This is a genomic window from Streptomyces sp. NPDC096046, assembly GCF_040303285.1.
GTDB lineage: Bacteria > Actinomycetota > Actinomycetes > Streptomycetales > Streptomycetaceae > Streptomyces.
Map to the genome: position 1 here is coordinate 1 of NZ_JBEOSZ010000016.1, position 57671 is coordinate 57671.

Annotated in this window: 38 protein-coding genes and 8 pseudogenes (1 of these 46 running past the window's edge); 13 read left to right on the forward strand and 33 right to left on the reverse strand. The window is 70.6% G+C overall.

The features are described 5' to 3' along the window. A pseudogene (locus tag ABTX62_RS16290) lies at positions 1-84 on the forward strand (IS5/IS1182 family transposase); the annotation flags it as partial. Between the two features lie 10 nt (positions 85-94). On the opposite strand, the pseudogene ABTX62_RS16295 reads toward ABTX62_RS16290, so the two are convergent. The 3 genes and pseudogenes from ABTX62_RS16295 to ABTX62_RS16305 form a co-directional block, all read right to left on the reverse strand. After that, a pseudogene (locus ABTX62_RS16295) lies at positions 95-705 on the reverse strand (transposase). Further along, positions 702-1115 (reverse strand): transposase, encoded by a 414-nt coding sequence (locus ABTX62_RS16300; RefSeq protein WP_352116874.1) that lies wholly within the window; start codon positions 1113-1115, stop codon positions 702-704. Before ABTX62_RS16300 ends, ABTX62_RS16295 begins: the two are co-directional and overlap by 4 nt. Before the next feature lie 199 nt (positions 1116-1314). Continuing rightward, a complete protein-coding gene (locus ABTX62_RS16305) occupies positions 1315-1902 on the reverse strand; it encodes a peptidase inhibitor family I36 protein (protein WP_352116781.1) in 588 nt (195 codons plus the stop codon). A gap of 433 nt (positions 1903-2335) precedes the next feature. Here ABTX62_RS16305 and ABTX62_RS16310 point away from each other — a divergent pair, with 433 nt between their 5' ends. Continuing rightward, positions 2336-5980, forward strand: a complete 3645-nt coding sequence (locus tag ABTX62_RS16310; RefSeq protein ID WP_352116782.1) for an nSTAND1 domain-containing NTPase — start codon at positions 2336-2338, stop codon at positions 5978-5980. Between the two features lie 332 nt (positions 5981-6312). Continuing rightward, on the forward strand, positions 6313-7146 hold the full coding sequence (locus ABTX62_RS16315) for an IS630 family transposase (RefSeq protein WP_502997966.1): 834 nt from the start codon (positions 6313-6315) through the stop codon (positions 7144-7146). On the opposite strand, the pseudogene ABTX62_RS16320 reads toward ABTX62_RS16315, so the two are convergent. Continuing rightward, positions 7080-7322 (reverse strand): annotated as a pseudogene (locus tag ABTX62_RS16320) (hypothetical protein); the annotation flags it as partial. The gene ABTX62_RS16315 and the pseudogene ABTX62_RS16320 overlap by 67 nt on opposite strands. A gap of 114 nt (positions 7323-7436) precedes the next feature. Here ABTX62_RS16320 and ABTX62_RS16325 point away from each other — a divergent pair. After that, positions 7437-8282 (forward strand): annotated as a pseudogene (locus ABTX62_RS16325) (phosphatase PAP2 family protein); the annotation flags it as partial. A gap of 355 nt (positions 8283-8637) precedes the next feature. Here the strand turns inward: ABTX62_RS16325 and ABTX62_RS16330 are convergent. Then, positions 8638-9495 (reverse strand): class I SAM-dependent DNA methyltransferase, encoded by an 858-nt coding sequence (locus tag ABTX62_RS16330; protein WP_352116785.1) that lies wholly within the window; start codon positions 9493-9495, stop codon positions 8638-8640. 429 nt (positions 9496-9924) lie between these two features. Here ABTX62_RS16330 and ABTX62_RS16335 point away from each other — a divergent pair, with 429 nt between their 5' ends. Together ABTX62_RS16335 and ABTX62_RS16340 are read left to right on the forward strand one after the other, a co-directional pair. Further along, the gene (locus ABTX62_RS16335) at positions 9925-10194 is read left to right on the forward strand and encodes a DDE-type integrase/transposase/recombinase (RefSeq protein ID WP_352116786.1); all 270 of its coding nucleotides are present in this window, start codon (positions 9925-9927) and stop codon (positions 10192-10194) included. A gap of 61 nt (positions 10195-10255) precedes the next feature. After that, the gene (locus ABTX62_RS16340; protein ID WP_352116787.1) at positions 10256-10468 is read left to right on the forward strand and encodes an integrase core domain-containing protein; all 213 of its coding nucleotides are present in this window, start codon (positions 10256-10258) and stop codon (positions 10466-10468) included. A gap of 440 nt (positions 10469-10908) precedes the next feature. On the opposite strand, the gene ABTX62_RS16345 is transcribed toward ABTX62_RS16340, so the two are convergent. Then, the gene (locus ABTX62_RS16345; RefSeq protein ID WP_352116788.1) at positions 10909-11619 is read right to left on the reverse strand and encodes an HAD family hydrolase; all 711 of its coding nucleotides are present in this window, start codon (positions 11617-11619) and stop codon (positions 10909-10911) included. 394 nt (positions 11620-12013) lie between these two features. On the opposite strand from ABTX62_RS16345, the gene ABTX62_RS16350 reads away from it, so the two are divergent. Next, positions 12014-12601, forward strand: a complete 588-nt coding sequence (locus ABTX62_RS16350; RefSeq protein ID WP_352116789.1) for a ScbR family autoregulator-binding transcription factor — start codon at positions 12014-12016, stop codon at positions 12599-12601. Between the two features lie 785 nt (positions 12602-13386). Here the strand turns inward: ABTX62_RS16350 and ABTX62_RS16355 are convergent. From ABTX62_RS16355 to ABTX62_RS16380, 5 genes and pseudogenes are all read right to left on the reverse strand, one after another. Beyond that, positions 13387-13728: pseudogene (locus ABTX62_RS16355) on the reverse strand (transposase); the annotation flags it as partial. Positions 13729-13945: 217 nt separating this feature from the next. Continuing rightward, positions 13946-14656: a GntR family transcriptional regulator gene (locus ABTX62_RS16360; RefSeq protein WP_352116790.1), complete on the reverse strand. Its 711-nt coding sequence runs from the start codon at positions 14654-14656 to the stop codon at positions 13946-13948. Positions 14657-14769: 113 nt separating this feature from the next. Further along, positions 14770-14913 (reverse strand): hypothetical protein, encoded by a 144-nt coding sequence (locus ABTX62_RS16365; RefSeq protein ID WP_352116791.1) that lies wholly within the window; start codon positions 14911-14913, stop codon positions 14770-14772. Positions 14914-15057: 144 nt separating this feature from the next. Then, positions 15058-15342, reverse strand: a complete 285-nt coding sequence (locus ABTX62_RS37915; RefSeq protein ID WP_502997962.1) for a proline racemase family protein — start codon at positions 15340-15342, stop codon at positions 15058-15060. 554 nt (positions 15343-15896) lie between these two features. Next, positions 15897-18248 (reverse strand): collagenase, encoded by a 2352-nt coding sequence (locus ABTX62_RS16380; RefSeq protein WP_352116792.1) that lies wholly within the window; start codon positions 18246-18248, stop codon positions 15897-15899. A 383-nt stretch (positions 18249-18631) separates the two neighbouring features. Between ABTX62_RS16380 and ABTX62_RS16385 the strand changes: the two are divergent. Together ABTX62_RS16385 and ABTX62_RS16390 are read left to right on the forward strand one after the other, a co-directional pair. Beyond that, positions 18632-18850, forward strand: a pseudogene (locus ABTX62_RS16385) (M24 family metallopeptidase); the annotation flags it as partial. 274 nt (positions 18851-19124) lie between these two features. Continuing rightward, positions 19125-19444: pseudogene (locus tag ABTX62_RS16390) on the forward strand (DUF6191 domain-containing protein). 170 nt (positions 19445-19614) lie between these two features. On the opposite strand, the gene ABTX62_RS16395 reads toward ABTX62_RS16390, so the two are convergent. The 9 genes from ABTX62_RS16395 to ABTX62_RS16435 form a co-directional block, all read right to left on the reverse strand. Beyond that, positions 19615-20103, reverse strand: coding sequence for a GNAT family N-acetyltransferase (locus ABTX62_RS16395; protein ID WP_352116793.1), 489 nt, complete (start codon positions 20101-20103; stop codon positions 19615-19617). A gap of 500 nt (positions 20104-20603) precedes the next feature. Continuing rightward, positions 20604-21509 carry a universal stress protein gene (locus tag ABTX62_RS16400; protein ID WP_352116794.1) on the reverse strand — a complete coding sequence of 302 codons (906 nt, stop codon included), beginning with the start codon at positions 21507-21509 and terminating at the stop codon, positions 20604-20606. Between the two features lie 257 nt (positions 21510-21766). Continuing rightward, positions 21767-24475 (reverse strand): cation-translocating P-type ATPase, encoded by a 2709-nt coding sequence (locus ABTX62_RS16405; protein ID WP_352116795.1) that lies wholly within the window; start codon positions 24473-24475, stop codon positions 21767-21769. A gap of 2 nt (positions 24476-24477) precedes the next feature. Continuing rightward, on the reverse strand, positions 24478-25347 hold the full coding sequence (locus ABTX62_RS16410; RefSeq protein ID WP_352116796.1) for a universal stress protein: 870 nt from the start codon (positions 25345-25347) through the stop codon (positions 24478-24480). Positions 25348-25798: 451 nt separating this feature from the next. Beyond that, complete coding sequence (locus ABTX62_RS16415) at positions 25799-26686, reverse strand: universal stress protein (RefSeq protein WP_352116797.1); 888 nt, start codon at positions 26684-26686, stop codon at positions 25799-25801. A gap of 78 nt (positions 26687-26764) precedes the next feature. Continuing rightward, entirely contained in the window at positions 26765-29461 is a 2697-nt protein-coding gene (locus ABTX62_RS16420; RefSeq protein ID WP_352116798.1) for a bifunctional acetate--CoA ligase family protein/GNAT family N-acetyltransferase, read from the reverse strand. Between the two features lie 147 nt (positions 29462-29608). After that, the gene (locus ABTX62_RS16425; protein ID WP_352116799.1) at positions 29609-30469 is read right to left on the reverse strand and encodes a universal stress protein; all 861 of its coding nucleotides are present in this window, start codon (positions 30467-30469) and stop codon (positions 29609-29611) included. 2 nt (positions 30470-30471) lie between these two features. Next, the gene (gene adhP / locus ABTX62_RS16430; RefSeq protein ID WP_352116800.1) at positions 30472-31497 is read right to left on the reverse strand and encodes an alcohol dehydrogenase AdhP; all 1026 of its coding nucleotides are present in this window, start codon (positions 31495-31497) and stop codon (positions 30472-30474) included. Between the two features lie 39 nt (positions 31498-31536). Beyond that, positions 31537-32481, reverse strand: a complete 945-nt coding sequence (locus ABTX62_RS16435; protein WP_352116801.1) for a universal stress protein — start codon at positions 32479-32481, stop codon at positions 31537-31539. Between the two features lie 230 nt (positions 32482-32711). Here ABTX62_RS16435 and ABTX62_RS16440 point away from each other — a divergent pair. Then, positions 32712-33041: pseudogene (locus tag ABTX62_RS16440) on the forward strand (PEP/pyruvate-binding domain-containing protein); the annotation flags it as partial. A gap of 53 nt (positions 33042-33094) precedes the next feature. Here ABTX62_RS16440 and ABTX62_RS16445 read toward each other — a convergent pair. Further along, positions 33095-35479, reverse strand: a complete 2385-nt coding sequence (locus ABTX62_RS16445) for a phosphoketolase family protein (protein WP_352116802.1) — start codon at positions 35477-35479, stop codon at positions 33095-33097. Positions 35480-36302: 823 nt separating this feature from the next. Here ABTX62_RS16445 and ABTX62_RS16450 point away from each other — a divergent pair. Continuing rightward, positions 36303-37685, forward strand: coding sequence for an L-serine ammonia-lyase (locus ABTX62_RS16450; RefSeq protein ID WP_352116803.1), 1383 nt, complete (start codon positions 36303-36305; stop codon positions 37683-37685). A gap of 193 nt (positions 37686-37878) precedes the next feature. On the opposite strand, the gene ABTX62_RS16455 is transcribed toward ABTX62_RS16450, so the two are convergent. Both ABTX62_RS16455 and ABTX62_RS16460 read right to left on the reverse strand, forming a co-directional pair. Then, positions 37879-40173: an FdhF/YdeP family oxidoreductase gene (locus ABTX62_RS16455; RefSeq protein ID WP_352116804.1), complete on the reverse strand. Its 2295-nt coding sequence runs from the start codon at positions 40171-40173 to the stop codon at positions 37879-37881. After that, positions 40170-41318 carry an aromatic ring-hydroxylating oxygenase subunit alpha gene (locus ABTX62_RS16460; protein ID WP_352116805.1) on the reverse strand — a complete coding sequence of 383 codons (1149 nt, stop codon included), beginning with the start codon at positions 41316-41318 and terminating at the stop codon, positions 40170-40172. The genes ABTX62_RS16455 and ABTX62_RS16460 overlap by 4 nt, the downstream gene beginning before the upstream one ends. A 191-nt stretch (positions 41319-41509) precedes the next feature. Here ABTX62_RS16460 and purU point away from each other — a divergent pair, with 191 nt between their 5' ends. Beyond that, positions 41510-42382: a formyltetrahydrofolate deformylase gene (purU, locus tag ABTX62_RS16465; protein ID WP_352116806.1), complete on the forward strand. Its 873-nt coding sequence runs from the start codon at positions 41510-41512 to the stop codon at positions 42380-42382. Between the two features lie 56 nt (positions 42383-42438). Beyond that, positions 42439-43230 carry an IclR family transcriptional regulator gene (locus tag ABTX62_RS16470; RefSeq protein WP_352116807.1) on the forward strand — a complete coding sequence of 264 codons (792 nt, stop codon included), beginning with the start codon at positions 42439-42441 and terminating at the stop codon, positions 43228-43230. Positions 43231-43336: 106 nt separating this feature from the next. On the opposite strand, the gene ABTX62_RS16475 is transcribed toward ABTX62_RS16470, so the two are convergent. The 10 genes from ABTX62_RS16475 to ABTX62_RS16520 all read right to left on the reverse strand — a co-directional run. Continuing rightward, on the reverse strand, positions 43337-43942 hold the full coding sequence (locus ABTX62_RS16475) for a sarcosine oxidase subunit gamma (protein ID WP_352116808.1): 606 nt from the start codon (positions 43940-43942) through the stop codon (positions 43337-43339). Further along, positions 43935-47267, reverse strand: coding sequence for a sarcosine oxidase subunit alpha family protein (locus ABTX62_RS16480; protein ID WP_352116809.1), 3333 nt, complete (start codon positions 47265-47267; stop codon positions 43935-43937). Before ABTX62_RS16480 ends, ABTX62_RS16475 begins: the two co-directional genes overlap by 8 nt. A 20-nt stretch (positions 47268-47287) precedes the next feature. Further along, positions 47288-48520 carry a sarcosine oxidase subunit beta family protein gene (locus ABTX62_RS16485; RefSeq protein ID WP_283972929.1) on the reverse strand — a complete coding sequence of 411 codons (1233 nt, stop codon included), beginning with the start codon at positions 48518-48520 and terminating at the stop codon, positions 47288-47290. After that, on the reverse strand, positions 48517-49800 hold the full coding sequence (glyA, locus tag ABTX62_RS16490; protein ID WP_352116810.1) for a serine hydroxymethyltransferase: 1284 nt from the start codon (positions 49798-49800) through the stop codon (positions 48517-48519). Before glyA ends, ABTX62_RS16485 begins: the two co-directional genes overlap by 4 nt. After that, the gene (locus ABTX62_RS16495; protein WP_352116811.1) at positions 49797-50657 is read right to left on the reverse strand and encodes a bifunctional methylenetetrahydrofolate dehydrogenase/methenyltetrahydrofolate cyclohydrolase; all 861 of its coding nucleotides are present in this window, start codon (positions 50655-50657) and stop codon (positions 49797-49799) included. The genes glyA and ABTX62_RS16495 overlap by 4 nt, the downstream gene beginning before the upstream one ends. Before the next feature lie 116 nt (positions 50658-50773). Beyond that, complete coding sequence (locus ABTX62_RS16500; protein WP_352116812.1) at positions 50774-53212, reverse strand: GcvT family protein; 2439 nt, start codon at positions 53210-53212, stop codon at positions 50774-50776. Positions 53213-53439: 227 nt separating this feature from the next. Continuing rightward, positions 53440-54411, reverse strand: coding sequence for an ABC transporter substrate-binding protein (locus ABTX62_RS16505; protein ID WP_352116813.1), 972 nt, complete (start codon positions 54409-54411; stop codon positions 53440-53442). Positions 54412-54424: 13 nt separating this feature from the next. Beyond that, entirely contained in the window at positions 54425-56425 is a 2001-nt protein-coding gene (locus ABTX62_RS16510; RefSeq protein WP_352116814.1) for an ABC transporter permease, read from the reverse strand. Continuing rightward, on the reverse strand, positions 56425-57513 hold the full coding sequence (locus ABTX62_RS16515) for a quaternary amine ABC transporter ATP-binding protein (protein ID WP_352116815.1): 1089 nt from the start codon (positions 57511-57513) through the stop codon (positions 56425-56427). Before ABTX62_RS16515 ends, ABTX62_RS16510 begins: the two co-directional genes overlap by 1 nt. A gap of 20 nt (positions 57514-57533) precedes the next feature. Continuing rightward, a protein-coding gene (locus tag ABTX62_RS16520) for an aldehyde dehydrogenase family protein (protein ID WP_352116816.1) crosses the window boundary here: on the reverse strand, positions 57534-57671 show its 3' portion. Its footprint extends 1332 nt past the window's final position; the window shows 138 of its 1470 coding nt (coding positions 1333-1470); its start codon lies beyond the right edge, outside the window — the gene reads right to left on this strand; it ends in the stop codon at positions 57534-57536.

Sequence of the window (57671 nt, forward strand, 5' to 3'; positions counted from 1 at the left end):
CAGATCTTCCGCAGATCCCGCATCAGCCCGAACCGCATGACCGTCATCGCCAAAGCCGTCCTCACCCTGGAGAGGCAACGCTGAAAACGCTCACTCAACCGTAGGGCCGCAGCCTGCCAAACTCCGCAACTCCGCTCAGTGTCGGCGTACACGTGAACGTGCATAGCCGCGTACGGATGAACGTGCAGGGTTCTTGATGTGTTGAGGAACGATGCTCGGCACTCTGCTGCCTGTTGTTGAGGTTGCAGAGAGGGGTGGGCTGTCCTGAAGCTTCCCCTTGATGTTGGACACCTGGAGACTGGGACGTGAGGTTCCAGAGGAAGTAGTCGCGGGCCAGACGGCGTGAGTGCATCAGCCAAGCGAACGTCCGCTCCACCAGCCACCGTTTCGGCAGCACCACGAAGCCCGCGGCCCGGTCGCTGCGTCTGACGACCTGCAGGGTGAGGGCGAACAGGTCGCGGGCGATGTCGACCAGCCGGCCGGTGTAGCCGCCGTCCGCCCAGACCAGGGTGATCCGCCAGTGCCGTTCCCGTAGCCGGGCCAGGAGGATCTTCACCGCGTCCCGGTCGGTGACCGAGGCGGCGGTGACCATCACCGTCAGCAGGAGTCCGAGGCGTCGACGACGATGTGCCTCTTGCGGCCGTTGATCTTCTTCCCGCCGTCGAAGCCCCGGCTTGCCGCCGACACCGACGCGGCCCCCTTCACCGACTGCGCGTCGATGACACCGGCGCTCGGCTCCGTGTCCCGGCCGGCCGCCTGGCGGACCCGGTCGCGCAGCCGGTCGTGGAACTCGGCGAGCAGACCGGTGTCACGCCAGCGGCGGAAGAACGCGTAGACGCGGTCCCAGGCGGGGAAGTCCGCAGGCTCGCCCGCCAGGCGATCCCGCCCGCGACGAGGTAGCGCACCGCGTCGAGCATCTCCCGGTGGCAGAACCCCTCCGGCCGCCCGCCGCGGCCCGCCAGCCAGGGCGGGACCGGCATCGTATCCCGGACCACACCCCACTCGGCGTCCGACATGTCCGAGGGGTAACCCGGCCGCCTGTACGGACGATCCGCGGCGTTCCCGAACCGGTGAGCGAGACAGTCACACTCCAGAGGCGCCGAGTTGGACTCCATCGGCACCGGCACGGAGAACTGCAGCACCAGGGGCCTCCTGTTGCTCTATATGGATTCGACACCCACGAGCTGTGCAGGAGACCCCCTCCCATGCGCGGCCGACCCGAAGATCACCCGACCGAGCCGACCCCCTCGAACTCACGCCCACCACGAGCGATACAGCGACGGCTACTCAGATGATTGGGCTACCGGCAAGGGCTCAGCAGACGTCGACTATGTCGATCATGTTGTCCCAGGGGGTGTTCGCGAGGCTGTCCTCCGTGTGGTACGCCGTGCTGCCGAACTTGTAAACCTTACGGCCCTCCCAGTTGTAGAACCGAGCCACCGTGCCGGTGGTCTGATTGTTCTTGTACGAGGTGAGGGTGTCGTTGTTGAAGGCGTAGTCGTTCAGGTCGATGTCTTCGCACCTGGTAAACGACGCCTTGTTGCCGGTCCAGTTGGCACCAGTCCACAGGCACAGATACTTGTAGGAGCAGCTGGTGTCGGCCGCCGCGCCGGGCACGGCCATCGTGATGATCGCGCTGCCGTCCTTCGCCCGGATCTCGTTGTACCTCACCTGTTCCGCCGGAACCTTGATGTCCGCCAATTGGGCGTCCACCCGGTCCTGCAGCTGGGCCGCCTGGCGGGCCGAAAGGCCCACCGCTTTCGCCTCCGCCGCGTACTTCGACTCGGCCGACTGCGTGGCCCGGTCTGGAGCGGCCGCAGCGGCGCTGCCGGCTCCGAGTGTCAGCGCCATGCCACACAGCAGGGCTGAGGCGCGCTTCGTGATCTGGGATCGGACATTCATGGGGTTTCCTCCGTCGGTGGGTTTCGCTTCATGAGCAGCTTTGGGCGCCATCAGACAGCCTCCGGCGACTGATGCGGTCGGCCCTGACTCCCCTTGGGCTGAACGGCGGGACAGCAGGATTCGCAAGGCCGCGTGGGGCGCGGCCAAGTGCAGTGCGGTCAGGGGCGGATGGGTTGTTCCGCTGCGGAACCGGAGGCATACCCGCCTTCACAGCAGCAGCCCCGTTGGTTGATCAGACGGCGAACAAGACGTCTGCCCCTTATGGCGGCACCCCTCGGTACCGCTCACACACCGATTCCAGCGGCTGGCTGATTGATTGGCAGGGCTGTTCCGGCGGCCAATCAATGGCCGGGTGTGACGTTTCGGGTCGGGTTGAGGGGTGCATAGGTGAGGCGTCTGGTCCGGTGTGGGATGGCTGGCGAGGGGGACGGGTATGGCGGGGCGTCGTGAGGTGCCGGTGGATCCGGGGGCGGGTCCGGTGCAGCGGTTCGCGTTCGAGTTGCGCAAGCTGCGGACGGAGGCGGGCGGGATGACGTACCGGGCGATGGCCGAGCGGGCCGGCTACTCGGGCACGACCCTGTCGCAGGCGGCGGCGGGCGAGCGGCTGCCCACGCTGGCGGTGACCTTGGCCTACGTGGCGGCGTGCGGGGGCAATGCGGGCGAGTGGGAAGCCCGGTGGAAGCAGATCGTGGACGACGCCGCCGCGGTCGGCGCGGAGGAGGTGGGCGGTGAGGGGGCGGATGCGCCCTATCGAGGGCTCGCCCGGTTCGAGCCGGGCGACAGCGGACTTTTCTTCGGCCGGGACCGGCTCACTACCGACCTGCTAGATCTGCTGCGGCGCCGGCGGTTCGCCGCGGTTTTCGGTCCGTCCGGCAGCGGCAAGTCCTCCCTGCTGCGCGCGGGCCTGATCCCCACCCTCCAGCACTCCCAGGAACCCGGCTTGCGGCCGGCCGTGATCCAGATCCTGACGCCCGGCGACCACCCCGCACGCGCCCACGCCCCTCTCCTCGACGCGAGCAGACCCGGCGACGGCGGCACGGATACGTTCGTGATCGTCGACCAGTTCGAGGAGGTCTACACCCTCTGCCACGACATCGCGGAACGTACCCGCTTCATCGACCTTCTGCTTGCCGCCCGGCAGCCGACAAGCCGGTTACGGGTGTTGATCGCGGTCCGTGCCGACTTCTACGGCCGCTGCGCCGAACACCACGGTCTGGCCGACGCACTGCGCGATGCCAATTTGCTGGTCAGTCCGATGAGCCCGGCCGAGCTGCGCGAGGCCATCGTGAAGCCGGCCACGGCCACCGGACTGACTGTGGAACGCGCGCTGACCGCCCGCGTCATCCGGGACGTCGCCGATGAGTCCGGCGGCCTGCCCCTGATGTCGCACGCGCTGCTGGAGACCTGGCGAAGACGCAGAGGAAGAGTACTCACTGAAGCCGCGTACGACGCCGTCGGCGGGGTGAGCGGTGCCATCGCCCGAACCGCAGAGCGCCTCTACACTCGACTTTCTCCCGAACAGGCCGCTGTCGCCCGCGATCTGCTGCTGCGTCTCATCACCCCCGGTGAAGGAGCCCAGGACACCCGTCGCCCCGCTCTCCGCACCGAACTGGCCGCAAGCACCGGTGGGGATGCTGCCCTGGTTCTGGAACGACTGGCCCGCGCCCGCCTGGTCACCCTCGATGACGACACCGTTGACCTCGCCCACGAAGCCCTGATCACTGCATGGCCGCGACTGCGTATGTGGATCGAGACCGACCGCGAACTACTGCGCGCACACCGGCGTCTGACCAATACGGCCGGGGAGTGGGCGGAGCACGGCAGGGACGACGGGGTGCTCTACCGCGGAGTACGGCTGGCCGAGTGGGACGACCGGGACACCGGCCGGCTCAATGATCTCGAACACGAGTTCCTGGCGGCGAGCCGCGACCGCGCACAGGCCGAGCGGGCGGCGGTGAGGCGCCGTGTGCGGCTGACCGTGAGTGGGCTCACGGCGGCGGTGGTCGCACTGACCGTCCTCGCGGGCGTCGCGTTTGTACAGGCCCGGCGGGCGGAGGCCGGGCAGGCGCTCGCGTTCTCCCGGCAACTCGTCGCGAGCGCGCGTGGCCAGGCGCAGCTCGACCCCGAGCTGGGCCTGTTGCTGGCTACCAGTGCCTACCGGACCAGTGCCACCGACGAGACCGAGGCGGCACTGCGCCAAGCCGTCTTCGAGTCACGGGTGAGGGCCGTGCTCGCCAGCCACGACGGGCAGGTCCTCGGGGTCTCGTTCAGTCCGGACGGCCGGTACCTCGCCACCAGCGGCGGCGACGGCGCGATACGGGTGTGGCGGTACGGCACGACGCTGCGAGACCCAGTGGTGCTGCGCGGCCGTGACGGCGAGGTGTGGACGCCGGTGTTCAGCCCGGACGGCACCCGGATCACGGCAGCCGGCGAGGACGGCACAGTCTCGGTATGGAAGTGGGCAAGCGGCGCCGAGCCGGTGATCCTGCGAGGGCACACGGCACAGGTGTGGAGCGCCACGTTCAGCCCGGACGGCCGCAAAGTCGCCAGCGCCGGTGACGATGGCACCGTACGGATCTGGAACGCCACGGGGAGAGGCGAACCGGTCGTGCTGCGCGGCCACGACGGGCGGGCACTCGGCGTCTCGTTCAGCCCCGACGGACGCCGCCTCGCCAGCAGCGGCGGCGACGGAACGGTACGCGTCTGGGACGTCGGGAGTCGGCGGACGACCGTGGTGCTGCGCGGGCACGGCAATTCCGTGGAGGCGGTCGCCTTCAGCCCCGACGGACAGCGCATAGCCACCGCGAGCACCGACGGGACCGCGCGCCTGTGGGACCCCGACGCCCCCGCCGAGTCGGTCGTGCTCGGCAGCCACGACGGCACGGCAGAGGGCATCGGCTTCAGCCGGGACGGCGCCCGGGTCGCCAGCACGGGCAACGACGGCACCGTGCGGATCTGGAACGTGCATCACCGCGCCGCACCGCTGATCCTGCGCGGGCATCGCGGCACCGTGACCGCGGTCGCGTTCGCCGCCGACGGACGGCGCCTGGTGAGCGCCAGCGAGGACGGCACCGTCCGGATCTGGGAGGCGGCCCCAACGGGCAGCGACAGCGTCCTGACCGGTCACGACGGGCCGGTGTGGGCGACGGTGCCCAGCCGGGACGGCCGTCGGCTGGCCAGCGCCGGCGCTGACGGGACCGTGCGCGTCTGGCGGACCGGGAGCACCGCCCCGCCGACCGTGCTGCGCGGGCACGACGGCGAGGTCCTCGGGGTGGCATTCAGCCCGGATGGCCGCCAGGTGGCCGGAACCGGCGACGACGGGACCACACGGATCTGGCCGGTGGACAACGCGACGAAACCCGTCGTACTGCGCGGCCACGACGGGCCGGTGTGGACCGCGGAGTTCAGCCCCGACGGACGCCGGCTGGTCACCGGCGGCAGCGACGGCACCGTCCGGATCTGGCGCACCACTCCGGGCGCGGAACCCTTGGTGGTCGACACCGGCCAGGACAAAGTGCGGTACGTCGCCTACAGCCCCGACGGGCGACGCGTGGCCGCGGCCGGTCTGGACGGCACCATCCACGTCCTGGACCCCGCCACCGGCAAGGATCTGAAGGTCCTCCGTGGTCACAAAGGCCTGGTATGGACGGTGGCGTTCAGCCCCGACGGACGGCACCTCGTCAGCGGCGGCAACGACGGATCGGCCAGGCTGTGGGATCTCACCAAGCCCGGCAGACCGCGGGTACTGAACGGACATCAGGGAGTGGTGTGGAGTGTGTCGTTCGGTCCCGACGGCCGTCGGGTGGTGACCAGCGGCAACGACGCGACCACCCGGATCTGGAGCACCACCGACAACAGCCCGCCCGTGGTCCTGCACGGATTCGGCGCCTCTGTGGAGAACACGAACGTCCTGCCCGGCAATCGGTTCGTCAGCTCGCACGACGACGGCACCGTACGCGTCTGGACATGCCTGCCCTGCGAACCGATTGACGAGGTCCTGCGGCGTTCCCGGGACGGCATCACCCGTGGACTGACCCAGGAGGAACGGGCCGGTTACCTCAACGAGTCAGCCGGATGAGTCGGCTCTGGCGGGCCGTGGCCGACGGCGAGTGAGCCGTGCACCTCGGACTCCTCGCCCGTTGCCAGCCCCTCGACGGCGGTCACGGCGTTCCTGTGGTCCGGCCCGCCGCGAATACGAGAACCCGGTCAACACGCTCGCGCCGATCGGACATGATCGTTCTCGGCGCCAATGGCTGTTCCGCAGTCCCGAGGCCGGAGGGGGCATGAGGGAGAAGCCGGTCCGAGGGAGCGCGGGCGTACAGCAAAGAGGCCGGCTCCCCGCTCTGCGGGTACCGGCCCGCGGTGGACATCTGGTGGGCGAAGTGGCTGGCCGGTGGGCGTGAGGCGCTGATGGCCCAGCCGCGCGGGCGTGGGGTCGGCGAGCATCAGGTCCTCGACGTAGTGGAGCAGCAGGCGGTCCGGCAGGCTGTACTGGATCACCGTCCCTGTGACCTGGGGCTGGCCGGGCAGCTGTGGACGCGTGCCGGTGTGGGCGATCTGATCGCGAAGCCGTACCGGGTGCGGCTGACCGAGCAGGGGGTGGGCAAGTACCTGCGCCGGTGGGGCATGTCCTTCCAGCGCCCGGACAAGCGGGCCGTCGGGCGGAACCCGGAAGCGGTCCGCGTCTGGCGGGAGGAGACCTGGCCGGCGATCCACGCGCAGGCGAAGGCCGAGGGCGCCGAGGTTCTCTTCGCCGACCAGGTCGGTATCCGTTCCGACCAGGTCACCGGCCGGACCTGGGGCGCCAAGGGATGCACCCCGGTCGTGTGCCGCACGGGCAACCGGTTCTCGGTGAACGCGATGTCCGCGATCAGCACGAAGGGCCGGATGCACTTCATGGTGTTCACCGAGACCTTCGACGCCGACGTCATGTGCCGCTTCCTGGACCGGCTCGCGGACCACTTCGACCGCAAGGTGCACCTCGTCGTGGACGGCCACTGCGCGCACCGCTCCCGCAAGGTCCGCGCCTGGCTCGCCGATCGCCCCGACCGGATCGAGCTGCATTTCCTGCCGTCGTACTCGCCGGAGCTGAACCCCGACGAACTGGTCAACGCCGACCTCAAACGGAGCCTGCCGATGCACAGCCGGGCCCACGACCGGGCCCAACTCGCCACCGAGCGGCGGCGCAGCGCACTCGCGTACCGCTGCCCGAACTTGGTGCACCAGCGGCGCACCGTCTCGTAGGAGACGACGATCCCGCGCTCGACCATGAGCTCCTCGACCTCGCGGAAGCTGAGCGGGAAGCGGTAGTGCAGCCACACACAGTGGGAGATGACCTCGACCGGATTCCGGTGCCCCTTGTACGACAGCGACGCGCTCCCACGAACGACCCTTCCCAGGCTGGTCAACCAGAAGATCATCCCGCCGGTCAGCCAACGTGACAGTGCCCGATGAAGGCCGGACCGCGCCCGCTTCCACCCAAGTGAACCAGCACGCACAGATAGCAAGCCCTTACGAACTGTAACTTCGTTGGTGTGGGTACCGAACGACCGCTCACCCGCCTGGACCGGCTGTTCGCCAGGCTGGACCGCGAGCCAGAGCGGCCGGCGCACATCGATGTGCCGACAGTGAGCCCGCACCACATCGTGCTGCTCGCCGCCATCATGCTCTTCTACCTGGCGATTGTCTGGGCTGTGCTGACCACGTCCTGGCTGGTGAAACTGGACTGGCAACTGATGTTCTTCCGCCCGTACCAGCAGTGGCCGCGGATGCACGCCTTCGCCGACCACTTCGTGGTGCTCGGCCAGCGCGGCCCCACCGCGGTGCTGGTCGCTGCGTGGCTGGGCTGGCGTTCGTGGCGACAGCGCACCCTCCGCCCGCTGCTGGCGCTCGCTGTCTCGCTTCTGCTGCTGAACATCACAGTCGGCTCCGCCAAGATCGGCATGGGTCGTCTCGGTCCGCACTACGCGACCGTCATCGGCTCGAACGAGATGGGCCTGGGCGGCGACATTTTCCCCAGCGGCCATACAGCCAACGCCGTGGTGACCTGGGGCATCCTGGCCTACCTGGCTTCCACTGCGACAGCGCGGCGCTGGCTGTCCGCAGTCTCGGCCGGCATGGCACTGAGTGTCGGCCTGACCACCGTCTACCTCGGTACGCACTGGCTCAGCGACGTCCTGCTCGGCTGGGCGGCGGGGCTTTTGATCCTGCTGGCGTTGCCGTGGTTCGAGCCGCTGATCGAACGCGCCGATGTGTGGAGCCTCGGTCGGCGCGACCAGCTGCGAGCGCGGTCGCGTGCCTGGGAAGGCCACGGCGCGCCCGCCCCCGCCACGGCAGGATCGCCTGTAGTCCTGGGACATCTCCCAGCCGCGGAAGAGGCGTTTGGGCGCACTCCATGATGCCGCCGGCGGCCCACGCGCCTCTTGTGCCGGCCCCGGTGTGTGCTCGCGTTCTGGTCGCAACGCGCGTCGGTCACCGCGGTCGGCAGCCTGCGTGGCGCGCCGGTGTGGTGGCCCGCTCCGGGCCAGGCCGCTGACCGGTGCGCCACGCAGCAACGGGACGGTGTGCAGCACTCCCCTCGGTCACAGTGCGGAAGGCGCTCCTCCTGGTCAGCGAGCCGGGCCATCGCCATCAGCAGGCGTGCCGTATCGGTCCATGCGGCATCTTGTCACTGCGGCGACGCAAGCTTCCCTGACCGACGGATTTCTCGCCGTAGCGGTCTGACCCGCGACGGCATCACGCCGGCCGGGTGCGTGCCGGCGGCTGGTGCTGGGGCAGTCCGTCGTGGTGGCCGGGGCCCGGCAGCGGGGAGCGGCTCACCCGGATCTTCGACTGGCCGTGGGGCCGCTGTTCCCAGTCCTCCATGAAACACGCGTACAGGCCGTGCTTACGGGCCAGGTCCAGGAGGGTCTCGGCGCGGTAGTAGAAGTCCTCCCGCAGCACGTGGTGTTCAGCACCTTCGGTGCGGTCGAAGGTGAAGTCGAAGAACCCCTTCTCGGTCAGGACGCGGCCGACGTTGGCCAGGCACTCCTCGATCATGTCCAGCGGTGAGTGGGAGAACACGCTGTGCGCGTGCACGACGTCGAAACGGTCACCGGGGAGGAAGTCCAGCGTGAGGTCGCCGGTGATGGTCAGGTGCGGCAGCTTGCCCTGGAGCCCCCGCTCGACGAGCGTCTTCTTGGCTGCGATCAGGATGTCCGGCGAGATGTCGATGCCGTAGTAGTTCCCCGGTTCGAGGTAATCGATGAAGCGCCAGCCGCCGCGCAGGTTGCCGCACCCGATGTCGAGCATCCGCTTGCCGGGGGTCAGCCCGTGCTCGATCAGGTAGTCGAACTGCATCTGCCCCAGGACCAGCCAGCGCTCGCGGGTCTGGCTCCCGACCGCTGCCTCCGGGTTGCGGCGGGTGTCGCAGGCCATCACCGCACGGTAGTAGCCGACGTGGTCGGGATGCTTCCAGCGCAACCAGACATCCCGCGCAGCACGGTGCAGATACGGGACGACGCGACCGGGGTGGGCGAGAGCGTAGCCAACCTTGTGCGTGAGAGCGGAGCGGTTGCTGCGTAGCTTCTCCGGCGACTTCGCGTCCTGGGGCATGGCGGTGACCTCCGTACGGGAGGCGCCCCGTCGCGGGGAGCGGCCTCCTAAGACGAAAAAACATGAGGGCGACAGGCCAAGCATTACCAGCACACCGGTCCGTCCCCTGGGCCGACGCGACACGCGCAGCATGCGCGCCACAGCCGCCACGGGGCCGCGGCAATCTTCCAGCCCGCTTGCTGCTTGCGGATTGCCACACACCTGAGCACTGCCGGCCGAACGTCGCGAGCCCACCCTCGAACAAGATCTCCCCAGCGCACTCCCCTTGACCGCATTTGACGGATATCACCCATAAGACGGGTAAAGGCGCCATCAAAGCAGAGGAGACAGGAACCGGAATCGCCCCTCAAGGCTGCTATGTCGTGTCAACCCGCTTGAGCGAGTTCTTCGACGTTGCCGAGTCGTTTCCGGTCGGCGCGCTCAAGGATCTTGAATATCTGGCGGCACACCACCCCCTTACGGTTGCGGCCCGACCTCGTCGTCCGGGACTTCCAGCCCGCCCCCGCCGGCCTGGATGCCCGCTGGTGCGGCGACATCACCTACATCGCCACGGAGGAGGGCTGGCTCTATCTGGCCACCGTCATCGACATCGCCTCCCGTCGTGTGGTCGGCTGGGCGACGGCCGACCACTTGCGAACCGATCTGGTTGCCGATGCCTCACGGCCGCCTGCCGCAAGCGCCGTCCCACCCGGCCGGTGATCTTTCACTCGGATCGTGGCTGCCAGGCGGTTTCAACCGGTCGTCGCAACACCAGCCAGCAATGCGCCGTGTGGCAGACCAGTTGGGGGTGCGCCTGTCCGTCGGCCGCACCGGACAGTGCTGGGACAACGCACTCGCCGAGTCGTTCTTCGCCGCCATCGAGAGGGAGCTGCTCAGTACCATCTCCTGGCCCACCCGGGCCGCTGCCCGCACCGCGATCTTCGACGACCGCACAAGGCGGGAGAGCCAACGTGCGTTGATGCGGATGCAATAACGGTCGACCAGCTCGAGACGTGGTCGAAAAGGGGAGCCGGGCTTCATGCACGGTTCGCTCATCCCAGGCGAGGGCGAGCTGCAGCGTCAGCTCGTCCAGGGACCAGACGCGGCCGTCTCGGTGCGGCGCATGGAGCACAAACCCAGTTCATGGACTTGGTCGGGGTGTGCACGCAGTTCACCGTCATCGCCGGAAGGATCGTGCGGTCTGCGGGGTGGTTCCACGCCGCTGTCTCTCTGGGGCGTCGGCTCAGGCTCTTCGGCGTGGCCGGGATCGGTGCCGACGGTGGCGTGGGGTGAGCGGCGCGGCGGACAGGGCTCGTGTCGCTGGGGAACGGCGTTCGACGTCTCGCCTCAGTGGTACGGGAGCTGGTCTGAATCCGCTTTCTGCCGTACTGCGGGGAGTGCGGGCGTCTGGTGCTGCCGGACCTTGGCGGCTTGTCAGGGCCCTTGCGTCTCCCGTGGGCTGTCGAGGGCGTCGGCCCAGGCCAGCAGTTCGGGAGTGTCCAGCGCCGGTAACCACAGGTCGGCCCGGGAGGCACCGTCGCCCTGCGGCAGGGGACCGACGCCCAGGACCCGCAGCCCGGCCCGGCGGGCCGCTTCCACACCGGTCAGGGAGTCCTCCACCGCCAGCGCCCGGTGCGGGGGGACACCGCAGAGCCGGGCCGCCACGGCGTACACGTCAGGGTGCGGCTTGGGGCGCACCCGGTCCCCGGTGTCGGGGACGACGAGGTGCTCGAAGTGGGTGAGCAGCCCGGCCCGTCCCAGACTGCCTTCGATCACCACCCTCGGGCAGTTGCTGGCCACCGCCAGCGGCAACCGGCCGGAGAGCAGCCGAACCAGTCGGACCGCACCCGGCATCGTCACCGGTTCGTCGGTGACGAGTGCCAGGAAGTGATCGAGAAGCGCGGCCGTCAGGTCCTCGGTCAGTTCGGGCTTGTGGACGGACTGCGCCATGAGCCGGCCGCAGTCCTCGTAGTGCAGGCCCAGGGCCTGCTCCGCGAACCCGGGAGGTGGCTGGAGTCCGTGCTCCCGGAAGGCACGGCTGCGGGCCTCCCGCCAATGGCGTTCGCTGTCCATCAGAGTGCCGTCGCAGTCGAAGACGACGGCTTCGGGCGACCAGTCGAGCAGATCGTGGTCCGAGGTGGTCATGGGGCCTCCCACGCGTTCGCAGGCACGCATGCGGCATTTCCCGGCGGCCTGCAGGAAACGGAAAGATAGTTTCCGCTATGTTATTTCCGTCCAGGCAAATCGGGCAATCACCCTTCCTGGTGACTCGACGGGCACCAGAATCAGGCCTACGGCCGTGCGGCGGCGATACCTGTTAAGCAGCCACCCCGACCGTCAACCCCCTTGAACCGCAGGCCCGTTGTCACGCACGCCTGACCGCGCGTCACCCGAGCGCCCCGTGTCCGTTACCACTCGCGCGTGTTCGCATTCGAAAGAACTGCGTAATTGCTATAGAAAGGCCCGTATGAGCTCCGGGCGTACGCTGGCGCACTAAATTCGTACCCGGCGTGCGAACAGAGCGAGGGCGGACGGGGCATTGCAGGAACGGGCGAGGGCAACCCGCAGATCACTGCTGGAGGCGGCTGCCCAACTGTTCGCTGAACAGGGGTACGCGGCCACCAGTGTCAACGACATAGGCGCCAGGTCCGGACGGACCAGCGGCGCGGTCTACTTCCACTACGACGGCAAGGAGGGCATCGCCGTCGCTGTCGTCGAGGACCGGTTCGCCACCTGGTCCCAGCTCGCCGCGCGCTACGGAGACGAGACGGTCCCTCCACTCGAACGGCTCGTCGCCCTCAGTTACGACATAGCCCATGCCCTCACCCGGGATCCCGTGACGCGTGCCGGTGCCCGTCTGTGGGCTGAGCGCACCGTCATCAAGGCCCCCGTCCCCGACCCCTTCGCGCTGTGGACCACCGCCGCCACGCGGCTGCTCGCGCAGGCCCGGCTGGCAGGGCAGCTCAACGAGCACATCCGCCCCGCCCGCACGGCCCGGACCCTGGTACGCGCGTTCTTCGGCCTGTGCACCCTCACCGAGGTCCTCGAGGGTACGACGGTCCTCGACGACCGCCTGACCGACTGGTGGCACCTGACCCTGCCCTCCCTCCGGCCGCAATCGTCCTGACTGCCCGGGACACCAACGCCCACCAACCGGCCGGCCTGGCTGCTGACTGTCAACAGATGGCACTCGGTCCGGTGCACCCAAGGCGCCCCGGGCCGGTCCCCGGGCCGGTCGCCGGGCCGGGGAGAAGCGGTCCACCAGCACGGACACAGAAGGCCACAAGACGAAGACCGTCGAGGTCAAGCCGTCCGTTCCGCCCGCGCACTGACCTGACGAAGGTGCCGGAGAAGAAGGGCACCGTGTGAGTAGCTGCTGGAAGCGGTGTGTGCGCTGATCGTGGGAATCCTCGTTGCGCTGCTTGTATGGGGTACCGGCCCTGGCGCCGTGCGGGTGGCGTGGCGGAAGGGCGAGCTGAGCGGTGTGACGTTCGTGCTCGTGGCGGCGTGTGCGCTGTGGCGGGTGCTGGGGCGCAGGCGTACCGGGAGGGCGCGGCCGGCTTGCATGGCCGCTTGTGGTGCTGCTGTGCGGTACGGCTGTCGCGCTGGTCGTGGCGGCCATGGCCGGTTGACCGGCGCACGCAGGCAGGTGGGGCTTCCCGTTCTTGTGGGCGGGGAGCCCCGCTGGCGTTTTCGGCTGGGGCTGTTAACGATCTGTCAGGAGGGGCGAGGGATCCATGCGGCACGGCTGCGGTGTCGCCGGCCTGGTCCGATCCCGGGGCCCCACGCCTGCGATTACAAGGCCGCCCGGAATCGACCCCTGACGCGAGGCCAGAAACTGTCCAGCACGGCCACTGGCGACCGTCCGGGCACCCGTCGGGGACGGCTTTGCCCACCTAAGACCGTGTCCTGCGTGGTGAGGCGGATGAGTCGCTTGTAGCAGCACAGGGCGGCTGCCAGACCGGGAAAGGCCAGGTAGTTGCGGGGATCACGCTCATAGCGTGGGCTGAGCCTTCGGTAATCGGCCAGCCACGACATCGTGCGCTCGATCACCCACCTGCGGCGGCCCAACCGTTCACTGGACTCGATGCCTTTGCGGGCGATCCGGACTCCGATGCGCTTGCTGTGTAACCATTTCCGCAGGTCCGGGCGGTCGTAAGCCTTGTCCGCATGTAGGCGCTGGGGCTTGAAGTAGCGGCCGCGGTGGGGGTCGTGTCTCGTTTGGTGACCCGCCACCATGGGCTCGAGCCGTTCCTCGTTGTACCACGCGACCCACTGGAAGATCGCCCGCTCGACCTGGTCGAAGTCCCGCCACGGCCCCTGCATGGGACGATGTCCCCGGTGAGGATCCGTCCGTGCCCGGAGCTGCCGACGCGGACGGCGTCGACGTACTGGCAGTGTTCGAGGAAGAGCGTCTGGCCCCGCACCACGCGGCGATGCCAGGCCAGCCGGAGGTTCAGCGGCGGGTGGTTCAGCGGCGGACGCCCAAGGTGCGCTTCGGGCGCGGCTCCACGGGTTCGTCCCGCGCCTGGGCCCACAGCGAACGCACATGGCCGAGGTGGCGGCTCATGCACGCCTCCGCCGCCGCCGCATTTCCCGCCACCATCAGGTCGAGCAGTTCCAGGTGCTCCTCGGCGGAGGCCACCAGCATGCCGCGCCCGTCCAGGCCGGTGAGCCCGTACAGGCGGGAGCGCTTGCGCAGATCGCCCACGGTCTCGACCAGCCGGTCGTTCCCGGCGAGTCCGAGCAGGGAGAGGTGGAAGCGCCGGTCGGCCTCCAGGTACCCGATCAGGTCGTGTTCGCGCGCCCGGGTCACGATCTCCTCCGCGACGGGGCGCAGCTGCTCCAGCGCCTCGCTCGGGGCGGTACGGGTCACCCGGCCGACCGTCGGCACCTCGATCAGGGCGCGCAGTTCGGTGTACTGGTCCAGGTCCCGTTCGCTCACCTCGGTGATCCGGAACCCCTTGTTGCGGACCGGTTCGACCAGCCCCTCGCGGGCGAGGTCCAGCATCGCCTCGCGCACCGGTGTGGCGGAGATGCCGAAGTCCGCGGCGAGGCCGGGCGCCGAGTAGACCTGACCGGGGCGCAGTTCACCGGCGATCAGGGCCGCACGCAACGCGTGGGCGACCTGGTCGCGCAGCCGCTCCTGCGCCGTGATCAGATTGCGCTTCAGGTCGCCCATGGTCGTTCCTCCGAGGATCCGCGGAGGCCAAGCGTACAATGTCACGTTGCGCAACCCTCTCCCCGTCCGGCGATGGGACAGGACCAGTGGGTCCGGCCGACGGCCGGGGCCGGTCACGGCAGGAAGCCGTGCGTCGGCTCGTCGTCCGGATCGAGGACGAAGCGGTGCCCCCCTTTCCGGTACGCGCTCCCCGTGTCGTCGATGGCCGCCTCCTCCCTCGTGCGCGCCACCACGCGGCCCGTGAAGACCCTGCCCACGACGGACTCGTGGCGCAGGGTGCCGTGCGGGCCGTGCGTGCCGTCCTCGGCGAAAGGGCGAGCCTGGGCCGTCGTGGACGATGCGGAACGGTTCGCCCGCCGTGTGGTAGTCGATGGTCCGGACCTGGAGCATGGAGCGGCCGGTCACAGCAGGACGCCTGCGGGGAAGGGGCCGGACAGGTCCAGGACGTACGGGGCGGTGCCGGTGATCCACGCCCGGCCGGCGACGGTGGGCAGGGCCGCCGGGCGGCTGCCGACCGTCGTCTCGGCGATCGGCTGCCCAGTGAACTGCGGGCAGGAGAGCAGTGGGACCGCACGCCGCTTCCGCGGCCGGCGGGTGGTGCTCCTGCCTCCCGGTGCACGACTCGTTGGCGAACTCCCGGCCCGGGTGGGTCGCCATGGCCTGCCGCGTCGACGCCGGCGCGGCACTGGCCCTCCGCGAAGGTGCGCAGGGCGGTGAGGGCGGCCTCGTCGGTTGCGACGACGAGACCGCCCTTAGGGGTCCTTTCACTATGCCCGTCCGGGTCGCGTGGTCTGGCACCGCACCTCGCCGCGTTGCCGAAACGCCCCAGTAGCTCCGCTACGAGGGCTTCCCGGCGCCTTGCGATGCACGGCACCAGACCACGTGCCCTGATCGGACGCTCATAGTGAAAGGACCCCTTAGGCTCGTACTGGCTCTCCTGTGGGAGTCCGTCCACGAGTGCACGCCGCAGCCGGGTCGACAGCAGCGCGAGGTCGAGCTCGTGCCCCGCCTCCTTGTCGCCAGACGAGGAGATTGCCTTCCCCGGCGCCGCCGGTGCCGCCCGAGCCGGGGCTGCGGTCGACGACGGCGACGGGGAGGCCGGAGCGGCTCACCCAGGAGGCGCAGGCCGCCCCGTCGGCGTCGGCTCCGGCCGCGACGGCGTCCAGGACGTGCCTCTTGGCCACCGCGGCAACATGTCACATTTCGTTCGGGTGAAGGAGCGGGGACTTTCCGGGTGGCCTCAACTCCGCAGCGGGCCTTCGCAGGTGTACGGGGCGGTGCCGCCCCGCCCGTCGCTCCAGATCACCACCTCGCCGAAGGAACAGTTCATGTCGGCGAGGTTGTTGGAGGCGGCGCCGGCCCGGTCGAGGATGAAGCCGTCCACCGTCTCGGACATGTCCTTGAAGATCAGGTCGGGGCTGGCCGCGTCGGTGAGCCGCGCCGTGATGCGACCGGTGCACACGAAGCGCCGCCTGCCGGAGTCGCCGTTCTCGGCGCACGACGGGTCCAGGTACGTCGCCGAGGCGAACGAGACCCGCACGGCGTCCAGGGACGCGTCCCGCAGCTGGTCGTTGGGCGTGTAGGTGACGTTCGGCACGAAGAGGTCGTCCACCTTGGCGATCTGCGCGTCCAGGAAGGCGTCGTAGCCCCGCTGGAGCGTCGCGTCCCCGCCCAGCCGGGTGCGCCAGGCGTCGAACGCGGCCGGGTCATTGGCCCGCAGATGCCGGTACATCTCCCGGAGCAGCGCGGGCCGCTCGGTCCACAAGTACTCGAAGAAGGTGCCCGCATAGCTGTAGAAGCGGAAGCCGTCGCCGTCGTACGTGGCGTGCAGCAGCTGGTTCACGGTCATGCGGGGGCTGCCGTCGGCCGTGTCGTCGATGACCGACCGGACCAGGGACTTGCGCACGGCAACACCGTCGTCGCGTGTCGCCCCGTCGAAGAACTCGGCGGTCCCCTCGTCCATGGCGGTGGTGCGGTCGCCCTGGTACCACGAGCCCTCACCGAAGTAGCCGGGCACGGCGAAGCGGCCATTGAGGTAGTGCACGTACTCGTGGCGGAACAGCTCCTCCAGCGTGAGCGAGGAGTCCTGCGGCACGCGGCGCTGGTAGGTGTAGAAGGTGGCGCCGCGCTCGACGTAGATGCCGCCGTTGTCGGTGCCCATGCCGGTGAGGAGGGGGTGGTAGTTCTCGTAGTCGGCGCGTGAGGCGTACAGCACGACGGTGAGAACGGCATTGGCGTCCCCGGTGAGCGGCTGTTCGGAGCCGAGCACCCGGTGGAACTGCGCCCTGACCTGCTTGCTCGCGTAGTAGAGCTGGTCGACGGTGGCGCGGTCCAGTCCGGTGCGGACGCGGATCGCTCCCCTGTCGTAGGTGTACGTGTGGGGGAAGACGATGCGCTCGATGTCCTCCTTGCACACGGCGTACTGCGTGCACGCCTCGTAGAAGTTCAGCCACGAGACGATCTTCGCCCACGGTGCGCTGCCGCGGCTCCAGTTGGTCTGCGTGGCGGGGAGCACGCTGCTTCCGAGGTCGCGCACGAGCGCGGCGCGCAGGGTGTCGATCTGGCCGAAGCGCCCGTACTCGCCGAGGGCGTCGCGGACGACCCACTCGTTGGGCGTGCCCTTGAGGTGGGTGTGTCCGGCGAAGGCCTTGAAGGCGGCGCGGTACGCATCGTCCCGGGCCGCCAGGGTGTGGAAGGCGGTGTCGCGGTTGCCCGGGTAGATGCCGAGGTAGTTGACGGACAGCGCGGCGAGGGCCGCACCGCCCCAGGCCGGGTCCGCGTAGGTCGTGGTGTGGTACCGGTCCATGGTGGCCAGCACCTTCTTGATGAGGCCGAGCTGGCTGTGCCGCAGCCCGGGGGCACTGCCGGCGTGCAGCGCCTCGCGCAGTGTCTCCGCGTTGGTGCGCGTGGCGTCGAAGGTGCGTGCGGCGGTGCCGAAGTAGTGGACGGCCCGGCGGACGGCCTCGGTGGTGGGGGGGTCGGTGATGTCGATCTCGTCGCGGCTGAAGTCGTGGTAGGCCACCGCGTGGAGATAGGTGAACGTCTCCAGCAGGTGCGTGCCGTTGCGCCCGTCGTGGGTGGCCGCCAGCCTGACGGCGCGGTTGCTGACCGCTTGGACGTGCGCGTCCGTCATGACCCGGGCGAGGCGGGCGTCCCACTTCCAGATCAGGCCGGACAGACAGCCGTCGGCGGTGACGGCCGGGTCGGCGAGGAAGTCGGCGAGCCGCTCGGGCCCGAGGCCGCTGATGCCGTCGAGCGTGCACGGCACGCCCGCGGTGGTGTGCGGCGTGGTGGTTCGCGCGGCCGCCTTCCCGGAGGCGGTCTGCTGCCGGCCCGGTATCCGGCCCTCGGCCCGCTCGCCGGGGGCGGGGGCGGGCTGTACGGCCCGGCGCGGCGCGCGGGCCAGCCGCTCGACCTCGTCGTGGGCAGTCGCGGGGGCCGCGGCCGGCTGCGCGGCACGGAAGGTGGGCGGGACGGCCGGCGCGTCGTGCGCGGCCTGGGCGGCCTGGGCGGCCGGCGCCGTCGTGGCGAGAAGCGCCGCCGACACGGCTGCGGCGAGGAGGGAAGCACGCGCAGATCTGTGCTGGAACACCAGGGGCTCCCGAGGGTGGGGGTGACTGGAGGGTGGCTCGGCGGTGGCCGATGCACGGCGAACGGCGGTGCGGAGCAGGCCGGTTGAACTGTGCTCGCAGCCCGCGATGTGACCAGTAACATAGTAATGTGAAATTGCACTGGCAAGCCCTGTGCAGCTTCCATGTGAGTGAGCGTCAAGTCGCTTCCGCTCCCGCCGATTCCAGGAGCCAGTGATGCCCTCCTCTCGCGCACCCCTCACCATCGGAAGTCACGACCGCGCCGTTTCCGCCGAGTTGGCGGCATCCATGCGGGAAGGCTGGGCGCCGACCCCGCTGCCCGACGACGTCCGGGTCGCCGCCCACACCGTCACCCCCGGCCGCCGGGCCCGGCTCTCCGCCCTGCCTCGACGGTGTCCTGGCCGAAGGCCAGGTCCTCACCGTCGAGCCCGGCCTCTACCTCCAGCCGGACGACGAGACGCTGCCGCCGGAGCTGCGGGGCATCGGCGTGCGCATCGAGGACGACCTCGTCATCACCGCGAACGGCCCCCGGCTGATGTCGGGCGCGCCACCGCGGACGGCGGAAGGGATCGAAGAGTGGATGGGAACGCTGCTGGACGGCTGACCCCCTGCACTCCCAGGATCGATCACCGCGCCACGCGAAGGGGGCCGCACCCCTCACATGCCAGCGCGTGCGATGGTCGATCCGGTGCGTTGCATGAGGGAGCACCACCCTCCGCCTCGCTCGGGGCGCGGCACATCCGCCCGAACCGGACAGCACCTGGCTGCGCCGAAGCCCCGATGGTCACCCGGCGTCACACGCACTTCCACCGTGCCACAAGAGCATCATTCTGCGAGAACCCCTGAACGTCATCGCCTCCGCTCTGGATACTGATGGCATGGAATTTGCCGTCTTCGTGACCTTGCCGGGACTGGTCATCCTGCTGACGTCGTGGCGTTCGTAGATCAGCTGCTTCTCCGTGCGGGGCGGGCCGGTCTGCTTCCATGGCGGAACAGCGTCCGGCAGGGCCAGGTATCAGCGACCGGGTTTGAGCAGCTCCATGCGAGCTTCTCGCCCGGGAAGCAGAACGAACTCAAGGAGCGTCGGTCGGCACTGGTAATGCGGGACGACGAGGAAGACGGGGCACCACGGAACCGAACGAAGATAGATCTGGAAGCGGGAACCGCGATTTTCCGGATGCCGCAAGCCAATCAGTAGCAAGGCCCTCATCGCGGTCGCGCCTTCAAGAACGCAGCGTCGCCTCCGCCCTGACGCAGGCGTCCGCCAGGGCGGAGGCGAGGGCACGCACAGAGCGCGCGGCGGACAGCGACTCCTGCAAGCCGGCCACCATGCAGGCGAAGCTGGTGCCCCGCCAGGCGGCACGCCCTTCATCCCGAAGGAATGCGAAACTCGAATTCGGGACGGTCCCACGGCACGGCGGGCGGGTTCGCGAGCGCGGTCCCGATCCGCACCGCACCTGCGCGGTGATAGAAGCCCTCGGCGGGAAGATGCGACACGACCTTGACACGGTCGAGCCCGGCGGCACGGGCCTCGGACTGCATGTGCGCCACGAGCAGCCGTCCAATACCCCGCCCTTGCACTTCGTCGGCGACGAACAGCAGGTCGAGCTCCGGCGGAACGAGGACCAGCGAGTAGAACCCGAGGACCCGGCCTCCGTGCTCGTCGGCGCCGACGGCCACAAAAGCGCGGTGGGCCTCGATGTAATCAGGACCGACCCGGTAGCCCGCGACTGCGGCTGCGTACTTACCCTCGTAGGCACTTGAGCCACGCACGAGCCGTGTGAGCCGTTTGGCATCCCCCGCGACGGCCCTCCGTATCGTGATCGGCCGACTGATCGACGAAGTGCGTGAACTCATCGGGAGAGTATTTCGCACCGGGGAGTGCCTTCGTGCGGCGGGTCGGCTGCCCGGGCAAGTTTCCTCACCGCTCCCGGGAACCGCCTGCCCGGCCCCGATCGACCAAGTCCCTGCCACCGCACCGGCCGCCTGACGACAGCAACCGGGACGCCCGAACCGCTGCGGAGGAGCCGGAGAACGGGTGGTCAACCGCTGCTTCCCCTAAGCCTGCCGCAGCGAGGGCCAGCCTGTGCGGGACGGCTTCAGGCCGGCCTCGTGAGCCGCATCAGGAGACGCCGGATTCCGCGCCTGCAAACGGGGATGTTTCCTGGTTGATCGCACCAGGTCCCCGGGGGCGTGCGTGGCGCATCGGCCGTGTGACGCGTGCCGTCGCCGTGTCCTTGCTTCGGGTGGCTCCCGAGAGGACAACCGAGTGCAACGGCGCCCGCGCCGGCGTCGTAACCCACCTGTGGGGAAACGGTCCTCAGGGTACGTCGCCTTCCGTGTCCGCGACCGGAGGGTCAGTCGTGCGCGACGACGGCGACGGGGGCGGCGGCGTGATGCATGACCGCGTGAGCCACGGACCCGATGTGCACGCCCAGCCGATTGCGGCGACGCCGCCTGCCGACGACGACGAGGGAGGCGTCGCGGGAGGAGTCGACGAGGAGGTTCGCGGCGCTGCCCGGACGGGAGACCTCGGCGACCTCGACGTCCGGGTACTTCTGCCGCCAGGGCCGCAGCGCCTCGGTGAGCGCGGTGGCCTCCGCCCGGGCGAACTCCTCGTGCGACGCGAAACCCGCTCCCATGGTGTAGACGGCGTAGGGCGACAGGTCCCAGCCGTGTACGACGGTCAGCGGGGCCTGACGGCACCCGGCCTCCTGGAAGGCGAAGTCGAGCACGCTCTCGGCGGGGCGGTCGGTGTCCAGGCCCAGGACCACGGGCCGGAACGCGGTGGCGGCAGACGGGATGCCGGCGGAATCCCTGACATGTTCGTCCACGGCCTGCTCCCCGGCGCGCACGAGGACCACGGCCGTCTCGGTACGGGCGACCACGCTCTGCCCTATGGAGCCCACCAGGAAGCCTCCGAGGCCGCTCAGGGCACGGGAGCCGAGGACCAGCAGTTCCGCCCCGCCCGCCGCCTCCACCAGGGCGTCGGTCCGCGAGCCGGTCAGTTGCTCGATGCCCACTTCGACATCCGGGTGGCGCACCCGCAGGCCCTCGGCGGTCTCACGCGGAATCCGCTCGGTCCAGTGCCGGTGGGTCTCCGCGCCGAGGAGCGGAGCCTGCGCCATGCGTGCGGGTACCGGTTGCCACACGTGAACCAGCTTCACCGCCAGCCCGCGCAGCGCTGCCTCACGGGCGGCCCAGTCCGCGGCGGCCCGGCTCTCCAGCGAGCCATCGAGTCCCACGATGATCATACCGGGCATGAAGCCCACCTCCTGTGTCGGGTCAACCGCTACGACCTTGCCGTTCAGCGGTTTTCCGGGCCAGGGGCCGATGGGCCCGGAGGGGGCCCGACCGGCCCCATCGACCGACCGCTCCGGGTGGAGAACCACTTGGGCATGGCCGTCACCTGCTCGCCGATATGCGGGACGCCCCTCACTCACGGTCGAACGGAAGCCGAACCCGACGGGCCGACCGAATGGCCCATGGTCCCCTTCTCGGACCTCGTGGGTGCCGGGTCTCATGGGGTCAATGCCGGTGCTGCGCGCCGAGCGTGTGCGGCCCGCCAGACGTGCTCGGTCAGCAGCACGGTGAAGGCGGTGGCGAGGCAGATCGCCCACTGCGCCGGGCTGAGGGCGACGGTGTCGAAGACTCCTTGGGCGACCGGCGCCTGTACGGCGACGACTTGGAGGGTGAGGACGGCGGCCAGGCAGATCCACAGGGTGCGGTTGTGCAGCTGGTGGCGTCCGAGGACGGGGCCGTCCTCGCTGCGCGCGGCCAGGGCGTTGCAGAGCTGGAAGAGGACGAACGTGGTGAAGGCCATGGTGGCGGCGGTCGCGGTGTCGGTGAGGTGACGGGCGCCGGCGAACACCACCAGGGTGCCGGCGGCCATGACGGCGCCGGAACGGATGACGGCGGCCAGGCGGCGGGCGTTCAGGATGCGTTCGCCGGACGGGCGGGGCGGACGCCGCATCACGTTGTCCCCCGGTGGGTCGACGGCCAGGGCCATGGCGGGCGGCCCGTCCATGATGATGTTGACCCACAGCAGCTGGATCGCGGACATGGGGGCGGGCATCCCGGCCAGTACGGTGGCGAGCAGGGTGAGGATGGCGCCGACGTTGGTGGACAGCTGGAAGCGGACGAAAGTGACGATGTTGTCGTAGATGGAGCGACCCTCACGGACCGCACGGACGATGGTGGAGAAGTCGTCGTCGGTCAGCACGATGTCGGCGGCCTCTTTGGCCACGTCGGTGCCGGTGACGCCCATCGCGACGCCGATGTGGGCAGCGCGCAGGGCAGCGGCGTCGTTGACTCCGTCCCCGGTCATGGCCACGATGTGGCCGCGCCGGGCCAGCGCGCGGACGATGGTCACCTTGTGCTCGGGGGCGACGCGGGCGAAGACACCGATGTCCTCGATGCGGTCCGCCAGTTCGTCGTCGCTCATCCGGGCCAATTCGGCGCCGGAGACAACCTCGCCGGTGATGCCGAGTTCGCGGGCGATGGCGGTCGCGGTGTCGGCATGGTCCCCGGTGATCATCTTGACGGTGACGCCGGCCTCCCGGGCCAGGGCGACCGCGTCGCGGGCCTCGGGGCGGGGCGGGTCGGCGATCCCGGCGACGGCGGTCAGGGTCAGCCCGCGGACCTCGTCCGGGTGGGCCCGGCCGGCGGTCGCGGTCGCGGCGCCCAGGACGCGCAGGCCCTGGCCGCCCATCCGCCGGGCGGCGTCGGTGACTTCCCGGCGGCGCTCGGTGTCGAGCAGGGCGGGCCCGTGCTCGGTCAGGACGTGGGTGCAGCGGTCCAGCAGGACGTCGACGGCTCCCTTGGCGTGGACGACGGTCCGGCCGTCGGTGTCACGGTGGAAGGTGGCCATGTACTTGGCGGCCGGGTCGAAGGGCACCTCACCCGTACGCGGCACGTGCCCGCGCGGTTCGGCGTCGAGGCCGGCCTTGGCGGCGAGCACGATCAGGGCGGCCTCGGTGGGGTCGCCGGTGACACCTTCCGGAGTGCGGCGGGCGTCGTTGCACAGCCCGAACGGCAGCACCGCGTCCCGCACGTCCACGCCGGTCCCGTCGGCGGCGAGCACCGTGCCGGTGGTGTCGTAGCCCTCGCCGGTCACCTCGTGGTCGCATCCGGCCGCCCACAGGGCGCGGACGGTCATCTCGTTCATGGTGAGCGTGCCGGTCTTGTCGCTGCACACCACGGTCGCCGAGCCGAGCGCCTCCACGGAGGCCAGCCGCTTGACGATGGCTCCGCGGCGGGCCATGCGGTAGACGCCCAGGGCCAGCGTGAGCGCGAGAACGGCGGGCAGCCCTTCGGGGATCGCCGCGACGGCCAGGGCCACCGCCCGCAGCGCGAGGTCGGCCGGCTCATCGCCGCGCAGGAGGGCCACGCATGCGTAGGCGGCCACGGCGACTCCGCTGATCGCGGCGAGGCGCCGGCCCAGGCTGTCCATCTGGACCTGGAGCGGGCTGGGCGGTTCCGCGCCGGTGCGCAGTGCCTCGGCGATCGCGCCGACCTCCGTGCGCATGCCGGTGGCCGTGACGATCATCTCGGCGCGGCCGCGGGTCAGCGCGGTGTTCATGAAGAGCATGCCCGTGCGGTCGGCGACGGGTACCGACTCGTCTCCGTCGGCCGCGGTGGGTGCGGTCGACTTGGTGACGGGATGGGACTCGCCGGTCAGCGCGGCTTCGGCGGCCTCGACCGTCTCGGCGACGACCAGGCGCCCGTCGGCCGGGATACGGTCTCCGGCTCCCAGGAGGACGATGTCGCCGGGCACGAGGGCGACGGCCGGGATCGTCCTCACCCGGCCGTCGCGGCGCACGCGCGCGGTGGGGACCAGCATCCGGCGCAGCGCTTCCAGGCTGCGCTCGGCCCGCCGTTCCTGCAGGTAGCCGATGGTGGCGTTGATGAGCAGGACGACGGTGATGACCAGGGCGTCCTTGACCTCGCCGATGATCCCGGCGATGACGGCGGCGGCGAGCAGGATGCCGATCAGCCAGCTGCGGAACTGGTCCAGCAGGCGCAGCCACTGCGGCCTGCGGGCCGGTTGCGCCAGCTCGTTGGCTCCCCACTCGGTGGCCCTCCGCTCGGCGTCCACCCTGGTCAGACCCATGGCCGGGACCACCGCGAGCGAGTCCGCCACGTCAGTGGCGTCGCGTCGGTAGGCGTCCGGCCGCAGGGGCGCCCGTGCCGGCGAAGTGGGATCGTCCAGCCTGGTCCGCTGAGACACGGTCACTCCTCCCCGCGGACGACGGTGACGGGGCAGTGGGCGTGGTGCAGCAGGGCCTGGCTGACCGAACCGAGAAGGAGCCCGGTGAAACCGCCGCGTCCCCGGGCACCGACGACCACCAGCTGAGCACCTCGGCCGGCATCGATGAGGGCCTGACGGACACGGGAGCGCACCAGGCGTCGCTCCACCGTCACCTGAGGGAACTTCCCCTGCCAGGCGCTGACCGCCTCGTCCAGCAGCTGCTGTTCGGCCTCGCGGAGCCGGTCGGCGTCCGCCACCATGGCGTTCAGGGGGTCGCCGGGACCCTCGTAGGCGTGCTCGCTCCAGGTGTTCCAGACGTGCACGGCCACCAGCGGCGCCTTGCGCAGGGCCGCCTCAGTGAAGGCGAACTCCACCGCGTCCGCGCCGGCTTCGGAGCCGTCCACGGCCAGCACCACCGGACCGGCCGGGTCGGGGCGGCCTCGTACCACCATCAGAGGGCAGTGGCCGTGTGCGGCCAGGTGGATGGCCGTCGAGCCCAGCAACAACCCGGAGAAGCCGCTCAGGCCCCGGCTGCCGACCACGGCCAGCGAGGCCGACCGCGACTCGATCTCCAGTACCTCGGCTGCCTCCCCGGCCACCACCGACCGGGTGACGGCCACATCCGGCGCTGCCGTGTGGGCCAGTTCCTCGGCGCGGGCCAGCACTCCGTGGGTCATCGGCTCAAGACCGTGGCCGGCCGGGCTCCAGGGCGGACTGCCGGCCGGCCGGCGCCCGAACGCGTGCACGATCCGCAAAGGGGCGCCACGCAGCTGCGCCTCACGGGCCGCGACCTCGACCGCCTCAAGACTGGAGGCGGAGCCGTCCACCCCTGCGATCACCGGATGAGTCACTGGGTTCTCCTGTTCCCGAGCGCCGCCGATGTGCGGCTTCTCGTCTCCCAGCCTCGGCTCAGCCGCTCGTTGTGCCCAGGGGCCACAGGGCCGTACCGAGGGCCGTTCGGCCCTGGCCGAGTGTCCGCGGGCGACCCGGGCACCGGGCACCGGGCACCGGGCACCGGGCACCCATGAGCAGGTCCACCCGTGGTACGGGAAGCACGAGGGCCACCGGCAGGCAGAGCGACACGCCGAAGGCCCGCGGCGGTGTGGTCCGCCACGGGCCCGAGCCACCGGCCGCCGCCCGTGGCGCCCTCCCCTCGCCGTCACCGGCACCTCGGCGCGTGGCCGCCTCACGGCCCCGCACCGGCCATGACCTGGCGCCCCGCGCATCCGCGGCTGCCCTCACCCCACCCGGCACGCGACCCGCCCGCGTCCCGGGACGGGTAGGGCCCCGCACCTGGTGCGGTCAGTCCCGCGCGACCGCCGCCCGCACCACCGCCACCGGGCAGTGGGCGTGGTGGAGGAGGGCCTGGCTGACCGAGCCGAGCAGCAACCCGGCGAAGCCGCCGCGCCCCCGGGCACCGACCACGACCAACTGCGCGGACCGGCTGGCGTCGATCAACGCCTCCCGGGTTCGGCCGCGCATCACTTTCTGCTCCACCACCACACCCGGATACCGTGCCCGGTGGCCGGCCAGCGCCTCGGACAGCAGGCGCTCCTCCTGCCCGGCGAGGGCGCCCGGCGGGTTCGCGTACGGAGCCGACGCATCCTGCGGCGCGGACATCGGCGCGTTCCACGTGGTCCAGGCGTGCAGCGCCACCAGCGGCGCCTTCCGCAGCTCGGCCTCGGCGAAGGCGAACTCCACCGCCCGCTCCCCCGCGGCCGAGCCGTCGACGCCCAGCACCACCGGATCGTCCGCACTCGGCCCCTCCCGGACCACCAGCACCGGACACCGGCCGTGCGCCGCCAGGTGCACCGCCGTCGACCCCACCAGCAGCCCGACGAACCCGCCCATGCCCCGGGAGCCCACCACCACCAGCTCTGCCGCGCGCGACTGGGCCTCCAGGACCGTCAGGGAATCACCCGCCACCACCGCACCGTTCACGTCGACCTCCGGTGCCGTCGCCCGCGCACGCTCGACCGCTTCGGTCACCAGACGGTCGGCCATCTTCCGAAGCCCCCCGTCGGGCGGACCCAACGGCGAGGGACCCAAGGGCACATGCATCGCCGGCCAGACGAACGCGTGCACCACCCTGAGCTTCGCCCCACGCGCCCGCGCCTCCCGGACCGCCGCCTCCACCGCGGCGAGACTCGACGCCGACCCGTCCACACCCACGACCACCAGACCACTCATCGTGCCTCCTCCACTCGAACCTTCCTGGTTCTTCTCTCCAGCCCACCCCGGGCACCGCCTCCTCATGTCTGTTCCTCCTCAGCGCAGTCGTCGCAGATAGGGGTCCTGCGGCCGACGGGGCAGCAGGCGTATCCGCGCGTCGAGAACGGTGTCCCCGCCGGGTGTGGCGAGGATCGGGTTGAAGTCGGCTTCGGCGAGCTGCGGCAGGTCCATGGCCATCCGGGACAGCCCGTGGAGTACCTGTTCCAGTCCCTCCAGGTCGACAGGACCTCCGCCGTGCGGGCCGAAGAGCAGGGGTGCACAGCGCGGGGCGGTGATCAGGTCGTGCACATCGTTGCCGGTGAGCGGGGCGAGACGGGCGGTGTGGTCGGCGAGCACTTCCGTCGCCGTGCCTCCCAGGCCGAAGACGACGAGCGGGCCGAAGACGCCGTCCTGGACGACGCCGGCGAACAGTTCGGTGCCGCGGGGTGCGAGCGGCTGGACGACGACTCCGGTCATGAGTCCTTCGAAGCGGGTTCGCAGGTCCCGGAAGGCCGTGCGTACCTGGGCCTCGTCGCGCAGGTCGAGGCGGACGGCCTGCTGGAGGCTCTTGTGTACGAGTCCGGGCCAATGCGCCTTGAGGACCACTGGGCCGTCGGTGCCGCGCAGGCGTTCGGCGGCCACTACGGCGTCGTCCTCGGTCTCGGCCCAGGCCCAGGGCTGCTGCGGAATGCCGTAGCAGGAGAGGAGGTCGGCGCAGGCACGCGGGTCCAGCCAGCCTCCGTCCGGCTGCTGGGCGAGAAAGCCGTCCACCAGGGCGTGCGCACGGGAGCCGTCGATGTCGTCCAGGTCCGGCACGGTGCCGACGGGCCGGGCGAGCCATGCCGCCCGTCGGGCGGCATGGGCCAGCGCTCGTGCCGCCGCCTGCGGTTCGGCGTACGAGGGAACCGCCTCGCCGTCGGCGACGGGCAGCAGGGTGACCGGCAGGTCCTGTTCCAGGCGTACGACGATGACGGGCTTGGCCCGGCGGCCGGGCCCCCGGGTGACGGCCCGGACCAGGTCGTCGCCCGTCGCCGCGGCGACCGCGGTGGGGACGAGGGCCACCAGGACCGCGTCGACGGCCGGGTGACCCGCAAGCCGCTCGACGCAGGTGCTCAGCGTGTCCTCGGTCACGGCGGCGGTGGCGTCCACGGGGTTGCCGGCGCTCGCTCCGGCGGGCAGCAGGGCGAGCAGGTCGTCGGCCAGTTCGGGGCTGGGCGGGTTGAGGGTCAGCCCGGTTTCGGCGCAAGCGTCGGCGGCCAGGACCCCCGCGCCGCCGGCGTTGGTGATCACGGCGACGCGGGTGCCGGCCGGCAGTGGCTGCGCGTGCAGCAGGGCCGCCGCTTCCAGCAGTTCGCCGACCGAGCGGGTCGCGGTGATGCCGGCCTGGGTGAACAGTGCTTGGCGGGTCATCGTGCCGGTGGCTGCGGCGGCGGTGTGCGAGGCGGCGGCGCGGCGGCCTGCGTCGGTGCGTCCGGCGTCGACGGTCAGCACCGGCAGGCGCCGGGTGACACGCCGGGCGGTGCGGGAGAAGGCCCGCGGGTTGCCGAAGGACTCCAGGTGGAGCAGGGCGAGGTCGGTGTGGCCGTCGCTCTCCCACCACTGGAGCAGGTCGTTGCCGCTGACGTCGTACTTGTCGCCGAGCGAGGCGAACGTGGAGACGCCGATGCCCAGCCGGGCCAGCCCTTCCAGCAGGGCAATACCGATGCCACCGGACTGTACGGCGACCCCTGCGGTCCCGGCGCGCGGGTGTGCGGCGGCGAAGGTGGCGTCGAACCGGTACCCGGGGGCGGTGTTGGCCACGCCGAGGCAGTTGGGGCCGACCAGGCGTATCCCGTGGGTCCGGCAGGCGGTGAGCAGGGCCTCGGACTGCTTCGTGTCGAGTCCGGCGGAGACCACGACGAGGGCGCGTACGCCCGCCTTTCCGCACTCCTCGGCGACGGCCGGCACGGTCCCGGCCGGGCTCGCCACGACGACCAGGTCAGGGGCGATGGGAAGGGCGCTGACGGAGGGATAGGACGGTACCCCGAGGATCGCCTCGGCGGCCGGGTTCACGGCGAACAGGCGGCCCGTGAAGCCGTCCTGGTGGAGGTGGTGCAGCAGGGCGCGTCCCACCGAGCCGGGCCGGCGGCCGGCCCCGACGACGGCGATGGACCGCGGCTTCAGCAGCGGCTCCAGGCTGGCCACGTCGGCGGTCCGTCCCCGGGCCTCCGAGGCCCTCAGGTAGGTCTCGTTCTCGTGCAGGTCGATGGTGCAGTGCACCTCGGGGCCGTCGAACCGCCTGGTCGCGGCGAGGCCGAGGTCGGCGAAGAGGCGCAGCACCTCGTGGTTGTCGCTGAGGGCGTCGGCGGTGAAGGCGGTGATGCCGTCGGCCCGGGCGGCCGAGACGAGGTGCTCGACGAGCAGGGTTCCCACGCCGCGGTGGTGCAGGCCGTCGGCGACCGCGACGGCGAGTTCGGCGGTGTGCGGCGCGTCGGACGGGGCGTGGTACTCGACGAGGCCGATGACCTGTCCGGCGCGTTCGGCGAGGAGGGCCCGGTGCCCGCGCCGGGCCGGCGCACATACGGTGTCCGCGGCCAGGCCGGCGGAGCGGGAGCCGGCTGAGAAGAAGCGCAGGCGGCGGTTGTCCGGGGACATCTCCGCGTAGAGTCCCTCCAGCTGGTCGTGGTCCCCGGGCCCGACGGCACGGATGCGGACGGTGGTGCCGTCCGTGAGCAGCGCGTGGACCACGGAGCGGTGCGGCGTGTCGTCCTTCATGGTGGTTCCCCTTCGAGCCGCTCGGTTCCTTCGACCTGTCGAGCATCTGTCACGATGTCGGTCGCGCCCAGGGACCGAACGGGGACGCCAGGAGGGCCGGTTGGCCCCCGTCTGCCTCCGGTCGTCCCGGGCAGCGGCTCCGGACGGTCACGCCGTGTCGGGTACGACCGCCACCGGACAGGCGGAGTGGTGCAGGAGCGTGTGGGCGACCCGGCCGAGGCGGTGCCCGAACTGCCCGGGGCGCCGTCGGCCGACGACCAGCAGGTCCGCCTCGTGCGAGGCGTTCAGCAGCACTCGGCGGGCAGCCCCCTCGAGCGTGTGCCGGCGCAGCCGCACATCCGCTGGGGCGCCGGCGAGCGCGGCCTCCAGTTCCTTGGCCGCCCGTTCCTCGTACATACGCTCGGGCGTGCCCGCGAGCAGCGGATGGCCGGCCGGCTCGTGGGTGGGGCAACGCCATGCACGTACCGCGTCCAGGGCGGTCCCGCGCCGCCGGGCCTCCTCGTAGGCGAAGCGCACCGATGCCGTGGGTGCGTCGGCCACGCCGACGACTACGCGGCCGCGCCGGCCGTCGGCCCGGTTGTCGTGGTTGCCGCGTATCACGATGACCGGGCAGTCCGCCGCGGTGGCCACGGTCAGGCTGACGGAGCCGAGCAGGAGGTCGGCGAGTTCCCCGCGCCCGCGGGTGCCAACGATCACGGCGGAGGCGTTGCGGGCCTCGCGCAGGAGGACGTACTCCGGTTCTTCGGCCACCGCTTCGTTGGTGACGGCGAGGTCCGGGTGGCGACGACGGGCGCGGCGGGTGGCGACGACGAGGATGTCGCCGGAGGTGACGTGACCGGGCGGCTTGCCGAATTCGCGGGCGAGCGAGGCGCCTTCGTAGCGGTCCCAGCGGTAGGCGTGGACGATCCGCAGGGGGAGTCCGTGCAGGGCGGCCTCGTCGGCCGCCCAGTCGACGGCCCTGAGGCTCGACTCGGAGCCGTCGACTCCGACGACCAGGGGCAGGTACATCGCTATCGGCCTCCCGCGTTGAGATCGAACACGATCCGGGCCTTGACCTGGCCACGGAGGACCTCGTCGATGCAGTCGTTGACGGCGGCGAGCGGGCGGGTCTCCCGGATGACCTTCGTGCGCCCCTCGGCGTGCAGCTGGAAAACCTCGGCGAGGTCCTGCCGGGTGCCGACGATGGAGCCGATGACCGAAGTGCCGTTGAGGACGGTGTCGAAGATCGGGACCTGGAGGGTGCCGTGCGCCGGCAGGGCCACCATGACCAGTTTCCCGCCGCGCCGCAGACCGAAGTTGACGGCCTGGAAAGCGGCCGGGTTCACCGCGAGGGCGAGGGCCGCGTGCGCGCCACCGTGTCGCTTCAGCTCGGCGCCGACGTCCTGGGTACGGGCGTCGATGACGATGTCGGCGCCGAGCTCCCGGGCCAGTTGCAGTTTGTCGTCGGTGACGTCGATCGCGGCGACCCGCGCTCCGGCGATCTTCGCGTACTGCACCGCGAGGTGCCCCAGTCCGCCCACGCCCGAGATCGCGACGAGCTGGGCGGGCCTGACGTCCGCGACCTTCAGTGCCTTGTAGGTGGTGACGCCCGCGCAGGTGAGCGGCGCGGCGTCGAGGGCGCTGACGCCCTCGGGCACCGGCTGGGCGAAGTCGGCCCAGGCCAGCATCCTCTCGGCGTACCCGCCGTCGCAGCCGTACCCGGTGTTGACCTGGCTCTCGCACAGGGTCTCCCAGCCGGACCGGCAGTGCTCGCACCGTCCGCACGCCTTGCCGAGCCAGGGCACGGCGACGCGGTCCCCGACGGAGAGGTGGGTCACGCCGTCGCCCAGTTTCTCGACGATGCCGACGCCCTCGTGCCCGGGGACGAACGGCAGTGCGGGCTTGACCGGCCAGTCGCCGTACGCGGCGTGGATGTCGGTGTGGCACAGGCCGGATGCCTCGACGGCCACGAGCACCTGCCCCGTTCCGGGCTCCGGATCGGGCCTCTCCTCGATGACCAGAGGCTTGCCGAACTCTCGGACGACCGCTGCCTTCATGGTGCCTGCTCCCTCTGTGCTTGTCTTCGATGGGCCGCGTCAGTCGTGCGGGACGACGGCGACGGGACATCCGGCGTGGTGCAGGACGGCGTGCGTGACCGGCCCCGTGAAGACACCGACCTGGTGATCGATGCCACGGCGGCCCACCACCAGAAGACCCGCGTCCTGAGCGGCCTGCACGAGGACCACCGCGGCGCGCCCCTCGGTGACCGTCTCGGTCACGGGAACGGTCGGGTACTTCTCCCGCCAGGGACGCAGCACGGCCGTCACGGTGCGCTCCTCGCCCGCCAGCACCCGGGCCTGCGGCCACGGGACGGGAGGCGGGCTTTCCGGGGCCGCGGACACCATGGGCGCGGAGGGAACGGGGGCGGGCCGGAAAGCCGTCCGGAAAGCGTGGACCACTGACAGGCCGGTGCCGCGTCTGCGGGCGGCGTCGAAGGCGAACTCGATCAGTTCCTCGCAAGGACGGTCCGTCTGCAGCCCGAGGACCACCTGGCGGTAGGGCGTCTCCGGTATCTCTTCCGGGGCGACGCCGTGCGTGGCCGGCAGGTGCTCGTCGGTGGCGGACCGTCCCGCCCGGACCAGTACGACCGGGCGGGCGGACCGGCCGACGACACGCTGGGAGACGGAGCCCGTCAAGAAGCCGCCCAGGGCTCCGAGGCCACGGGAACCGAGGACCAGCAGGTCGGCGACGGCCGCGGCCTTGAGCAGGCCGGCCACCGTGGCGTCGCACACGAGTCGGTCGGTGATCCGTAGTCCCGGATGGGCGGCCCGGACCCTGCGTACGGCCTCGCGCAGGAGCTGCTCGGCCCAGTCGCGCTCGGTGCTGTCCATGGGGACGTACGGCGCGGGGTGGGGGTGGCGGTGCCAGACGTGGATCACGCTGAGCCCGGTTCCGCGCCGCTGAGCCTCCTGGGCCGCCCAGTGCGCGGCGGCGAGTCCTTCGGTCGATCCGTCGATCCCCACCACGATGTCGTACGGCATGACGTGTGCCCTCCCTGGTCGTCGCATTCCGATGGCTCCGAGTCTCGTCCCGGCCGTGCCGGTGGTGCACGGGCCGTACAGCCCCGACAGGGTGCCGATGGTCCCTCCGAACGTCAGGTGCGGATCCGGGCCGACCGGTCCCCCACGCGGGACGGCCCGCACCTCGCGCCGAGCCCGCCCCCGTCCGGCGCTGGAACCGTCACGTCCCAACGCTTGAGGAGTGCAGCGTCATGGTCCGTTACGTGTACGACTTCACCGAGGGCGGCCGTGACATGGCCGATCTCCTCGGCGGCAAGGGATCCAACCCGGCGGAGATGACCCGGCTCGGGCTCCCCGTACCGACGGGATTCACCCTGGCCACCGAGGCGTGCCGCGCCTTCCTGAAAACGGGCAACGAACCCGCGGGCCTGTGGGAGGAGGTCTCCGCACACCTGGAGGCCCTGGAAGCATCCGCAGGCCGTTCGCTGGGACAGCCGGACGATCCGCTGCTGCTGTCCGTCCGCTCCGGCGCGAAGTTCTCCATGCCCGGCATGATGGAGACGATCCTCGACATCGTGCTCGCAGGGCCCGGACAGCGGATCCGACGTCCGCGGTCCGGGCCCCTCGGGCTCTGTCAGCCGTCCCACGTCCAGTCGGCGACCTCGGGCAGATCGACACCGTGCTCGCGGATGTAAGCGTGGTGGCGCAGCCGGGCGTCCTCCATGTCCTGACGTACGGCCGCCGCGCGCACCGCGAGGCCGGGGACGCGGTCGATGACGTCCATGACCAGCCGGTAGCGGTCCAGGTCATTGCGGACCACCATGTCGAACGGTGTGGTGGTGGTGCCCATCTCCTTGTAGCCGCGCACGTGCAGGTGCTGGTGGCCGGTGCGGCGGTAGGCCAGTCGGTGGATCAGCCAGGGGTAACCGTGGTAGGCGAAGACGACCGGCTTGTCAGGGGTGAACAGGCCGTCGTACTCGAAGTCGGTCATTCCATGGGGGTGTTCCTCGCTCGGCAGCAGTCGGGCGATGTCGACGACGTTCACGACCCGGACGGCCAGCTCCGGCAGGTGGTTCCTCAGCAGCTGTGCGGCGGCCAGTACCTCCAGTGTGGGGACATCGCCGGCTGCCGCGAGCACCACGTCCGGTTCCCGCTTGCCGCTGTCGGTGCCGGCCCAGTCCCAGATTCCGGCGCCGCGAGCGCAGTGCGCCTTGGCCTGTTCCATGGTCAGCCAGTCGAAGCAGGGCTGTTTCCCGGCGACGATGACGTTGACGTAGTCCTTGCTGCGCAGGGCGTGGTCGGCGACGGAGAGCAGGGTATTGGCGTCCGGCGGCAGGTAGACCCGGACGGCTTCGGGGCTCTTGTTGAGGATGTGGTCGACGAAGCCGGGGTCCTGGTGGGAGAAGCCGTTGTGGTCCTGGCGCCACACGTGGGAGGTGAGGAGGTAGTTGAGGGAGGCGATGGGGGCGCGCCAGGGCAGGCGGCGGGTCACGCGCAGCCACTTGATGTGCTGGTTGACCATCGAGTCGACGATGTGGACGAACGCCTCGTAGCAGGAGAACAGCCCGTGCCGGCCGGTGAGGAGGTACCCCTCCAGCCAGCCCTGACAGGTGTGTTCGGACAGGATCTCCATCACCCGGCCGTGGCGGTCCAGGTGCTCGTCCACCTCAAGGGTGCCGGCCTGCCATGCCTTGCCGCTGGCGCCGTAGACGGCCTGGAGGCGGTTGGAAGCCGTCTCGTCGGGGCCGACCAGGCGAAAGTCGCGTCGGTCGGCCGTCTCGCGCATGACGTTCTCCAGCAGGTCGCCGAGGACGCGCGTGGGTTCGTGCAGGGTCGCGCCCGGCTTGTCCACCGGGACGGCGTACCGCTCCAGCGGCGGCAGCGGGAGTTCGCGCACCAGCAGGCCGCCGTTGGCGTGCGGGGTCGACCCCAGCCTGCGAGTGCCGTCGGGGACATACGTCAGGACGTCAGGGCGAGGCGCTCCGTGTTCGTCGAACAGCTCCTGCGGCCGGTAGGAGCGCAGCCATTCCTCGAGCTGCCGCAGATGGTCGGGGTTGTCCCGGACGGCCGACAGGGGGACCTGGTGGGCTCGCCAGGTCCCTTCCACGGGAAGGCCGTCGACCTCGGCGGGGCCGGTCCAGCCCTTCGGGGTGCGCAGCACGATCATCGGCCAGCGGGGCCGCTCGGTCTCCCCGTCCTCGCGGGCGGCGCGCTGAATACCGGCGATGCGCTCGGCGGCGGTGTCCATGGCCCGGGCCATCGCGCGGTGGACGGCGGCCGGCTCGTCGCCGGTGACGTGGATCGGTTCGTGGCCGTACCCCCGGAGGAGTTCGTCGAGTTCGGATTCCGGAAGCCGGGACAGCACCGTGGGATTGGCGATCTTGTAGCCGTTGAGGTGCAGGATCGGCAGGACGGCGCCGTCCTGCACCGGGTCCAGGAACTTGTTGGAGTGCCAGGAGGCGGCCAGCGGCCCGGTCTCCGCCTCGCCGTCGCCGATGACACAGGTGACCAGCAGGCCGGGATTGTCGAAGGCGGCGCCGTAGGCGTGCGAGAGGGCGTATCCCAGTTCCCCGCCCTCATGGATGGAGCCCGGCGTCTCCGGAGCCACGTGACTGGGCACGCCTCCGGGAAACGAGAACTGCCGGAACAACCGAGCCATCCCGGCGGCGTCCCGGGTGATGTCCGGGTAGGTCTCCGTGTACGACCCTTCCAGCCAGGAGTTGGCCACCACGGCGGGGCCCCCGTGGCCGGGGCCCCAGACGCAGAGTGCTTCCATCCCTCGGGAGTGGATGAGCCGGTTGAGGTGTGTGTACACGAGGTTGAGGCCGGGTGACGTGCCCCAGTGACCGAGCAGCCGCGGCTTGACGTGCTCGGCGCGCAGCGGTTCGGTGAGCAGGGGATTGGACATCAGGTAGATCTGACCGACGGACAGGTAGTTCGCAGCACGCCAATGGGCGTCCAGCCTCCTCAATTCCTCGTCTGTGAGCGAACCGGACACCTGTTGCGAATGGACGGACATGCTGGGTTCCCTTGCGGATCGATGGTTCGGCCGACGGAGGGTTCTGCGAAGTCTTTCGTCCCACCCTCCCCCGTTCACCGGGTGCCCGACAGGGCCGACCGGGCCCTTTTGTGCACACGGCTTGGTACCGCCCACCCCACGGCGTCGCTTTGATCACTGGAAGCCGCCGACAAGCTCAAAGGCCACGGGAGCGACGCGCGGCCCAACTCCTGCGCTCCGACGCGCGCAGCACCTCCCGCAGCGCCAGTAGGCCCGATCTGGTCGTCATGGTCCTTCCCGCCCCCGCCGTTCCCGCATTGCCCTGTGCGGACAGGGCGCCGACCTGCGGCGTAGCGCCGACTCCCCCGCATCTCCCGCTTGTTGGGACACCGCCCAGCCGCCCCGGTCACGCTCCCTGCATCCCGTCGAATCCACCGGAAGGAATGCCGTGAGCCAGAAGAAGCAGAAGAACTCAATAACGCACCGGCTGACGTGCGGGGAAAACGCTCAGCCACCGGTGGACAAGGGATCGGCCAACAGGGTGAGAGGTCCGAATCCGGGCAATGCCGCGACCTGTGGCGACCTGACGTCCGGCTGTTCCCTGAGCGCTGTCTCGCCGGGGCCCGGCCCGGCCAGGCAGCGCTCTCGTCCGGCGCGCCCCGCGCCCCGCGTCGACGGCGCTGCGTCGGCGGCGGCTTGGCAGGTGTCTTGACAACCAGGGGCACAGAAGAAAGGCTGTTGCGTATAGAGATGCTGGTTGCCTCATCAGAAACCGAGTGTCCACGGTCGAGGGGTCTCGCTCGCACCTCCCGCCCCACCCACGCGCAGACAAGGGAGCCCGCTCGTGGCCATCTCCGTCTTCGACCTCTTCTCCATCGGCATAGGCCCGTCCAGTTCCCACACTGTCGGCCCCATGCGGGCCGCCCGCATGTTCGCCGGCAGGCTGGCGAAGGAGGATCTGCTTGCGCGGACGGCGTCTGTGCGGGCCGAACTCTTCGGCTCCCTGGGGGCCACCGGCCACGGTCACGGCACCCCCAAGGCCGTCCTGCTCGGTCTGGAGGGCAACGAGCCGCACACGGTGGACGTCGGCGTGGCCGAAGGCGACGTCGAGCGGATCAGGGCGACAGGAAGGCTGCGCCTGCTGGGCCGCGAGCTCGGCGACCTCCACGAGATCCGTTTCGACACGGAGCGGCAGTTGGTCCTGCACCGCCGCCGTTCCCTGCCCTACCACGCCAACGGCATGACCCTGTTCGCGTACGACGCCGAAGGGCTGTCCTTGCTGGAGGCCACCTACTACTCGGTCGGCGGCGGCTTCGTCGTGGACGAGGAAGCCGTGGGCGCGGACCGGGTCAAGGTCGACGACACGGTCGTGAAGTACCCGTTCGGCAGCGGCGACGAGTTGCTGCGCCTGACCCGGGAGACGGGTCTGTCGATCTCGGCGCTGATGCTGGAGAACGAACTGGCCTGGCGGAGCGAGGAGGAGATCCGCGCGGGGTTGCTGGAGATCTGGCGGGTGATGCGGGAGTGCGTGGCACGCGGCCTGTCGTGTGAGGGGATCCTGCCGGGTGGGCTCAGGGTCCGCCGCCGTTCCACCGCCGTGGCCAAGGCGCTGCGGGCCGAGGGCGACCCGGCCGGGCGGGCGTTGGAGTGGGTCACCCTCTACGCCATGGCGGTCAACGAGGAGAACGCGGCCGGCGGCCGGGTGGTGACCGCTCCGACGAACGGCGCGGCCGGCATCATCCCGGCGGTCCTGCACTACTACGTCAACTTCGTGCACGGAGCCGACGACGACGCCGTGGTCCGGTTCCTGCTGGCGGCCGGCGCCATCGGCCTGCTGTTCAAGGAGAACGCCTCGATCTCGGGCGCCGAGGTCGGCTGCCAGGGCGAGGTCGGCGCCGCCTGTTCCATGGCCGCGGGCGGCCTCGCGGAGGTGCTCGGCGGCTCGCCGGAACAGGTGGAGAACGCCGCCGAGATCGGCATGGAACACAACCTGGGCCTCACCTGTGACCCGGTCGGCGGCCTCGTGCAGATCCCGTGCATCGAGCGCAACGGCATGGCGGCGGTCAAGGCCGTCACCGCGGCCCGGATGGCCCTGCGGGGCGACGGCCGCCACCACGTCTCCCTGGACAAGGTCATCAAGACCATGAAGGAGACGGGTGCGGACATGAAGGTCAAGTACAAGGAGACGGCCCGCGGCGGGCTCGCGGTCAACGTCATCGAGTGCTGACGACGCGGCGGCGATGCGTGAGCGTGCCCGACCGGCCGTGAACATGCCTGACCGGACGGGTCCCGTCGGTCGCGAGCGGGCCTGACCCGGCAGAGTCCCCCGTCAGCCGCGAGCGTGCCACACCGGCCGGGTCCGGTCAGGCGTGGGCGTGCCCGACCGGACCCGGCCGGTTGGGTCCTGACCGGCCGTCCGGTCAGCGCGCCGGTTCCAGCCGGACCACGAGGGACTTGGACGTCGGCGTGTTGCTGACCTCCGCGGTGGAATCCAGCGGTACGAGGACGTTGGTCTCGGGGAAGTAGGCGGCGCAGCAGCCGCGCGGCGTGTGGTAGGCGACCGTACGGAAGGCCGGTGCCCGGCGCTCGATCCCGTCGGAGAACTCGCTGACGATGTCGACCCGATCACCCTCGGTCAGGCCGCGCGCGGCGAGGTCGTCCGGGTGGACGAAGAGCACCCTGCGGCCCTGGTGGATGCCCCGGTAGCGGTCGTCCAGGCCGTAGATGGTGGTGTTGTACTGGTCGTGCGAACGGAGGGTCTGCAGGAGCAGCCGCCCCTGCGGGACGCGCAGCACTTCCAGTGGGTTGACGGTGAAGTTGGCCAGTCCGGTTCTGGTGGGGAAGCGCCTCTCGTCGCGTGGCGGGTGGGGCAGAGCGAAGCCGCCCGGCCGGCGCACGCGGGCGTTGAAGTCCTCGAAGCCGGGGATGACTCGGGCGATCCTGTCCCGGATCAGGTCGTAGTCCGCTTCGAAGTCGGCCCAGGGCACCTGCGGACCGCTGCTGTCGAGGGTCGCGTTCGCCATCCGGCAGATGATCGCGACCTCGCTCAGCAAGGCGTCGGAGGCGGGTGTGAGCCGGCCTCGCGAGAGGTGCACCATGCCCATGGAGTCCTCCACGGTCACCCGTTGCTCTCCGGTGGGCCGCGGGTCGGCCTCGGTGCGGCCCAGGCAAGGCAGGATGAGCGCCTGGCGGCCGGCCACCGCGTGGGACCGGTTGAGCTTGGTGGAGATCTGTACCGTGAGCTCGCAGTTGCGCACAGCTCGCTCGGTGAGTTCGGTGTCCGGAGCGGCGGAGACGAAGTTGCCGCCGAGCGCGACGAAGACCCGCACCTGTCCGTCCCGCATGGCCCGGATGCTCTCCACCGCGTCGTGACCGTGGTGGCGCGGTGGCACGAAGCCGAACTCCGCGCCGAGCGCGTCCAGGAAAGCGGCGTCCGGCTTCTCGTGGATGCCCATGGTCCGGTCGCCCTGGACGTTGGAGTGCCCGCGCACGGGGCACAGGCCGGCGCCCGGGCGTCCGATGTTGCCGCGCAGCAGCAAGAAGTTGACGACCTCACGGATCGTCGGCACCGAGTGGCGGTGCTGGGTGAGGCCCATGGCCCAGCACACGACGATCTTCCGGGCGGACACCACCTCCTGGAACGCCTCCCGGATCTCCCGCTCCGGCAGGCCGGTCGCTTCCAGGACGTCGTCCCAGGACGCCCTGCGGGCCTGGTCGGCGAACTCCTCGAAACCGTGCGTGTGCGCGGCGATGAACTCACGGTCGAGGACCGTACCGGGAGCGTCGTCCTCCGCCTCCAGGAGCATGCGGTTGAAGGCCTGGAAGAGGGCCTGGTCGCCGCCGAGCCTGATCTGCAGGAACAGGTCGGAGAGCGAGGTTCCCGCCCCCAGTACGCCGGAGGGCCGCTGGGGGTTCTTGAAACGCGACAGGCCCGCTTCGGGCAGGGGGTTGACCGAGATGACGCGGGCCCCCCTGTCCTTGGCGGTCTCGAGCGCCGAGAGCATCCGGGGGTGGTTGGTACCCGGGTTCTGCCCGACGACGAGGATCAGGTCGGCCTCGTAGAGGTCCTCCAGCCGGACGCTGCCCTTGCCGATGCCGATGGTCTCGATCAGGGCGGAGCCACTCGACTCGTGGCACATGTTGGAGCAGTCGGGCAGGTTGTTGGTGCCGAGGAGCCGGACGAACAGCTGGTAGACGAAGGCGGCCTCGTTGCTCGCCCGGCCGGAGGTGTAGAAGGCGGCCTGGTCGGGTGAGTCGAGGGCGCCCAGCTCCCTGGCGATGACGGCGAACGCGTCGTCCCAGGAGATCTGCCGGTAGCGGTCGCTGCCCGCGGGGCGGTACACGGGGTGGGTGAGGCGGCCCTGCTGGCCGAGCCAGTAGTCGCTGCGTCCGGCCAGTTCCGCCAGGGTGTGCTCGGCGAAGAAGCCGGGACCGACCCGGCGCAGGGTCGCCTCCTCGGCCACCGCTTTGGCGCCGTTCTCGCAGAACTCGGCACGGTGCCGGTGCTCGGGCTCGGGCCAGGCGCATCCCGGGCAGTCGAATCCCGTCTTCTGGTTGACGCTCAGCAGGGTCAGCAGACTGCGGCGGACGCCCATCTGCGCGTGGGCGTGGCGCAGCGAGGACGTGACCGCGGGAAGGCCCGCGGCGTAGTCCTTCGGCGGGCCCACCCGCAGCCGGGAGTCACCGGGGTCCTCGGCAGGTGCCTTGCGGGTCATCCCTGGCGCTCCGCGAGGGTCGCGCGGGTGCCGAGGCGGTCCTGGACCCAGTCGTGGAACTCGCCGATGTGATGCTCGCTGGGCACGAGAACGCCGCCCTTGGCGTACAGCCGGGAGCTCATCGCGGGCTGGCAGCGCTCACAGGCGTCGAAGTCCTGCCGGTTGACGCGGTCGAACAGTTCGACCGACCGGCTGACGTCCCGGCCGTCGGCCACCACGCCCTTCAGGTACAGCCAGTCGCACTCCACGAGAGTGCGGTCGACCGCCACCGGGAACATCCGGTGGAAGACCACGTGGTCGGGGACCAGGTTGATGAACACCTGCGGGCGCACCGTGATCGCGTAGTACCGGCGGTCCTGCTCCGCGGAGACCGTGGGGATACGGTCCAGGCCCTCGGAGCCGTCCACGGTGAAGCCCCGGACGTCGGAGCCGAACTCGGCGCCGTGTCCCACGTAGTACTGCGCCGCGTAGCCGTCGGCGAATTCCGGGAGGACCTCCGTGAGCTCGGGGTGGATGGTCGCGCAGTGGTAGCACTCCATGAAGTTCTCGATGATCAGCTTCCAGTTGGCCTTGACGTCGTAGACGATCCGCCGTCCGACCTCCAGGCTCTCGACGTCGTACCGCTCGATGGACTCCACGTCGCCCAGGCGCGCGACCACGTCCGCGATCACCGACTGCTCGAACGAGGGCGGGTTCTCGGCCAGGCACACCCACACATAACCCAGCCACTCGCGTACCGCCACGGTCGCCAGGCCGTACTCGGTGCGGCCGATGTCCGGCATCTTCGTCAGGTTCGGGGCCGCGACGAGCTTGCCGTTCAGGTCGTACGTCCAGGCGTGGTACGGGCACTGGAAGGCCCGCTTCACCTCTCCGGACTCCTGCGTGCACAGTTTCGCGCCCCGGTGCCGGCACACGTTGAAGAAGGCCCGGACGGAGCCGTCCCGCGACCGGGTCAGCAGGACGCTCTCCCGCCCGACGTCCACGGTCCGGAAGGCGCCCGGCTTCGACAGTTCCGACGAGCGGGCCGCGCAGAACCACATGGATTCAAAGATGTGTTCCTGCTCCAGGCGGAAGATCTCCGGGTCCGTGTAGTGGTCGCCGGGGAGGGTCGCGATCAGGCTCTCCGGCAGGCCGGTCGTGGTCATGGTTCACCTCGAAGTGAAGCGCCGCGGGCGGGCGAGTGGTTGCCTCATGTGCAACGAGCTTCTTGTTACGCAACTCACGGTGCAGTTCACCCGAGACGCTGTCAAGCCCTTGACCGCAGCCCGTCACAGCCGGGACCATGTTGCGTATCAATCAGGCTGTTGCGTAATGCGCACTTCCCTGGGAGGGCCCCGTGTCACCTGGACCCACTACCGGCCGCGAGTTCGTCCTCACCCTGTCGTGCCCCGACCGCTCGGGCCTCGTCCACGCCGTCACCGGCTTCCTGGTCCGGCACTCCGGGAACATCCAGGAGAGCCAGCAGTTCGACGACCGGCTCCAGGACCGCTTCTTCATGCGGGTGCACTTCGACGTCTCCGACCCGGGCGCGACCGCGGAAAGCCTGAAGTCCGGCTTCGCGCAAGTGGCGGAGGCCTACCGGATCACCTGGCAGCTCTACGAGGCGTCGACGCCGACGCGCACGCTGATCATGGTGTCGAAGTTCGGGCACTGCCTGAACGACCTGCTCTTCCGCTGGCGCACCGGTGCGCTGAACATCGAGGTGCCGGCGATCGTCTCCAACCACCGGGACTTCGAGCCACTCGCCGAGAGCTACGGGATCCCCTTCCACCACGTGCCCGTCACCCGGGAGACGAAGCCCGAGGCGGAGGCGCGGCTGCTGGAGCTCGTCGACGAGCTGGACATCGACCTCGTGGTCCTCGCCCGCTACATGCAGATCCTGTCGAACGACCTGTGCAAGCAGCTCGAGGGCCGGGCGATCAACATCCACCACTCGTTCCTGCCGAGCTTCAAGGGCGCCCGCCCCTATGTCCAGGCGCACGAGCGGGGCGTCAAGCTCGTCGGGGCGACGGCCCACTACGTCACCCCGGATCTCGACGAGGGACCCATCATCGAGCAGGACGTCATCCGTGTGAACCACTCCCAGGGGCCCGACAGCATGGTCGCCCTGGGGCGCGACGTCGAGGCGCAGGTCCTGGCGCGCGCGGTGGAATGGCACAGCCAGAGCCGCATCATGGTCAACGGCAACCGTACGGTCGTCTTCCGCTGAGGAAAATGCCCTCCACCCCCTCACACCTGTTTGACCACTTCACCTAGGGTTTCGCCATGAGCAACCATGGCGCCGAGTCCGCAGGCGCTCCCAGTGGCGGAGTGCAATCCGTTGACCGTGCTGTCGCCGTGCTGGAGATCCTCGCCCAGCACGGCGAGGCGGGCGTGAGTGAAGTGGCCGCGGCGATCGATGTCCACAAGTCCACCGCTTTCCGTCTGCTCGGCGCGCTGGAAGCGCACGGAATGGTCGAGCAGGAGAGCGAACGAGGGAAGTACCGCCTAGGCTTCGGCGTCGTGCGGCTGGCCGGCGCCGTGACGGGCCGCATCGCCGTCACCAGACACGGGCGCGGCATCTGCGAGCGTCTCGTCGACGACGTGGGCGAGACGCTGAACATCGCCGTGCTCGAGTCCCACCACGCGATCAACCTCTACCAGGTGCGCGGCTCGTCGGCCATCGCCGCGCAGAACTGGGTGGGACGGCTGACGCCGCTGCACTGCACGTCGAGCGGCAAGGTCCTCCTGGCGCACCTCGACCGCGAGGTCCGCGACGAGCTTCTCGCCGAGGCCGGCCTGCCCCGTCTGACACCGCGCACGGTGACCTCCAGGAAGAAGCTGGAGGCGGACCTGGCCGAAGCCCGTGAGCAGGGCTATGCCCTCACGAGGGAGGAGTACGAGGAGGGCCTCAACGCCCTGTCCGCTCCCGTGCGATCGGACGACGGCGAGGTCGTCGCCGCCCTCAGCGCGTCGGGACCGGCCTTCCGGCTGACCGAGGAGCGGATGCGCGAACTCGCGCCGCTGCTGGTGTCGGGAGCGGACGAGCTCAGCCGCCGTCTCGGCTACGCGGGCTGAGGCCCGGGAGGCCCGGCCGGGTCGCCGGCCAGGACAAGGCCCTCACCACGAGCGGCGGTCGTGATCCGGTGTCCGGATCACGACCGCCGCTCGTGTGCTGCCCGGGTCAGCCCGTCCACTCCACAGCAGCATCCAGCAGCCAGTCCGTCAGGTAGCCGGCGAAGGACGAACGGACCAGCACCCAGAACCCGGCCCTGGGATCGTCACGGGCGACCAGGACGACCTGGGTGCGGCCCAGGTTCGTCTGGGCGCAGCGACCCGGGCCGAAGGCCCGCGGGTGAAGATCCAGCGAGCAGCCGTGGGCCAGCACGTCGCGGGCCCGGGGACCCGCGACGAGCAGCGTGGTGCGCTGAGCCGAGACATCGATGACGGACACGGGCTCGTCGCCCGCGGCCGCACGGATCCGGCTCTCCAGGTCCTGTTGCGCGCCCGGCGGGCCCACCACGAGCCACTCGTCGGGGCCGAGCCACAGGGCGGTCAGCTCACCGGCGCGGACGACGGTGCCGGGTTCGACGGGGAGCTGGAGGCCCAGGGCCAGCCCCACGGCGTCCGCCGCCGCTCCCTTGGGGTCGAGACGCACATTGATCTGGGTCAGGAAGGGCAGTTCCGCCAGTCGGATCGTGCCCCCGGAGGTGCGGGTCGCGGCGGCCAGCCGGTCGGCGGCATGCGACAGGGGGCTGCGGAGCGGGGTGGTAACGGCGGTGTCAGCCATCACGGCGGGCTCCCTCGGGGTCGTAGAGGACGGGGCTCGCGACGGTCACCGGGACCAGCCGGTCGCCCACGGGGGCGTAGAGTCGCTCACCGATGCGGTCCCGGCCGCCCTTGACCAGTGCGAGGGCGAAGGTCCGGCCGAGGGCCGCGCTGCGGTAGCTGGACGTGACGTGGCCGAGCATCGGCACGGGCGGCGCGGGCAGCACACCGCCGGCCACCAGATGCGTGCCCTCGGGGAGGAACGTGCCCGGGTCCTCCGGAAGCAGCCCGACCAGGTGCTTGCGGTCGGGACGGACGGTGTCGGCACGGGCGTAGGACCGCTTGCCGATGAAGTCCCGCTTCTTCTTCGACACCACCCAGCTCATGCCGAGGTCCTGCGGCGTCACGGTGCCGTCGGTGTCCTGGCCGACGATCGGATAGCCCTTCTCCGCGCGCAGGACGTGCATGGTCTCCGTGCCGTACGGGGTGATGCCGTACGGGGCGCCGGCCTCGTACAGCGCCTCCCACAGGGCGAGGGCCTGCCACGGCGACACGTTGATCTCGTAGGCGAGTTCACCGGAGAAGCTGATCCGGCACACGCGCGCGTCGATGCCGGCGACGGTCGTCTCGCGCCAGGCCATGAACGGGAAGTCCTCGTTGGCGACGGCGAGTCGGGGGGCGAGCGAGCCGAGAACCTCGCGGGAGCGCGGGCCGACCAGGGCGACGGTGGCCCACTGCTCGGTCACCGATGTGCAGTGGACACGCAGGTCGGGCCACTCCGTCTGGAGCCACTCCTCCATCCAGTCCAGCACGGTTGCGGCGTTGCCCGTCGTGGTGGTGACCAGGTAGCGATCCTGGTCGAGGCGGATCACGGTGCCGTCGTCGAAGACCATTCCGTCCGGGCGGCACATCACGCCGTAGCGGATCATGCCGACCTTCAGGGTGCTCATCATGTTGGTGTACAGCAGGTCGAGGAAGACGCCGGCGTCCGGTCCCTGGACGTCGATCTTGCCGAGGGTGGAGGCGTCCATGAAGGCGACGCCCTCGCGGGCGGCGGCGCACTCGCGCAGCACGGCCGTCTCCATGTCCTCGCCGTCCTGCGGGTAGTACCAGGGCCGCTTCCACTGGCCGACGTTCTCGAAGAGGGCGCCGCGTGCGACATGCCACTCGTGCAGGGCGGTGGTGCGGATCGGGTCGAGCAGGGCACCGCGGTCGCGGCCGGCGAGAGCGGCGAAGGAGACCGGGGTGTACGGCGGACGGAACGTGGTCGTGCCGAGCGCGCGGATGTCCACGCCGAGCAGTTCGGCGACCACGCCGCTGGCCAGGACGCCGGAGGTCTTGCCCTGGTCGTTCGCCGTGCCTGCCGTGGTGTAGCGCTTGGTGTGTTCGACGGAGCGCATGCCGGCACCGGTCGCCCGGGCCAGGTCGTCGACGGTGACGTCGCGCTGCAGGTCGACGAAGCGAGGGGCGCCTTCCCGGCCCGGGACGGTGAACACCCGCATGGGCGGCGTGTGTGGCGGCGTGGCCACCTGGGGCAGCCGGACCTGCCCTGGGGTGTAGCCCTCGGCCTCGAGGGCGCGGGCACCGGCGGCGACCCCCTGGGCGAGAACGCTCGCCAGGTCGAGGACACCGCTCGCGCCGCCCGCGACCTCGACGGCCTGACGGCAGGCGTCGGGGACGAAGGTACCCAGCTCCTCGTCGTAGCGGAGCTTGCCTCCCGCCTGACTGAACAGGTGCGCCACCGGGTTCCAGCCGCCGGAGACCAGGAGCAGGTCGGCGGCGAACTCCCGCTGCTCCGTGGACTGTCCGTACGGGGCGACGGTCACGGAGGTGAGCCGGGCGGTGCCCTCCGTGGCGGTGACGGCGTGCCCCGCCAGCACCTCGATGCCTGCCTGCCGGGCGCGCGTCGCCCACTCCCCCGGCTCGGTGCGGGTGTCGACGACGGCCTCGATGGCCACGCCCGCCGCCGCGAGGTCCAGGGCCGCCGCGTAGGCGCTGTCGTTGGTGGTGAAGACGACCGCGTGGCGGCCGGGCAGGACGCCGTGGCGGTGGGCGTAGGCGCGGGCCGAGGCGGCCAGCATCACACCGGGGCGGTCGTTGTCCGCGAAGGCGAGCGAGCGTTCGTGGGCGCCGGTGGCGAGAACGACGCGGCGGGCGCGGATGCGCCAGACACGTTCGCGGGAGAGGTTCTCGGGGGCTCGGGCACCGAGGTGGTTCGTGCGGCGCTCCACGGCGAGCAGGTGATTGTCGTCGTAGTAGCCGAAGACGGTGGTGCGGCGCAGGACACGGACGTCGGAGGCGGCGTCGAGCCGGGCGGTCGTCTCGGTCACCCAGTCGAGGTGTTCGCCGGTGCCGAGGAGGCTGCCGCCGGGTTCCGGCCGGTCGTCGGCGAGGATGACGCGGGCACCCGATCGGGCGGCGGCTTGCGCCGCGGCGAGTCCGGCCGGGCCCGCGCCCACGACCAGGAGGTCGCAGTGGGTGTGTAGGGCGTCGTAGCGGGCCGGGTCGGGGTCGGCGGCGAGGCGGCCCTGGCCGGGGAGGCTCGTCGCGACCAGGCCGTCGTAGAGCTCGACGGTGGTGGCGGGGAGCATGGGCTCGGGGAAGGGCGCCTCGATCTGGATGACGGCGTTGGGCTCCTCCGCGCCGGCCGAGAAGATGCCCCGCGGGCGGCCCAGCTTGGTGCTGGTGCCGGTCTGGATGACGCCGTTGGCGAGGAGGGCGGAGGCGAGGGTGTCGCCCTTGTAGCCCTGGTACTCGGTGCCGTCGAAGGTGAAGGTGAGCGGGGTGTCGCGGTGGATTCTGCCGAGGGTGGGGTGGCGGAACGGCTGGGCTGAATCGCCCCCGTCGTCCCTGCCCTTCCCGTCCTGAAGGGGCTCCGCCCCTTCGACCCCGCCGGGGGCTGCTCCCCCGGGCCCCGGCGGGGGCTTCACCCCCTGCTCCCCCATCGGGGCCGCCGCCCCGCAGGCTGCTTCGGCCTGGGCGGCCTCGTCGTCGAGCGCCGGACGGGCTGATGGTGCCGGAGCCGGCTGGAAGGTGACGGGGCGCGGCTTCGGAGCGCCCGCCCGCCGTTCAACCGTTTCCGGGCGTTCCTCACCCGCCCGGTACACCGTCAGGATCTCGTTTGTCGATGTGTCCCGCACCGCGTTGAACCAGCGGCGGCAGCCCGCCGCATGGCTCCAGCGCTCGGCGAAGGGGCCCCTCGGGTTGTCGCGGAAGAAGAGGTAGCGGGCCCACTCCTCGTCGGTGAGGGAGGACGGGTCCTGCGGGTACGGCACATGGGCCTGGCCGCCGTAGTGGAACTCGGCCTCGTCGCGGGGCCCGCACCACGGGCAGTCGATCAGCAGCATGGGTCGGCTCCCTGATGGTCCTAGTGGGCGACCGCGGCCGCGCCGTGCTCGTCGACGAGCGCGCCGGTGGTGAAACGGTCGAGCGAGAAGGGGGCGTTCAGCGGATGCGGTGTGTCGTGGGCGATGGTGTGGGCGTAGACCCAGCCCACGCCCGGAGTGGCCTTGAACCCACCGGTTCCCCAGCCGCAGTTGAGGTAGAGGTTGTCGACCGGGCTGAGGCCGATGATCGGTGAGGCGTCGGGGCTGACGTCGACGATGCCGCCCCAGGTGCGCAGGACGTGGGCGCGGGCGAAGACCGGGAAGAGCTCCAGGGCCGCCGACATCTGCTCTTCGATGATGTGGAAGGCACCGCGCTGGGTGTAGGAGTTGTACGCGTCGATGCCCGCGCCCATCACGAGCTCGCCCTTGTGGGCCTGGCTGACGTACACATGGACCGCGTTGGACATGACGACCGTCGGATGCACCGGCTCCAGCAGCTCCGACACCAGGGCCTGCAGGGGGTGGCTCTGGACGGGGAGTTCGACGCCGGCCATGGCCGCCAGGACCGAGGTGTGGCCTGCCGAGCAGAGCGCGACCTTGCCCGCCGCGATCGGGCCGCGGGTGGTCCGGACTCCCACCACCCGGTTGCCGACGACATCGAGGCCGGTCACCTCGCAGTTCTGGATGATGTCGATCCCGGCGGCGTCGGCGGAGCGGGCCAGACCCCACGCCACGTGGTCGTGCTTGGCGATGCCCGCGCGCGGCTGGTAGGTCGCGCCCAGGACCGGATAGCGCACGTCCGGGGAGATGTTCACGATCGGGCAGACTTCCTTGACGCCGTCCGCGTCGAGCCACTCGGCGTCCACGCCGTTGAGGCGGTTTGCCTCGACGCGGCGCACGCTGTCGCGGACGTCCTGGAGGCTGTGGGCGAGGTTCAGTACGCCACGCTGGGAGAACAGGATCGGGTAGTCGAGCTCGTCCGCCAGTCCCTCCCACAGCTTGAGCGCGTGCTCGTAGATGCCGGCGCTCTCGTCCCACAGGTAGTTGGAGCGGATGATCGTGGTGTTGCGGGCCATGTTGCCGCCCGCCAGCCAGCCCTTCTCCAGCACGGCGACATTGGTGATGCCGTGGTTCTTCGCCAGGTAGTGGGCGGTGGCCAGCCCGTGGCCGCCGCCGCCCACGACGACGACGTCGTACGAGCGCTTCGGCTCGGGGTTGCGCCACAGCCAGTCGGGGTGTTCGGGGAGCTCGGCGCCGGGGGTTCGGGGGCTCATCGGGCGTCTCCGTCTTCGGACAGGTGGGGGTAGAGCGGGTGCTTGGCCGCCAGGGTCTCCGTGCGGGCGCGCAGCGCGGCCACGTCCGGCTCCGGCTGGAGGGCGAGCGCGATCACGTCCGCCACCTCGGCGAAGTCCGCCTCGGTGAAGCCGCGGGTGGCCAGTGCCGGTGTGCCGATCCGCAGGCCCGAGGTGACCATCGGCGGGCGCGGGTCGAAGGGCACGGCGTTGCGGTTGACGGTGATGCCGACCTCGTGGAGCAGGTCCTCGGCCTGCCGGCCGTCGAGCTCCGAGTCTCGCAGGTCGACCAGGACCAGGTGGACGTCGGTGCCTCCGGTCAGGACCTTCACCCCGGCCGCCGCCGCGTCGGGCAGGGAGAGACGTTCGGCGAGGATGCGGGAACCGGCGAGCGTCCGGGCCTGGCGTTCGGCGAACTCCGGTGACGCGGCGACCTTGAACGACACCGCCTTCGCGGCGATGACGTGCTCCAGGGGGCCGCCCTGCATACCGGGGAAGACCGCAGAGTTGATCTTCTTGGCGAGGTCGGCCTCGTTGGTGAGGATGACGCCGCCGCGCGGGCCGCCGAGGGTCTTGTGCGTCGTGGTGGTCGTGACGTGGGCGTGCGGTACGGGGTTGGGGTGCAGGCCCGCCGCCACCAGTCCGGCGAAGTGCGCCATGTCGACCATGAGCAGGGCGCCCACGTCGTCGGCGATCCGGCGGAAGGCCGCGAAGTCCAGCTGCCTCGGGTACGCCGACCAGCCCGCGATGATCATCTTGGGTCGGTGTTCCTTGGCGAGCCGCTCGACCTCGTCCATGTCGACGAGGTTGTCCGCCTCGGACACGTGGTACGGCACGACGTTGAGCATCTTGCCGCTGTAGTTGATGCGCATGCCGTGGGTGAGGTGCCCGCCGTGCGCGAGGTCGAGGCCGAGGACGGTGTCGCCGGGCTGGAGCAGGGCGAAGAAGACGGCGGTGTTCGCCTGGGCGCCCGAATGCGGCTGCACGTTGGCGAAGCCCGCGCCGAAGAGGGACTTGATCCGCTCGATGGCCAGCCGCTCGGTGACGTCGACGTGTTCGCAGCCGCCGTAGTAGCGGCGGCCCGGGTAGCCCTCGGCGTACTTGTTGGTCGCGACCGAGCCCTGCGCCTCCATCACGGCGGTGGGCGCGAAGTTCTCGGAGGCGATCATCTCCAGCGTGGACTGCTGGCGGTGCAGTTCGGCGCGGAGCGCGGCGTGGACCTCGGGGTCCAGCTCCGCCAGGGGGGTGTTCAGCGCGTTCATACGGCGTTCGCGTTCCTCTCGGCGGCCTCGGCGACATTGGCGAGCAGCATGGCCCGGGTCATGGGGCCCACGCCCCCGGGCATCGGCGCCAGCCATCCGGCGACCTGGGCGGCGTCCGGGTGGATGTCGCCGACCAGCCCCTGGTCGGTGCGGGTGATACCGACATCGAGGACGGCCGCGCCGGGGCGCAGCATGTCCTTGGTGATCAAACCGGGCGAGCCGGCGGCCGCGACGACGATGTCCGCCTCGCGTACGTGCCAGGCCAGGCCCTTGGTGCCGGTGTGGCACAGGGTGACGGTGGCGTTCTCGGACCTGCGGGTGAGGAGGAGTCCGATGGGCCGTCCGACGGTGATGCCCCGGCCGATCACGCACACCCGCGCTCCGTCGAGGGGCACGTCGTGGCGGCGGAGCAGCTCGACGATGCCGCGCGGGGTGCACGGCAGCGGGGCCTCGACGCCGAGGACGAGCCGGCCGAGGTTGACGGGGTGCAGTCCGTCGGCGTCCTTGGCCGGGTCCATGCGTTCCAGTACGGCGCCCGCGTCGAGATGGCGCGGCAGCGGGAGCTGGACGATGTAGCCGGTGCAGGCGGGGTCGGCGTTGAGTTCGTCGATCGTCTCCTCGACCTGCTGCTGCGAGGCGTCGGCGGGCAGTTCCCGGCGGAGGGAGGCGATGCCGACCTGTGCGCAGTCACGGTGCTTGCCGCCGACGTAGGCCCGGCTGCCGGGGTCGTCGCCGACCAGGACGGTGCCGAGGCCCGGTGCACGGCCCGTGACGGCGGCCGACTTGGCGACCCGCTCGGCGAGTTCGCGGCGGATGGTGGCGGCAGTGGCCTTGCCGTCAAGGAGTTGTGCAGTCACCTGGAGTTCCTTCCAACGAGCGGTGGCTGAATGCCCTCTCAAGGGGCGCGGGGCTGTGGCGATCAGCGGCTTCGCCGCGGGGCGCGACCAGCCACAGCGGATCCGCAGACGAGAGCTCAGCCACGAAGACGGGACATGGCCGGATCGAACAGCGGCTCTTCGGCAACGACAGCCTCGACGCTCTGGTCGAAGTACCCGATATGCACAACCGTCCCCGGAGCGGCAAGCTCCGCCGGCAGCCACGCATAGGCGATGCCCTTGCCGATCGTGTAGCCGTACGCGGCGCTCGTGACGTATCCGGCCGCGCGGTCACCGTCGTACACCGGCTCCTTGCCCATCACGACCGCCCGCGGGTCGTCGATCGTGAGGCAGGTGAGCTTGCGCCGTACGTCGGCCTTGCGCCGCTCCAGTGCCGCCTTGCCGATGAAGTCGTCCTTGTCGAGCTTGACGGCGAATCCGACGCCGGCTTCATAGGGGTCGTGCTCGTAGGTCATGTCCGTGCCGAAGGAGCGGTAGCCCTTCTCCAGGCGGAGGCTGTTGAAGGCCCCGCGGCCGGCCGCGATGCCGCCGAGCGGCTCGGCCGCCCGCCACAGCGTGTCCCACAGTTTCCCGCCCAGGTCGGCGGTGGTGTACAGCTCCCAGCCGAGCTCACCGACATAGCTCAGCCGCATCGCGGTGACGGGGACGGAGCCGATGTGGGCGCGCTTGGCCCGGAAGTACTTCAGGCCGGTCGCCGAGAAGTCGGCGTCGGTGAGCGGCTGGAGGACGTCGCGGGCGCGCGGGCCCCACAGGCCGATACAGCAGGTGCCGGGGGTGATGTCGCGGACCTGGACCGTGCCGTCGGCGGGGAGGTGACGGGTGAACCAGTCGAGGTCCAGGTTGCCGTTGGCGCCGACCTGGAAGACGTCGGGGGCCAGCCGGGCGACGGTGATGTCGCTGCGGATGCCGCCGTCGTGGTCGAGCAGCAGCGTGTAGGTCACCGAGCCGACCGACTTGGCGACCTTGCCGGTGCACAACCGCTCCAGGAACTCGCCGGCACCGCGCCCGCTGACTTCGAGCCGTTTGAGGGCCGTCATGTCGTACATCGCGACGGTCTCGCGAGTGGTCTGGGCCTCGGCGGCGACGATGGGCGACCAGTACCGCGCGGCCCAGTCGTTGGGGGTGACGATGGAACGGCCCTCGACCAGGCCGGCGTTGGCCTCGTACCACTGGGGGCGCTCCCAGCCGTTCGCCTCCAGGAAGAAGGCGCCCAGCTCCCGCTGGCGGGAGTGGAACGGGCTCGTGCGGATCGGGCGCGGGTCCCCCGACGGCTGGAGGGGGTGGAGGATGTCGTAGACCTCGACGAAGTTCTGGCAGTCGCGGGCCAGCACGTACTCCGGCGAGAGCTGGTGCGGCTCGAAGCGGTTGACGTCGCACTCGTGCAGGTCGAAGGAGGAGCAGTAGCCGTCGACCAGCCACTCGGCCATGGCCCGTCCGACGCCCGCGGAGTGGGTGACCCAGACGGCCTCGGCGACCCAGAAGCCCTTGACGTCCGGGGATTCGCCGAGCAGCGGCAGGCCGTCCGTGGTGAAGGAGAACAGGCCGTTGATGCCCTCTTCGACCTTGGCGTCCTTCGTCGCGGGGAGCAGCGACCGGGTCTCGTTCCAGGCCTCCTCGAAGTCCTCCTCGGTGAACTTCAGGACGGACGGCATCTCCTCGGCCTCGTCCACGGAGAGGATGTCGTCGGCCGAGATCGGCATCGGACGGTGGCCGTAGTAGCCGATGCCCAGGGCGTCGAAGCGGTCGCGGTAGTAGAGGTCGGCGTCCTGGTGGCGCAGGATCGGGCGGACCGCCTCCTGCGTCTGGCCCGCGAGGACCGGTACCGGGCCCGTCCAGGCGAGTTGGTGGCCGAGCGGCGTGAGGGGGAGGTTCATGCCGACCATGCGGGCGATCCTCGGGCCCCAGATGCCGGCGCAGCACACGACGATGTCGGCGGGGATCTCGCCCTGGTCGGTGAGGACGCCGGTCACCTCACCGCCGGCCCTCGGGACGTCGAGGACTTCGTGGCGGGCGAGGAAGCGCACGCCGCGCTCGGTGGCACGGCGGATCTGCGCCTCGACGGCGAGGACCGCCTTCGCGAGGCCGTCCGTGGGCACGAGGAGGCCTGCGAGGACCTTGTCCGGGTTGACGAGCGGGTGCTGTTCGACGCACTCCTCGGTGCTCAGCAGCCGGGACTCGATGCCCCAGGAGGCGAGCCAGCCGTGGCGCCGCCGCAGTTCCGTGACGCGCTCCGGGGTGGTCGCCACCTCCAGGCCGCCGACCTGCAGGAAGCAGGGCTGACCGTCCACGTCGAGCGAGCAGAACTTCTCGACGGTGTAACGGGCCATCTCGGTCATGGTCTTGGAGGGATTGGTCTGGAAGACCAGGCCCGGGGCGTGCGACGACGATCCTCCGGTGGCGGGCAGTGGGCCCTGGTCGACCACGGTCACTTCGGTCCAGCCTCGCGCGGAGATCTCATCGGCGAGCGCTGCTCCCACGACGCCCGCTCCGATGATGACCACCCGGGGTCCCGCCATCGCCGTACCTCCGACGTTGAGAGCGATCCAGTTGCTTTGTGCGCAACAGGGTTCAGGTTGCGCAACTCAATGTGCCCGCCGCGGACAGGCGTGTCAAGGGGTCCGAGACGCCGGAAAAACCCCCGGAAACCCCAGGGCGGAACCACCGGAAAACGACAAGGCCCGGCAGGCTGAGGACACAGCCTGCCGGGCCTTGCCGGCGGGGTTCACCAGGGCGGTCGTGAGCCCTACTTGATCCAGGCGTCGACCTTGTCGCGGTTGGCCTCGACCCACTTCTTCGCCGCTGCCTCGGGCGACATCTTGTCCACCGCGATGTACTTGGCGACGGTGTTCTGGTCGTCGTTCGTCCAGGTGAAGTTCTTCACCAGGTCATAGGCCGGGCTGCCCGACTCGGCGAACTTCGCGCTGACGATCTTGTCGAGTTCGTACACCGGGTAGTCGCACGCGACCTTCTCGGTGTCGGCGTCGCAACCTTCCTTGTACTCGGGCAGGCTGACCTTCTTCAGCGGCACCTCGGACAGGAACCACTGGGGCTCGTAGAAGTAGCCGATCACCCATTTCTTGTTCTTCTCGGCGTTGCGGAACGCCTGGATGAGCGCGGTCTCGCTGCCCGCGTACACCACCTTGAAGTCGAGCTTGAGGTTCTTCACCAGCGCCCCGTCGTTGGTGACGAACGACGGGTCGCCGTCGAGGAGCTGCCCCTTACCGCCCGACTCCGAGGTCTTGAACTTCGACGCGTACTTGTTCAGGTTCTTCCAGTCGGTGATGTCCGGGTGCGCCTTCGCCAGCCACGGCGGCACGTACCAGCCGATGAGGCCCTTGTTGCCGGTCGGCCCCGCGTTGACGGCGGTCTTCTGCTCGTCAATGTACTTCTTCTTCAGATCGTCGTGGCCCCAGTTCTCGACGACGGCGTCGACCTCGCCCGTCCCGAAGCCCTGCCAGGCGATCTCCTCCTTCAGGTTCTTCTTCTCGACCTTGCAGCCGAGGTCGTGCTCGGCCACGTAGGCGAGGACCGCCGCGTTCGCCTCGTAGCCCACCCAGGGATTGATCGCGAGATTGAAGGTGCTGCACTTGCCCGAGCTGCCCGAGCTGCTTGAACCGCCCGCGCTGTCGTCGCCGACCTTGGCGCCGCCGCAAGCCGTGAGGGTGAGGCCGAGAACGGCCAGGCCGGCCGCGCCGGCTCTCCAGTGTCGTGCCATGATGTGGTGCTCCTTATGTACCGGCGCGGCGAGCCGCTGCCTGTGTGATCCGGTCGAACATGACTCCGAGCAGGACGATGGCGAGTCCGGCCGCGAGTCCCTTGCCGTACAGCTGTCCCTGCGAGAAGCCGGCCACCACGTCGTAGCCGAGCGCCCCCGCGCCCACCAGGCCGCCCACGACGACCATGGACAGCACATAGATCAGGCCCTGGTTGGTCGCGAGGGTCAGGGCGCCCCGCGACATGGGCAGTTGGACCTTGGTGATGATCTGCCAGGTGTTGCACCCGGTGGACGTCGCCGCCTCGACGGTGGTCGCGGGCACGGCCCGCACCCCGTCGGCGATGATCTTGATGGCGACCGGCGCAGCGTAGACGACGGCGGCGACGATGGCCGTGAACCGTGTCGCGCCGAACAGCGCCAGGAACGGCACGAGATAGACGAACGGCGGCATGACCTGGGCCGCGTCCAGGGTGGGCCGGACCAGTCGGTCCACCAGCGCACGGCGTCCCATCCACACCCCGACCACGACGCCGAGCAGCATCACCAGCACCGTCGCCACGGCGGTGGAGGCCAGTGTCGTCATGGCGTCCGACCAAAGACCCGTGCCCACCAGCAGGCCCACGCACACGACGGTGGTGACCGAGGCGCGCAGGCCGCCGAGCACCGCGCCGACCGCGACGAGGACCGCGCCGACGAGCCACCACGGGGAGTCGGTCAGCAGGGTCTGGAACGGGTTGAGCAGACCGTTGGTGAGAGCGTCGCGGAAGGCGTTGGTCAGGCCCGACAGGTTGTCCTGCGCCCAGGTGGTCACGTCGGCCGCCGCCCTGGAGACGGCGCTGCCGACTCGGCCCTCGCCGGGGAACTCGGCCGCCCACAGGTAGGTGTGCGACAGATACACCAGCACCAGTGCCACCACTCCCCCGGCTGCCAGCAGGTGGCGCCTCCACTTGAGGAAGGGACCGCCCGAACCCCGGGCCGTCTCCGCCCGTCCGCTCGCCGCGGTGGTGACCCGGTCCAGCACGATGGCCAGGACGACGATGGCCAGACCGGCGTTGAAGGCCGTGCCGACGTCCAGCGACTGCAGGGCCTGGATGACGGTCGCGCCAAGACCGGGCGCGTTGATCAGGGCGGCGATGGTCACCATGGCCAGGGCGGCCATGATGGTCTGGTTGATGCCCATCACCACGGTCCGCTTGGACATCGGCAGCAGGACCTTCAGCAGCGTCTGCCGCCGCGTCGCGCCCATCGAGTCCGCCGCCTCGACCGTGGCCTGTGGTACGGAGCGGATGGCGTGCGCGGTGATGCGGATCGCCGGTGGTGCCGCGTAGATCGTGGTGGCGATCGTGGCGGAGGCGGGACCGATCAGGAAGAACAGGGTCAGCGGCGCCAGATAGACGAAGGTCGGCATCGTCTGCATGAAGTCCAGGAACGGCGTCACGATCCGGTTGACCCGGTCCGACAACCCGGCCCACACGCCCAGCGGGATGGCGAACAGCAGCGCCACGCAGACCGCCGAGAGGGTCAGCGCCAGGGTGTCCATGCTCTCCTGCCAGAGGCCCTGCAGGCCGAGGAAGGTGAAGCCGGCCACGGCCAGCAGCGCCACCCGCCAGTTGCCCACGGCCCAGGAGACGTAGCCGACGACGCCGACGACACCGAGCCAGCCGATCTGCGGCACCGGGCGGCCCGGGGTCGGCTGTGAGATCAGATCCTGCACGAAGGTCACCAGGGTGTCGATGACCAGGCGGATCTCGTTGAAGAAGTAGAGGAAGAGCGGGTTGGAGTTGCGGTTGGCTCCGATCGAGTCGTTGACGTCGTTGAACCACCGGTGCAGATCGGTCAGGTCGGCCGCGGCCAGGGACAGCGTGTGCCTGCCGCGCAGCACGGCGAAGAGCACCAGCCAGACGAGCAGGATCCCGGCCACCACCACGCCACGGTTGACCGTGCGCACGCGCCGGGCGGGAGCGGGCGGCTCAACGGTCCCGGTCTTCTCCGGTTTCTCGATCGCGACGGTCATCACGCGTCGCCTTCCTGCCCGGCGACCACCGCGAGGATCTCCTCGTCGCCGACGATGCCGAGCAGCTTGCCGTCCTCCACCACCTTGACCGGCTTCTCGGCCGCGAGCACCACCCGGGTGGCCTCCTTCACCACGACGTCCGGGCCGAGCTCGGGACCGTCCAGGGGATCGTCGGGCTCCGCCGGGCGCATGATCCACCGCAGGGTCAGTACGTCACCGCGGGGCACGTCCCGGACGAAGTCGCGTACGTAGTCGTCAGCGGGGGCGCCGACCAGTTCGTCGCCGGTGCCGCACTGGACCATCCTGCCGTCGCGCATGATGAGGATGCGGTCACCCAGCCGCAGCGCCTCCGACAGATCGTGGGTGATGAACACCATCGTCTTGCCGACCTCGTGATGCAGCCGGACGACCTCGTTCTGCATGTCACGGCGGATCAGCGGGTCGAGCGCGGAGAACGGCTCGTCGAAGAGGAGTACGTCCGGGTCGCCGGCCAGGGCCCGGGCGAGACCCACGCGTTGCTGCATTCCGCCGGAGAGCTGGTCGGGGTAGGAGCTCTCGTACCCGGAGAGCCCGACGAGTTCGACGACTTCCAGCGCCCGTCTCGTGCGCTCGGCCCGGCTCATGCCGCGGATCTCCAGCCCGAACGCCACGTTCTCGACGACCCGGCGGTGCGGCAGCAGCCCGAAGTGCTGGAAGACCATGGAGAACTTGCTGCGGCGCAGTTCGCGCAGGCGGCCCGCGTCCGCGTCGCGGATGTCCTCGCCCTCGAAGAGGATCTCGCCGGCGGTGGGTTCGATGAGCCGGGTCAGACAGCGCACCAGGGTGGACTTGCCCGAGCCGGACAGACCCATGACGACGAAGACCTCGCCGGGCGAGACCTCGAAGTCCACGTCGCGCACGGCGGCGGTGCATCCGGTGCGGTCCATCAGTTCGCGGCGGGTGAGCCCGCGCAGTTCCTCGGAACCCGGTACCTGGGCCGCCTTCGGCCCGAACACCTTCCACAGCTCGCGTACGGATATGACCGGGTCGGGTGCCGAGTCCTGGGGCGTGACGCGCCGCTGCGGCACCTCGGTCGTTGCTGGGGTCATGTTCGACCTCTTTTCGGCGTTCAGCCGCGGAACCAGTGCTGCGGCCGGGGTTGGATGTTCTGCCAGATGTGTTTGGGTTCCCGGTACTCGTCCAGGCCGGTCGGGCCCAGCTCCCGGCCCACGCCGGAGTACCCGAACCCGCCCCATTCCGCCTGTGG

Excerpts from the sequence above, each read along its gene's own strand:
- ABTX62_RS16470 (WP_352116807.1), top strand. The coding sequence starts at position 42,439 with ATGAGCAACCATGGCGCCGAGTCCGCAGGCGCTCCCAGTGGCGGAGTG.
- glyA (WP_352116810.1), bottom strand. The coding sequence starts at position 49,800 with ATGAACGCGCTGAACACCCCCCTGGCGGAGCTGGACCCCGAGGTCCAC.
- ABTX62_RS16510 (WP_352116814.1), bottom strand. The coding sequence starts at position 56,425 with ATGACCGTCGCGATCGAGAAACCGGAGAAGACCGGGACCGTTGAGCCG.
- ABTX62_RS16340 (WP_352116787.1), top strand. The coding sequence starts at position 10,256 with ATGCGCCGTGTGGCAGACCAGTTGGGGGTGCGCCTGTCCGTCGGCCGC.
- ABTX62_RS16395 (WP_352116793.1), bottom strand. The coding sequence starts at position 20,103 with ATGAGTTCACGCACTTCGTCGATCAGTCGGCCGATCACGATACGGAGG.
- ABTX62_RS16515 (WP_352116815.1), bottom strand. The coding sequence starts at position 57,513 with ATGACCCCAGCAACGACCGAGGTGCCGCAGCGGCGCGTCACGCCCCAG.
- ABTX62_RS16425 (WP_352116799.1), bottom strand. The coding sequence starts at position 30,469 with ATGTACCTGCCCCTGGTCGTCGGAGTCGACGGCTCCGAGTCGAGCCTC.
- ABTX62_RS16310 (WP_352116782.1), top strand. The coding sequence starts at position 2,336 with ATGGCGGGGCGTCGTGAGGTGCCGGTGGATCCGGGGGCGGGTCCGGTG.
- ABTX62_RS16345 (WP_352116788.1), bottom strand. The coding sequence starts at position 11,619 with ATGACCACCTCGGACCACGATCTGCTCGACTGGTCGCCCGAAGCCGTC.
- ABTX62_RS16500 (WP_352116812.1), bottom strand. The coding sequence starts at position 53,212 with ATGGCGGGACCCCGGGTGGTCATCATCGGAGCGGGCGTCGTGGGAGCA.
- ABTX62_RS16360 (WP_352116790.1), bottom strand. The coding sequence starts at position 14,656 with ATGGGCGACCTGAAGCGCAATCTGATCACGGCGCAGGAGCGGCTGCGC.
- ABTX62_RS16480 (WP_352116809.1), bottom strand. The coding sequence starts at position 47,267 with ATGCTGCTGATCGACTGCCCGTGGTGCGGGCCCCGCGACGAGGCCGAG.
- ABTX62_RS16415 (WP_352116797.1), bottom strand. The coding sequence starts at position 26,686 with ATGAGTGGTCTGGTGGTCGTGGGTGTGGACGGGTCGGCGTCGAGTCTC.
- ABTX62_RS16485 (WP_283972929.1), bottom strand. The coding sequence starts at position 48,520 with ATGAGCCCCCGAACCCCCGGCGCCGAGCTCCCCGAACACCCCGACTGG.
- ABTX62_RS16455 (WP_352116804.1), bottom strand. The coding sequence starts at position 40,173 with ATGACCCGCAAGGCACCTGCCGAGGACCCCGGTGACTCCCGGCTGCGG.
- ABTX62_RS16315 (WP_502997966.1), top strand. The coding sequence starts at position 6,313 with ATGGCCCAGCCGCGCGGGCGTGGGGTCGGCGAGCATCAGGTCCTCGAC.
- ABTX62_RS16300 (WP_352116874.1), bottom strand. The coding sequence starts at position 1,115 with ATGGAGTCCAACTCGGCGCCTCTGGAGTGTGACTGTCTCGCTCACCGG.
- ABTX62_RS16460 (WP_352116805.1), bottom strand. The coding sequence starts at position 41,318 with ATGACCACGACCGGCCTGCCGGAGAGCCTGATCGCGACCCTCCCCGGC.
- ABTX62_RS16400 (WP_352116794.1), bottom strand. The coding sequence starts at position 21,509 with ATGCCCGGTATGATCATCGTGGGACTCGATGGCTCGCTGGAGAGCCGG.
- ABTX62_RS16330 (WP_352116785.1), bottom strand. The coding sequence starts at position 9,495 with ATGCCCCAGGACGCGAAGTCGCCGGAGAAGCTACGCAGCAACCGCTCC.
- ABTX62_RS16475 (WP_352116808.1), bottom strand. The coding sequence starts at position 43,942 with ATGGCTGACACCGCCGTTACCACCCCGCTCCGCAGCCCCCTGTCGCAT.
- ABTX62_RS16505 (WP_352116813.1), bottom strand. The coding sequence starts at position 54,411 with ATGGCACGACACTGGAGAGCCGGCGCGGCCGGCCTGGCCGTTCTCGGC.
- adhP (WP_352116800.1), bottom strand. The coding sequence starts at position 31,497 with ATGAAGGCAGCGGTCGTCCGAGAGTTCGGCAAGCCTCTGGTCATCGAG.
- ABTX62_RS16420 (WP_352116798.1), bottom strand. The coding sequence starts at position 29,461 with ATGAAGGACGACACGCCGCACCGCTCCGTGGTCCACGCGCTGCTCACG.
- ABTX62_RS16435 (WP_352116801.1), bottom strand. The coding sequence starts at position 32,481 with ATGCCGTACGACATCGTGGTGGGGATCGACGGATCGACCGAAGGACTC.
- ABTX62_RS16305 (WP_352116781.1), bottom strand. The coding sequence starts at position 1,902 with ATGAATGTCCGATCCCAGATCACGAAGCGCGCCTCAGCCCTGCTGTGT.
- ABTX62_RS16445 (WP_352116802.1), bottom strand. The coding sequence starts at position 35,479 with ATGTCCGTCCATTCGCAACAGGTGTCCGGTTCGCTCACAGACGAGGAA.